The sequence below is a fragment of the Mycobacterium sp. SMC-19 genome (genome assembly GCF_045310815.1).
GTDB lineage: Bacteria > Actinomycetota > Actinomycetes > Mycobacteriales > Mycobacteriaceae > Mycobacterium.
The window spans coordinates 394251-450571 of record NZ_JBJIAM010000002.1; the positions used below are offsets into that span (position 1 = coordinate 394251).

59 protein-coding genes (2 of these 59 cut by a window edge) are annotated in these 56321 nt (G+C 67.8%); 41 read left to right on the top strand and 18 right to left on the bottom strand.

Annotated elements, in window-relative coordinates; translation table 11 throughout:
* On the top strand, positions 1-7 hold the 3' portion of the coding sequence (locus ACJH5R_RS05890) for an RluA family pseudouridine synthase (protein ID WP_406756956.1). Its footprint begins 914 nt before the window's first position; 7 of the gene's 921 nt are visible here — the last part of the coding sequence; its start codon lies beyond the left edge, outside the window; its stop codon occupies positions 5-7.
* A 9-nt stretch (positions 8-16) separates the two neighbouring features.
* Here ACJH5R_RS05890 and ACJH5R_RS05895 read toward each other — a convergent pair whose 3' ends face one another.
* On the bottom strand, positions 17-781 hold the full coding sequence (locus tag ACJH5R_RS05895) for a methyltransferase domain-containing protein (RefSeq protein WP_406756957.1): 765 nt from the start codon (positions 779-781) through the stop codon (positions 17-19).
* Positions 782-789: 8 nt separating this feature from the next.
* The gene (locus ACJH5R_RS05900) at positions 790-1026 is read right to left on the bottom strand and encodes a dodecin family protein (protein WP_024443139.1); all 237 of its coding nucleotides are present in this window, start codon (positions 1024-1026) and stop codon (positions 790-792) included.
* 137 nt (positions 1027-1163) lie between these two features.
* Here ACJH5R_RS05900 and dnaE point away from each other — a divergent pair, with 137 nt between their 5' ends.
* Positions 1164-4715 (top strand): DNA polymerase III subunit alpha, encoded by a 3552-nt coding sequence (gene dnaE / locus ACJH5R_RS05905; protein ID WP_406781485.1) that lies wholly within the window; start codon positions 1164-1166, stop codon positions 4713-4715.
* A gap of 32 nt (positions 4716-4747) precedes the next feature.
* On the opposite strand, the gene ACJH5R_RS05910 is transcribed toward dnaE, so the two are convergent.
* Positions 4748-5200, bottom strand: coding sequence for a PPOX class F420-dependent oxidoreductase (locus tag ACJH5R_RS05910; RefSeq protein ID WP_406781486.1), 453 nt, complete (start codon positions 5198-5200; stop codon positions 4748-4750).
* Positions 5201-5254: 54 nt separating this feature from the next.
* Here ACJH5R_RS05910 and ACJH5R_RS05915 point away from each other — a divergent pair, with 54 nt between their 5' ends.
* On the top strand, positions 5255-5641 hold the full coding sequence (locus ACJH5R_RS05915; protein ID WP_406756961.1) for a MerR family transcriptional regulator: 387 nt from the start codon (positions 5255-5257) through the stop codon (positions 5639-5641).
* Between the two features lie 271 nt (positions 5642-5912).
* Entirely contained in the window at positions 5913-6629 is a 717-nt protein-coding gene (locus tag ACJH5R_RS05920) for a hypothetical protein (RefSeq protein ID WP_406781487.1), read from the top strand.
* A 9-nt stretch (positions 6630-6638) separates the two neighbouring features.
* On the opposite strand, the gene ACJH5R_RS05925 is transcribed toward ACJH5R_RS05920, so the two are convergent.
* On the bottom strand, positions 6639-7472 hold the full coding sequence (locus ACJH5R_RS05925) for a class I SAM-dependent methyltransferase (RefSeq protein WP_406781488.1): 834 nt from the start codon (positions 7470-7472) through the stop codon (positions 6639-6641).
* A gap of 86 nt (positions 7473-7558) precedes the next feature.
* On the opposite strand from ACJH5R_RS05925, the gene ACJH5R_RS05930 reads away from it, so the two are divergent.
* The 3 genes from ACJH5R_RS05930 to ACJH5R_RS05940 all read left to right on the top strand — a co-directional run bounded on the left by ACJH5R_RS05930 (position 7559) and on the right by ACJH5R_RS05940 (position 10767).
* The gene (locus ACJH5R_RS05930) at positions 7559-8356 is read left to right on the top strand and encodes an enoyl-CoA hydratase/isomerase family protein (RefSeq protein ID WP_406756964.1); all 798 of its coding nucleotides are present in this window, start codon (positions 7559-7561) and stop codon (positions 8354-8356) included.
* A 24-nt stretch (positions 8357-8380) separates the two neighbouring features.
* On the top strand, positions 8381-10216 hold the full coding sequence (gene fadD11 / locus ACJH5R_RS05935; RefSeq protein WP_406781489.1) for a fatty acid--CoA ligase FadD11: 1836 nt from the start codon (positions 8381-8383) through the stop codon (positions 10214-10216).
* 71 nt (positions 10217-10287) lie between these two features.
* Positions 10288-10767: a DUF488 family protein gene (locus ACJH5R_RS05940; RefSeq protein WP_406757248.1), complete on the top strand. Its 480-nt coding sequence runs from the start codon at positions 10288-10290 to the stop codon at positions 10765-10767.
* Between the two features lie 6 nt (positions 10768-10773).
* On the opposite strand, the gene ACJH5R_RS05945 is transcribed toward ACJH5R_RS05940, so the two are convergent.
* Entirely contained in the window at positions 10774-10983 is a 210-nt protein-coding gene (locus ACJH5R_RS05945) for a hypothetical protein (protein WP_406756966.1), read from the bottom strand.
* Between the two features lie 90 nt (positions 10984-11073).
* Between ACJH5R_RS05945 and ACJH5R_RS05950 the strand changes: the two genes are divergently transcribed.
* From ACJH5R_RS05950 to ACJH5R_RS05960, 3 genes are all read left to right on the top strand, one after another.
* A complete protein-coding gene (locus ACJH5R_RS05950) occupies positions 11074-11511 on the top strand; it encodes a nitroreductase family deazaflavin-dependent oxidoreductase (protein WP_406756967.1) in 438 nt (145 codons plus the stop codon).
* Between the two features lie 28 nt (positions 11512-11539).
* Positions 11540-12853: a threonine ammonia-lyase IlvA gene (gene ilvA, locus ACJH5R_RS05955; protein ID WP_406781490.1), complete on the top strand. Its 1314-nt coding sequence runs from the start codon at positions 11540-11542 to the stop codon at positions 12851-12853.
* 81 nt (positions 12854-12934) lie between these two features.
* Positions 12935-14284: a threonine/serine exporter ThrE family protein gene (locus ACJH5R_RS05960; protein WP_406756969.1), complete on the top strand. Its 1350-nt coding sequence runs from the start codon at positions 12935-12937 to the stop codon at positions 14282-14284.
* Between the two features lies 1 nt (position 14285).
* Here the strand turns inward: ACJH5R_RS05960 and glgX are convergent, their stop codons facing one another.
* The 3 genes from glgX to ripD form a co-directional block, all read right to left on the bottom strand.
* Complete coding sequence (glgX, locus tag ACJH5R_RS05965; RefSeq protein WP_406756970.1) at positions 14286-16454, bottom strand: glycogen debranching protein GlgX; 2169 nt, start codon at positions 16452-16454, stop codon at positions 14286-14288.
* 50 nt (positions 16455-16504) lie between these two features.
* The gene (locus ACJH5R_RS05970) at positions 16505-18715 is read right to left on the bottom strand and encodes an acyltransferase family protein (RefSeq protein ID WP_406756971.1); all 2211 of its coding nucleotides are present in this window, start codon (positions 18713-18715) and stop codon (positions 16505-16507) included.
* Between the two features lie 71 nt (positions 18716-18786).
* Entirely contained in the window at positions 18787-19425 is a 639-nt protein-coding gene (gene ripD / locus ACJH5R_RS05975) for an NlpC/P60 family peptidoglycan-binding protein RipD (protein WP_406756972.1), read from the bottom strand.
* 157 nt (positions 19426-19582) lie between these two features.
* Here ripD and ACJH5R_RS05980 point away from each other — a divergent pair, with 157 nt between their 5' ends.
* The 4 genes from ACJH5R_RS05980 to ACJH5R_RS05995 are packed head-to-tail and all read left to right on the top strand — an operon-like array spanning position 19583 to position 23260.
* Positions 19583-20875: an adenosylmethionine--8-amino-7-oxononanoate transaminase gene (locus tag ACJH5R_RS05980; RefSeq protein ID WP_406781491.1), complete on the top strand. Its 1293-nt coding sequence runs from the start codon at positions 19583-19585 to the stop codon at positions 20873-20875.
* 41 nt (positions 20876-20916) lie between these two features.
* Positions 20917-22074, top strand: a complete 1158-nt coding sequence (locus ACJH5R_RS05985; protein WP_406756974.1) for an 8-amino-7-oxononanoate synthase — start codon at positions 20917-20919, stop codon at positions 22072-22074.
* Positions 22071-22751: a dethiobiotin synthase gene (gene bioD / locus ACJH5R_RS05990; RefSeq protein WP_406756975.1), complete on the top strand. Its 681-nt coding sequence runs from the start codon at positions 22071-22073 to the stop codon at positions 22749-22751. The genes ACJH5R_RS05985 and bioD overlap by 4 nt, the downstream gene beginning before the upstream one ends.
* Before the next feature lie 2 nt (positions 22752-22753).
* Complete coding sequence (locus ACJH5R_RS05995; RefSeq protein ID WP_406756976.1) at positions 22754-23260, top strand: 2'-5' RNA ligase family protein; 507 nt, start codon at positions 22754-22756, stop codon at positions 23258-23260.
* Here ACJH5R_RS05995 and ACJH5R_RS06000 read toward each other — a convergent pair.
* On the bottom strand, positions 23253-23828 hold the full coding sequence (locus ACJH5R_RS06000; RefSeq protein ID WP_406756977.1) for a TetR/AcrR family transcriptional regulator C-terminal domain-containing protein: 576 nt from the start codon (positions 23826-23828) through the stop codon (positions 23253-23255). The two genes, ACJH5R_RS05995 and ACJH5R_RS06000, sit on opposite strands and share 8 nt — an antisense overlap.
* A 100-nt stretch (positions 23829-23928) precedes the next feature.
* On the opposite strand from ACJH5R_RS06000, the gene bioB reads away from it, so the two are divergent.
* From bioB to ACJH5R_RS06015, 3 genes are read left to right on the top strand one after another with little or no spacing between them, the layout of a single operon-like run.
* Complete coding sequence (gene bioB / locus ACJH5R_RS06005; RefSeq protein ID WP_406756978.1) at positions 23929-24927, top strand: biotin synthase BioB; 999 nt, start codon at positions 23929-23931, stop codon at positions 24925-24927.
* Positions 24927-25166, top strand: a complete 240-nt coding sequence (locus ACJH5R_RS06010; RefSeq protein ID WP_406781492.1) for a hypothetical protein — start codon at positions 24927-24929, stop codon at positions 25164-25166. Before bioB ends, ACJH5R_RS06010 begins: the two co-directional genes overlap by 1 nt.
* On the top strand, positions 25163-25795 hold the full coding sequence (locus ACJH5R_RS06015; protein WP_406756979.1) for a DUF2567 domain-containing protein: 633 nt from the start codon (positions 25163-25165) through the stop codon (positions 25793-25795). The genes ACJH5R_RS06010 and ACJH5R_RS06015 overlap by 4 nt, the downstream gene beginning before the upstream one ends.
* On the opposite strand, the gene ACJH5R_RS06020 is transcribed toward ACJH5R_RS06015, so the two are convergent.
* Positions 25761-27098 (bottom strand): lipase family protein, encoded by a 1338-nt coding sequence (locus tag ACJH5R_RS06020; RefSeq protein ID WP_406781493.1) that lies wholly within the window; start codon positions 27096-27098, stop codon positions 25761-25763. The two genes, ACJH5R_RS06015 and ACJH5R_RS06020, sit on opposite strands and share 35 nt — an antisense overlap.
* Positions 27099-27140: 42 nt before the next feature.
* Positions 27141-27833, bottom strand: coding sequence for an NUDIX domain-containing protein (locus ACJH5R_RS06025; protein WP_406756981.1), 693 nt, complete (start codon positions 27831-27833; stop codon positions 27141-27143).
* 45 nt (positions 27834-27878) lie between these two features.
* Between ACJH5R_RS06025 and nadA the strand changes: the two genes are divergently transcribed.
* The 3 genes from nadA to nadC are packed head-to-tail and all read left to right on the top strand — an operon-like array spanning position 27879 to position 31371.
* Complete coding sequence (gene nadA, locus ACJH5R_RS06030; protein WP_406756982.1) at positions 27879-28931, top strand: quinolinate synthase NadA; 1053 nt, start codon at positions 27879-27881, stop codon at positions 28929-28931.
* Positions 28928-30517 carry an L-aspartate oxidase gene (locus tag ACJH5R_RS06035; protein WP_406781494.1) on the top strand — a complete coding sequence of 530 codons (1590 nt, stop codon included), beginning with the start codon at positions 28928-28930 and terminating at the stop codon, positions 30515-30517. The genes nadA and ACJH5R_RS06035 overlap by 4 nt, the downstream gene beginning before the upstream one ends.
* Positions 30514-31371, top strand: a complete 858-nt coding sequence (gene nadC, locus ACJH5R_RS06040) for a carboxylating nicotinate-nucleotide diphosphorylase (RefSeq protein WP_406756984.1) — start codon at positions 30514-30516, stop codon at positions 31369-31371. Before ACJH5R_RS06035 ends, nadC begins: the two co-directional genes overlap by 4 nt.
* A gap of 21 nt (positions 31372-31392) precedes the next feature.
* Here the strand turns inward: nadC and ACJH5R_RS06045 are convergent, their stop codons facing one another.
* Positions 31393-31803 (bottom strand): nitroreductase family deazaflavin-dependent oxidoreductase, encoded by a 411-nt coding sequence (locus ACJH5R_RS06045; protein WP_406756985.1) that lies wholly within the window; start codon positions 31801-31803, stop codon positions 31393-31395.
* Positions 31804-31967: 164 nt separating this feature from the next.
* Here ACJH5R_RS06045 and hisD point away from each other — a divergent pair, with 164 nt between their 5' ends.
* The 11 genes from hisD (at position 31968) to ACJH5R_RS06100 (ending at position 41436) form a co-directional block, all read left to right on the top strand.
* The gene (gene hisD, locus ACJH5R_RS06050) at positions 31968-33293 is read left to right on the top strand and encodes a histidinol dehydrogenase (RefSeq protein ID WP_406781621.1); all 1326 of its coding nucleotides are present in this window, start codon (positions 31968-31970) and stop codon (positions 33291-33293) included.
* Positions 33290-34438 (top strand): histidinol-phosphate transaminase, encoded by a 1149-nt coding sequence (locus tag ACJH5R_RS06055; protein ID WP_406756986.1) that lies wholly within the window; start codon positions 33290-33292, stop codon positions 34436-34438. Before hisD ends, ACJH5R_RS06055 begins: the two co-directional genes overlap by 4 nt.
* Positions 34435-35043: an imidazoleglycerol-phosphate dehydratase HisB gene (gene hisB, locus ACJH5R_RS06060; RefSeq protein WP_406756987.1), complete on the top strand. Its 609-nt coding sequence runs from the start codon at positions 34435-34437 to the stop codon at positions 35041-35043. The genes ACJH5R_RS06055 and hisB overlap by 4 nt, the downstream gene beginning before the upstream one ends.
* Positions 35040-35663 (top strand): imidazole glycerol phosphate synthase subunit HisH, encoded by a 624-nt coding sequence (gene hisH, locus ACJH5R_RS06065; protein WP_406756988.1) that lies wholly within the window; start codon positions 35040-35042, stop codon positions 35661-35663. The genes hisB and hisH overlap by 4 nt, the downstream gene beginning before the upstream one ends.
* 20 nt (positions 35664-35683) lie before the next feature.
* The gene (priA, locus tag ACJH5R_RS06070) at positions 35684-36424 is read left to right on the top strand and encodes a bifunctional 1-(5-phosphoribosyl)-5-((5-phosphoribosylamino)methylideneamino)imidazole-4-carboxamide isomerase/phosphoribosylanthranilate isomerase PriA (RefSeq protein WP_406757251.1); all 741 of its coding nucleotides are present in this window, start codon (positions 35684-35686) and stop codon (positions 36422-36424) included.
* A 6-nt stretch (positions 36425-36430) separates the two neighbouring features.
* Positions 36431-37246: an inositol monophosphatase family protein gene (locus tag ACJH5R_RS06075; protein ID WP_406756989.1), complete on the top strand. Its 816-nt coding sequence runs from the start codon at positions 36431-36433 to the stop codon at positions 37244-37246.
* Position 37247: 1 nt separating this feature from the next.
* Entirely contained in the window at positions 37248-38033 is a 786-nt protein-coding gene (gene hisF / locus ACJH5R_RS06080) for an imidazole glycerol phosphate synthase subunit HisF (RefSeq protein WP_406756990.1), read from the top strand.
* A complete protein-coding gene (hisI, locus tag ACJH5R_RS06085; protein ID WP_406756991.1) occupies positions 38030-38386 on the top strand; it encodes a phosphoribosyl-AMP cyclohydrolase in 357 nt (118 codons plus the stop codon). The genes hisF and hisI overlap by 4 nt, the downstream gene beginning before the upstream one ends.
* Before the next feature lie 320 nt (positions 38387-38706).
* The gene (locus tag ACJH5R_RS06090) at positions 38707-39537 is read left to right on the top strand and encodes a hypothetical protein (RefSeq protein WP_406756992.1); all 831 of its coding nucleotides are present in this window, start codon (positions 38707-38709) and stop codon (positions 39535-39537) included.
* 9 nt (positions 39538-39546) lie between these two features.
* A complete protein-coding gene (locus tag ACJH5R_RS06095; protein WP_406756993.1) occupies positions 39547-40458 on the top strand; it encodes a hypothetical protein in 912 nt (303 codons plus the stop codon).
* Between the two features lie 144 nt (positions 40459-40602).
* On the top strand, positions 40603-41436 hold the full coding sequence (locus ACJH5R_RS06100) for a methyltransferase domain-containing protein (protein WP_406756994.1): 834 nt from the start codon (positions 40603-40605) through the stop codon (positions 41434-41436).
* 22 nt (positions 41437-41458) lie between these two features.
* Here the strand turns inward: ACJH5R_RS06100 and ACJH5R_RS06105 are convergent, their stop codons facing one another.
* The gene (locus tag ACJH5R_RS06105) at positions 41459-41923 is read right to left on the bottom strand and encodes a peroxiredoxin (RefSeq protein ID WP_406756995.1); all 465 of its coding nucleotides are present in this window, start codon (positions 41921-41923) and stop codon (positions 41459-41461) included.
* 83 nt (positions 41924-42006) lie between these two features.
* On the opposite strand from ACJH5R_RS06105, the gene ACJH5R_RS06110 reads away from it, so the two are divergent.
* The 9 genes from ACJH5R_RS06110 (at position 42007) to ACJH5R_RS06150 (ending at position 51528) form a co-directional block, all read left to right on the top strand.
* Positions 42007-43542, top strand: coding sequence for an anthranilate synthase component I (locus tag ACJH5R_RS06110; RefSeq protein WP_406757252.1), 1536 nt, complete (start codon positions 42007-42009; stop codon positions 43540-43542).
* A complete protein-coding gene (locus ACJH5R_RS06115; RefSeq protein WP_406756996.1) occupies positions 43535-44206 on the top strand; it encodes a TIGR02234 family membrane protein in 672 nt (223 codons plus the stop codon). The genes ACJH5R_RS06110 and ACJH5R_RS06115 overlap by 8 nt, the downstream gene beginning before the upstream one ends.
* 82 nt (positions 44207-44288) lie before the next feature.
* The gene (gene trpC / locus ACJH5R_RS06120) at positions 44289-45107 is read left to right on the top strand and encodes an indole-3-glycerol phosphate synthase TrpC (RefSeq protein WP_406756997.1); all 819 of its coding nucleotides are present in this window, start codon (positions 44289-44291) and stop codon (positions 45105-45107) included.
* Entirely contained in the window at positions 45108-46376 is a 1269-nt protein-coding gene (gene trpB / locus ACJH5R_RS06125) for a tryptophan synthase subunit beta (RefSeq protein WP_406756998.1), read from the top strand.
* A 29-nt stretch (positions 46377-46405) separates the two neighbouring features.
* Positions 46406-47179 (top strand): tryptophan synthase subunit alpha, encoded by a 774-nt coding sequence (gene trpA, locus ACJH5R_RS06130; RefSeq protein ID WP_406757253.1) that lies wholly within the window; start codon positions 46406-46408, stop codon positions 47177-47179.
* A complete protein-coding gene (gene lgt / locus ACJH5R_RS06135; protein ID WP_406756999.1) occupies positions 47176-48723 on the top strand; it encodes a prolipoprotein diacylglyceryl transferase in 1548 nt (515 codons plus the stop codon). The genes trpA and lgt overlap by 4 nt, the downstream gene beginning before the upstream one ends.
* A gap of 42 nt (positions 48724-48765) precedes the next feature.
* On the top strand, positions 48766-49140 hold the full coding sequence (locus ACJH5R_RS06140) for an NINE protein (protein WP_406757000.1): 375 nt from the start codon (positions 48766-48768) through the stop codon (positions 49138-49140).
* A gap of 91 nt (positions 49141-49231) precedes the next feature.
* Complete coding sequence (gene pyk, locus ACJH5R_RS06145; protein ID WP_406757001.1) at positions 49232-50650, top strand: pyruvate kinase; 1419 nt, start codon at positions 49232-49234, stop codon at positions 50648-50650.
* Positions 50650-51528 (top strand): acyl-CoA thioesterase II, encoded by an 879-nt coding sequence (locus ACJH5R_RS06150; RefSeq protein ID WP_406757002.1) that lies wholly within the window; start codon positions 50650-50652, stop codon positions 51526-51528. Before pyk ends, ACJH5R_RS06150 begins: the two co-directional genes overlap by 1 nt.
* A gap of 26 nt (positions 51529-51554) precedes the next feature.
* Here the strand turns inward: ACJH5R_RS06150 and ACJH5R_RS06155 are convergent, their stop codons facing one another.
* The 4 genes from ACJH5R_RS06155 to ACJH5R_RS06170 form a co-directional block, all read right to left on the bottom strand.
* The gene (locus tag ACJH5R_RS06155; protein WP_406757003.1) at positions 51555-52121 is read right to left on the bottom strand and encodes a DUF4190 domain-containing protein; all 567 of its coding nucleotides are present in this window, start codon (positions 52119-52121) and stop codon (positions 51555-51557) included.
* Between the two features lie 100 nt (positions 52122-52221).
* Positions 52222-52830, bottom strand: coding sequence for an HdeD family acid-resistance protein (locus ACJH5R_RS06160; RefSeq protein ID WP_406757254.1), 609 nt, complete (start codon positions 52828-52830; stop codon positions 52222-52224).
* 32 nt (positions 52831-52862) lie between these two features.
* Positions 52863-54116, bottom strand: coding sequence for an alpha/beta hydrolase fold domain-containing protein (locus ACJH5R_RS06165; protein ID WP_406757004.1), 1254 nt, complete (start codon positions 54114-54116; stop codon positions 52863-52865).
* 76 nt (positions 54117-54192) lie between these two features.
* Positions 54193-55503: an adenylate/guanylate cyclase domain-containing protein gene (locus tag ACJH5R_RS06170; RefSeq protein WP_406757005.1), complete on the bottom strand. Its 1311-nt coding sequence runs from the start codon at positions 55501-55503 to the stop codon at positions 54193-54195.
* A gap of 76 nt (positions 55504-55579) precedes the next feature.
* Here ACJH5R_RS06170 and ACJH5R_RS06175 point away from each other — a divergent pair, with 76 nt between their 5' ends.
* Entirely contained in the window at positions 55580-55906 is a 327-nt protein-coding gene (locus ACJH5R_RS06175; protein ID WP_406757006.1) for a YnfA family protein, read from the top strand.
* 6 nt (positions 55907-55912) lie between these two features.
* Here the strand turns inward: ACJH5R_RS06175 and ACJH5R_RS06180 are convergent, their stop codons facing one another.
* Positions 55913-56321, bottom strand: the 3' portion of a protein-coding gene (locus tag ACJH5R_RS06180; protein WP_406757007.1) for a hypothetical protein. It continues 155 nt past the right edge of the window; only the last 409 of its 564 coding nucleotides appear in the window; its start codon lies off the right edge, out of view; the stop codon is at positions 55913-55915.

Below are 56321 nucleotides of genomic sequence, written 5' to 3' on the forward strand. Positions count from 1 at the left end.
CCGCTGACGGCGCGCCTCAGGGCTTGCGGGCCTCGACCAACACCCGGGTGGCGTGCGCGACGAAGCACCCCTGAGACTCGATCAGCTCATGCATCTCGCGCAGCCGGTCACGGTGATCCTCGACCGCAAAGTCGGGCACCGTCCAGATCACCTTGCGCAGGAAGTAGATGACGGCGCCGACGTCGAAGAATTCGGCCCGTAGCCGCTCGAGCCGCAGATCGAGCACCTCCATACCGGCGGCCGACGCGTCGGCACGTACCGCATCCGGCTGGTACTGGGCTCCTTTGCCCGGCATCGGCCCGAGAAAGAACTCACTCAGCTCGAGCATCGTCGCCGGCCCGATCTGCTGGGCGAAGTAGTGACCGCCGGGCCGCAACACGCGGGCGATCTCGTCCCACCACGTCGCCAACGGGTGCCGGCTGCTGACCAGATCGAATGCTTCGTCGCCGAAGGGCAGCGGCGGCCGGTCCGGCACCGTCACCACCACCACGCCACGCGGATGAAGCAGCTCGGTGGCGCGTGCGGCATTCGGCGGCCAGGACTCCGTGGCTGCCATGGTCGGGGGAAACGTGCCGAACTCCTGGATGCCCGCCAGCACCTCGCCGCCGCCGGTGTTCAGGTCGACGGCGGCCGAGACGCCCGAGAGCCGCCCGGCCAGCTGCCGCTGGTAGCCCCAGGAGGGGCGCTGTTCGGTGGCGCGGCCGTCAAGCCAGGAGAACTCCCAACCGTCGACGGGGGCGGTGGCGGCCTCGGCCACCAGTTCGTCGAAGCTACGTGACATCGAGTGGGTTAGCTCGATTCGTCGGCCGGCTTGGATGACTTCGGCGGCCGGATCTTGAAGGAGATGCGCAGTTTGGTGCGGTAGATGATCCCGCCCTTGTCATCGAGGGTGAGGTCCTGCTCGACGACCTGAGCAACGCGGATGTCGTCGATGGTCTGCTTGGCCCGGTGCACCGCTTCGGCCGCGGCGTTCTCCCAAGACGACGGGCTGGTCCCGATGATGTCGATCACCCGGTACACGCTCATGTATGCCTCTCCTCGCTTGCGCCGAACCTCAACGTAGTGCACAGCGGCAGTCGCTGTCCCGGGAAACGACAGCCGAAGAGACACGGCTGCCGACACGCCCGAGAAGCGTCGGTGCCCAGTCCTAGACTGGCGGTCCTATGGACAGTTCATCGTCGCGGTCCTTCGTGCACCTGCATAACCACACCGAGTACTCGATGCTCGACGGAGCGGCGAAGATCGCCCCGATGCTGGCTGAGGCGCAGCGCCTGGAGATGCCCGCGATCGGGATGACCGACCACGGAAACATGTTCGGCGCCAGCGAGTTCTACAACGCGGCGACCAAGGCCGGCATCAAGCCGATCATCGGGGTCGAGGCCTACATCGCCCCCGCGTCTCGTTTCGATACCCGCCGGGTGCACTGGGGCGATCCCAGCCAGAAGAGCGACGACGTTTCCGGCAGCGGCTCCTACACCCACATGACGATGGTGGCCGAGAACGCCACCGGGTTGCGCAACCTGTTCAAGCTCTCCTCGCTGGCTTCCTTCGAGGGCCAGCTCGGCAAATGGTCGCGGATGGACGCCGAGATCATCGCCGAGCACGCCGAGGGCATTATCGCCACCACCGGCTGCCCGTCCGGGGAGGTGCAGACCCGGTTGCGGCTGGGCCACGAGCGCGAGGCGCTGGAGTCGGCCGCCAAGTGGCGGGAGATCTTCGGCGCGGAGAACTATTTCCTGGAGGTGATGGACCACGGGCTGTCCATCGAACGCCGGGTACGTGAGGGGCTGCTGGAGGTCGGGCGCAAGCTCGGCATCCCGACGTTGGCCACCAATGACTGTCACTACGTCACCCGTGACGCCTCGCAGAACCACGAGGCGCTGCTGTGCATCCAGACCGGTAAGACGCTGTCGGACCCCACCCGGTTCAAGTTCGACGGGGACGGCTACTACCTGAAGTCTGCCGCCGAGATGCGCGCGCTCTGGGACGACCAGCTGCCCGACGCCTGTGACTCCACCCTGCTGATCGCCGAGCGGGTGCAGTCCTATGCCGACGTGTGGGCGCCGCGCGACCGGATGCCGGTGTTTCCGGTGCCCGACGGCCATGACCAGGGGTCCTGGCTGCGCCACGAGGTACAGGCAGGTCTGGAACGACGCTTTCCCGCCGGCGTACCGAGTGAGTACACCGACCGCGCGTCCTACGAGATCGACGTCATCTGTGGCAAGGGATTCCCGTCCTACTTCCTGATCGTCGCGGACCTGATCCACTACGCCCGCTCGATCAACATCTGGGTGGGGCCGGGCCGAGGGTCGGCCGCTGGGTCACTGGTGGCTTACGCGCTGGGCATCACCAATATCGACCCGATTCCGCACGGGCTGTTGTTCGAGCGCTTCCTCAACCCGGAGCGGCCGTCGGCCCCCGATATCGACATCGACTTCGACGACCGCCGCCGCGGCGAGATGGTGCGCTATGCCGCGGAGCGGTGGGGCAGTGACCGGGTGGCCCAGGTGATCACCTTCGGCACCATTAAAACCAAGGCGGCGCTGAAAGATTCAGCCCGTGTGCATTACGGCCAGCCTGGCTATGCGATCGCCGACCGGATCACCAAGGCGCTGCCGCCGCCGATCATGGCCAAGGACATTCCGCTGTCGGGTATCACCGACCCGAACCACGAGCGGTACAAGGAGGCCGCGGAGGTCCGCGGGCTGATCGACACCGATCCCGACGTGCGCACCATCTACGAGACGGCACGCGGCCTGGAAGGCCTGGTCCGTAACGCCGGCGTGCATGCCTGCGCGGTGATCATGAGTTCCGAGCCGCTGATCGACGCGATCCCGTTGTGGAAGCGCCCGCAGGATGGCGCCATCATCACCGGCTGGGACTACCCGTCGTGTGAAGAAATCGGCCTGCTGAAGATGGACTTCCTGGGCCTGCGCAACCTGACGATCATCGGCGACTGTCTGGAGAACATCAAGGCCAACCGGGGCATCGACCTGGATCTGGACACCGTGGCGTTCGATGATCCCGCCACTTACGAACTGCTGGGCCGCGGTGACACGCTGGGGGTGTTCCAGCTCGACGGCGGCCCGATGCGTGACCTGCTGCGCCGCATGCAGCCCACCGAATTCAACGACATCGTCGCGGTGCTGGCGCTCTACCGGCCCGGCCCGATGGGCATGAACGCCCACAACGACTACGCCGACCGTAAGAACGAGCGTCAGGTCATCAAGCCCATCCACCCCGAGCTTGAGGACCCGCTGCGCAGCATCCTGTCGGAGACCTATGGCCTGATCGTCTACCAAGAGCAGATCATGTTCATCGCGCAGAAGGTCGCCTCGTACACGATGGGCAAGGCCGATGCGCTGCGTAAAGCCATGGGCAAGAAGAAGCTCGAAGTGCTCGAAGCCGAGTACAAGGGCTTCTACGAGGGGATGACGGCCAACGGGTTCTCCGAGAAGGCCGTGAAAGCGTTGTGGGACACCATTCTTCCGTTTGCCGGGTACGCGTTCAACAAGTCGCATGCGGCCGCCTACGGCCTGGTGTCGTACTGGACGGCCTACCTGAAAGCGAACTATCCGGCCGAATACATGGCGGGTCTGTTGACATCGGTCGGTGACGACAAGGACAAGGCCGCGGTATACCTGGCTGACTGCCGCCGGCTGGGGATCACGGTGCTGCCGCCGGACGTCAACGAGTCCGAGCTGAACTTCGCGTCGGTGGGCGAAGACATCCGCTACGGGCTGGGAGCGGTTCGCAACGTCGGCGCCAACGTTGTCGGCTCCCTGATAACCACCCGGACACATAAGGGCCGCTTCACCGACTTCTCGGATTACCTCAACAAGATCGACATCGCGGCCTGCAACAAGAAGGTCACCGAATCCTTGATCAAGGCCGGTGCCTTCGACTCGCTGGGGCATCCACGCAAGGGGTTGTTCCTGGTGCACACCGACGCCGTGGACTCGGTGCTCGGCACCAAGAAGGCCGAGGCGGTGGGTCAGTTCGACCTTTTCGGCGGGGGAGATGGTGAAAGCGCTGGAACAGATGCCGTTTTCGGCATCAAGGTGCCCGACGAGGAGTGGGCCGACAAGCACAAGCTGGCCCTGGAGCGAGAAATGCTCGGACTCTATGTGTCCGGGCACCCACTCAACGGCATCGCGCACCTGCTGGCCGCCCAGGTCGACACCCAGATCCCGGCGATCCTGGAGGGCGACGTCGCCGCCGACACCCAGGTGCGGGTCGGCGGCATCCTGGCATCGGTGAACCGTCGGGTCAACAAAAACGGACTTCCTTGGGCCTCAGCGCAATTGGAGGATCTCACCGGCGGCATCGAGGTGATGTTCTTCCCGCAGACCTACTCGGCGTACGGCGCCGACGTCGCCGATGACGCCGTGGTGCTGGTCAGCGCCAAGGTCAACATCCGCGACGACCGGATCTCGTTGATCGCCAACGAGCTGGTGGTGCCCGACTTCTCCGCCAACGCCCCGGATCGGCCGCTGGCCGTGAGCCTTCCGACCCGCCAATGCACCATGGACAAGGTCAGTGCGCTCAAGCAGGTGCTGACCCGCCATCCCGGCACCGCCCAGGTGCAACTGCGGCTGATCAGCGGGGAGCGCATCACCGTGCTGGAGCTGGATCCCTCGCTGCGGGTGACGCCATCGTCGGCGCTGATGGGGGATCTGAAGGCGTTGCTCGGCCCCGGCTGTCTGGGCGGGTAACCCACGAAGGCCGGATCCGGCTGAAGTTCGGTCTAACGCGCGAGCAGGTCGACCCGAACGATCACGCTGTCCGGCCATAGGTTGCGCGTCCGGGCGCGCCGCACCTTGTCCCGTAGCGGCAGATCCCGGTGCACATTGGTCACGCCGGGCACCGGGATCATCGGCACGACGTTCCACTGCCAGCCGTACCGCCGGTGCAAGGCGCGGTTGGCGGCTTCGGCCTCGTCGCCACACAGAATGGTCGCCCGGCCGCGCAGCGCGGTCGCGTGGTGACGGCGCCGGCCGCGGTAGTCGCAGGCGGTCAACTCGACGTCCGGGCGAGGGGTCAGCCTGCGAGTCTTGGGTCCGGTCTTGGTCCGAAACAACACGGCGCCGTCGTCGAGCGCGAACCACACCGGAGTGTCCACCGGCGTGCCGTCGCGGCGATAGGTGCGCAGCAGCGCGTAGCGGGTGTCGCGTAGTTCTTCGAGTGGTTGGGGACGCATACCACCAGGGAACAACTTAGAGTTGACTTCAAGTCAAGTCCTTCGGAGGTGGCGGTGTCCGGTCGGCTCACCATCGGCGAGGTGGCTCAACGCAGCGGCGTCGCCGCAACCACCTTGCGCTACTACGAGCGGGTCGGCCTGCTGGCGTCGCCGGCTCGGGTAGGCGGCCAGCGCCGCTATGACGAAGCAGTGCTGGCTCGGCTGGAAGTGATCGGCCTGTGCAAGGCGGCGGGGTTCGCGCTCGACGAAATTCAGTTGCTGTTCGCCGATGACGCGCCCGGGCGTCCGGCGAGTCAGGCGCTGGCCCAGGCCAAGCTCGCCCAGATCGATGCACAACTGGAGGCGTTATCGCGCGCTCGCGCGGTCATCGAATGGGGAATGCGGTGCACCTGTCCGTCTATCGACGCCTGTACCTGTGGAATCCATCCGCCGAAAGTCTGACTCTCAACATTACGGTTAGATCCGTTCCTGATTACAACATCGCATCACTGGTGTAACGTCTGAAACTTCTCACACAACACGTGTGGCCTCGGGGGGAGGTGGAGACTGTTGACGGCTGTGCGGGGCCGGTTTCGGCGGCGCACTATCGCAAATAATCGAACTTTACCCAAGAGTAGAATTAGCATAGGATATCAATGTTGTAACACAGACGTAACGGAAAACGTCTGTTGATACACAGAAAAGCATGTGCATGAACAACACGGAGGCAGTCATGTGGGTTTCGCGTCGTCTTCTCAACCTGCTCGGGATGGGCGCTGCCGCCGCATTCGCCGCGCTGGTACTACCCGCGTCGACCGCCAACGCGGCGGGGGACCCGTTCCTGGATGGCGGCCCCTACGAGACCTGCAATGGGGCGGTCTGCCTGGTGATGGGTGACATTCTGGACGGGAACTGGAAATACGAGGGCATCCGTCCGGTCATCACGGACTGGAAGGGCGACCAGCCCTACACCGTCCAGGTGACCGACGGCGACAACGTGATCGACGCCGGAACGTACAACATCAAGATCGAGGACTACTGGAACTCGTTCTTCTCCACCAGGGCCTACCAATTCGGTGACTTCACCGCCAACTCCAGCCTGCCCGCCGACTTCGACATGAGCAGCCTGGGCAACTTCGGATATCTGTCCGGATCCTCGATCTACGAGGTCAACATCGGCGACTTCACCAACCTGACGATCAACGGCGTGGGGCCGCACGACCTGAACTACTGGGTCATGTCTCTCGGCGACATCAACTACTCCGTGGTGACCGACCCGATCAACTTCACCTCCGCGGGCGTGATCCAGTTCGGCGACGACGCCCCGATGCAGATATGGAACAGCCTGTTCCACTCCTGGACCCCTGAGGTTCCGGACTATCTCATTCCGAACGATCCGTTCGCCAACCTGGACTTCGACCCGTGTGACTTCCTCGGCGGTTGTGTCTAGCCAGGCAGGTCAGAACTTGTAGCGCAGCACCCGGGCCTTGCCGGCCACCGACTTGAATCGGCCGGCAAGCCGGGTGATTGTGCGGGCCGGGCCGGGAAACGAATCCACCTCGGCGGCGTGCGCCAGGCAGGCCTGTTCGACCAGGCGCAGGCGCGGCTCCCACCGCTGAGGCGTGCGAGGGTCGGTGAAGCCGGGATTGGCCCAGACATGGCGCAGCACGGTGAACATTCCCCGCGGTGCCAGCTTCATGCCCAGCCAGCTGAACGGCCCGACGCGGCCGTAGTCGTTGAACGCCAACTCGCCGGTCCCGAAATGGTCGATGGCGTGCCCGATCAGCGCAATGACCTGCGGCTCGGTGAGAAAGGCGAACAGTCCGTCGGCGATCACCATGGTGGGGCGCCCGACCGGGATGGTGTCGGTCCACGCCGTACCGGTGAGATCGGCGGCGATCACATGCTCGGCGCGCTGTGGCGGCACCACCTTTTCGCGCAGCGCGATCACGTGCGGCAGATCGATGCTGTACCAATCGACGCCGGCCGGCGGCTTCACCCGCGCCAACGGCTCGTTGAGCCCGGCGCCGAGGTCGACCACCACCGCGTCGGGATGCGCAGCCGTGTATGCGCGGACGCGCTCATCGAGCATCTTGGCGCGCAGGGCGGTCTGTCGCACCACACTCGCCGGGATCCGGAATGCGGGGAAGTCGTAATCGATCAGGCCGACGACGCGGTCGGAGAACTCGTCACCGAGGATCGGGATCGGAGCGCGACAGTCCAGTGCGCGGGCATACGCCGTGAGGAAGGCGGTCTGCTCGAGGCGGCTGAACTCGGTGACGGCAATCGACATGGGCTCACCGTAAGCGATGTCGACCGCAGCGGCCTGTAACGGCAATCCCGCGCCCCGGCCGGGGCGGCGCCATTAACGTCGACGCCATGGAAACCACCACGGAGATTCTGTCGACCTCCACCATCGCGGTGACAGCCGACGGTGCGCTCGGCTCCATCACGCTGAGTCGTCCCGACAAGCTCAACCCGCTGGGCACGGTGACGCTCGACGAGTTGGTGGCGGCGGCCCGCTGGTTCGACGCCCGGCCCGCGGTCAAGGTCGTGGTTGTATCCGGCAGCGGCCGGGCGTTCTCTGCCGGCGCCGACCTGGCCGCGTTCGTCGCCGCCGCCGACGGCGCCGGAGCGCTGCGCGAGGCCGCCGACGCCGGCCGCCGGATGGCCGACGCCGTCGAAGCCATGCGGGCCGTGACGGTGGCGCGGCTGCACGGTCACTGTGTGGGCGGCGGTGTGGTGCTGGCCGCAGCGTGCGATCTGCGGGTGGCGGCCGAGGGCACGCGGTTCTCGATTCCGGAGGTGGACTTGGGTATTCCGTTGGCCTGGGGCGGTATCCCGCGGTTGGTCCGTGAGATCGGACCGGCGCTCACCAAGGAACTGGTGATGACCTGCCGCCCATTCGATGCCGCCGAAGCCAAGGCAATCGGGTTCCTCAACCGTGTGGTGCCCGAGGCCGACCTGGATGCGGAGGTCGACGAGTTGGTGGACCAGCTGGTCAGCAAGTCCACTCTCACGCTGGGCGGCACCAAACGGCAGGTCAACGCGGTCACCGAGGGCATGGTGGGGACCGCGCGCAGCTGGAATGACGCCGATGCGCTGGTCACCGCGGTGCACGATCCCGAGTCGCAGGCATCGGCCATGGCATATCTGCAACGGGTCAGTCGCCGCTGAGGCGGCCACGAGCAGGAGGAACAGATGACGCAGACATCGCCGCCGGCCACCCTGTGTGAGGCGTTTCAGCGCACCGCCGCCATCGACCCGGACGCGGTCGCGGTACGCACCGTCGGCGATACGCAGACGCTGACCTGGCGCGACTACGCACAGCAGGTCCGCCAGGTGGCGGCCGGGCTGGCCGGGCTCGGGGTACGCCGCGGCGACACGGTGTCGCTGATGATGGCGAACCGGATCGAGTTCTACCCGCTGGAAGTCGGCGCCCAGCACGTGGGCGCGACGTCGTTCTCGGTGTACAACACTCTGCCCGCCGAGCAGCTCGGTTACCTGTTCGCCAACGCCGGTACCAAAGTCGTGATGTGCGAGCAGGCGTTTGTCGAGACGATCCGGGACAGCCGAGCGGCGATCGAACACATCGTCTGTGTGGACGGGCATCCCGACGGCACCTTGTCGATCGCGCAGATGCTGGCCGCGGCGGACGACGACTTCGACTTCGAAACCGCTTGGCGGGCAGTGCAGCCCGACGATGTGGTGACGCTGATCTATACCTCCGGGACCACCGGCCTGCCCAAGGGCGTGGAGATGACGCACACCAATCTGCTGTTCGAGGCGGCCGCCCTCGACGCGGTGCTCGGGGTGCGTTTCGGGGACCGGATCACCTCGTATCTGCCTTCGGCACACATCGCCGACCGAGCGATGGGCCTCTACAACTCCGAGATCGCCGGAGTTCAGGTGACCGTGGTGCCCGACGCGCGCCAGATTGGCGCGGCGCTGCCGGACGTGCGGCCCACGATTTGGGGCGCGGTGCCGCGAGTATGGGAAAAGCTCAAGGCGGCAACAGAATTTGCTGTCGCGGGGGAGTCGGACGACAATCGTCGCGCCGCTTTGCAGTGGGCGCTGGCAGTCGGCGCGAAACGGTCCGCGGCGCAACTGGCCGGCGAGCGTGTACCCGACGCGCTGGCCGCGGAGTGGGCACAGGCCGACGAGCTGGTGCTCTCGGCGCTTCGGGCCAAGCTGGGCCTGGACGAGCTGCGGTGGGCGGTGTCCGGCGCGGCGCCGATTCCCAAGGAGACCATCGCGTTCTTCGCCGGCCTCGGGATTCCGATCTGCGAGGTCTGGGGCATGTCGGAGCTCAGTTGCGTGGCGTCGACCACCCATCCGCGCGACGCGCGACTCGGTACGGTCGGAAAATTGTTGCCCGGCCTGGAAAGCCGCATCGCCGACGACGGCGAATTTCTGGTCCGGGGGCCCCTGGTGATGCGGGGCTACCGCAAGGAGCCGGCCAAGACCGCCGAGGCGGTCGACGCGGACGGATGGCTGCACACCGGGGACATCCTCGAGGAGGATGCGGACGGCTATCTGCGAGTGGTCGACCGCAAGAAAGAGCTGATCATCAACGCCGCGGGAAAGAACATGTCGCCGGCGAACATCGAGAACGCGATCCTGGCGGCATGCCCAATGATCGGGGCGATGGTCACCATTGGCGATTCCCGGCCCTACAACACCGCACTGATGGTCTTCGACGCCGACTCGGTGGCGCCCTACGCCGCTGCCCATGGCCTGTCGACGGCGACGCCGGGGGCACTGGCCGATGACCCGGGGGTGATCGCACAGATTGCGGCGGGCGTGGCTGCGGGCAACACGAAACTGTCACGGGTCGAACAGATCAAGCGCTTCCGGGTCCTGCCCGCGCTCTGGGAACCCGGTGGCGACGAAGTCACCCTGACCATGAAACTCAAGAGGCGGCCGATCGCGGCGAAATACGCCGAAGAGATCGAACGCCTCTACGCCAGTGAGCCCGGGCCCCATGTGCATCAACCCCAAGCTGCCGAACAGCCTGCGCCCAGCTCCGCGGTCTGAAGGAGAACGCTACGTCGCCAACGGTTTTCACGTTCGGCCACGGTACCGCGGACCGGGCCGAAATCACCGCGCTGCTCTCCGGCGCCGGTGTGCAAGGCCTGGTCGACGTACGCAGCGCTCCGGGGAGCCGGCACAATCCCGAGACCGCACGGGAGGAGATGCAGCGCTGGCTGCCGGAGGCCGGGATCGGCTACCGGTGGGAACCGCGACTCGGCGGCTGGCGGCGGGTCGCCGGCCAGAGTCCGGACATCGGGTTGCGCAACGAATCGTTTCGGTCCTACGCCGGCTACATGCGCTCCGCGGACTTCCAGTCCGGAATCGATGAGCTCGTGGCCCAAGCGGACGCTCAACAGGTCGCGGTGATGTGTGCCGAGACCGTTTGGTGGAGATGCCATCGCAAGTTGATCGCCGACTACCTCACACTGGTGCGCGGATTCGAGGTACAGCACCTGATGCACGACGGCAAGCTGCGCGACCACCGGCCGACTGCCGAAGCCCGAGTTGCCGACGATGTCCTGGTCTATGACGGCACGGCCGTCGGGCCCGAATAGCTGCGCTCAGCGGCGCGAAGGACGTTGCGCGCCCAGCACCAGCCACACGGCGGAGCAGAGACCTGCGGCGGTCAGAACCGCGGCTGCGGCGCTGGACGTCACGGCGCCGACGATCAGCAGGGCGACCAAGCCCGTGGCCAGCGCAACCAACTTGTAGGCCGGCCAGGGCACGCCGGCGATGGGCACTTGCTGCCCGAGGAGCTCGGCGGTGGTCATGACTTTAACGGTACGCGATAACCAATTGTTAGGCCAGCCGAAATCTGCAGGTCGGATTGTTATGTCGTGTCACGGGACTACGCTGGCTGCATGCCTCTGAGCGGAGAATATGCACCCAGCCCGTTGGATTGGTCACGCGAGAACGCCGAGAAGTACATGGAGTCCGGTGGCACCGAGGGCATCGAGATGAAGGGCAAGCCGGTCGTGCTGTTGACCACGGTCGGCGCCAAAACCGGCAAATTGCGCAAGATCCCGCTGATGCGGGTGGAACACGACGGTGAGTACGCGATCGTCGCGTCGCTGGGCGGGGCCCCGCAGAACCCGGTCTGGTACTACAACGTCGCCGCGAACCCGCGCGTCGAGCTGCAGGACGGACCCGTCAGCGGCGATTACGACGCCCGCGAGGTATTCGGCGAAGAGAAGGCGCAATGGTGGGAACGCGCCGTCGACGCCTTCCCGTACTACGCCGAGTATCAGGAGAAGACCGATCGACAGATTCCGGTGTTCGTGCTGACCCCGGTGGGCTGAACACCCTACTGGGTGACACCATATTGCGGTGTCCGCCGAACTGCGCCAGAACCGAAGTGGCTCCCATTCCGGCCCCTCGCAGGGCCCGTTGAAGGGGCCGTTGACCGCGGCCGACATTGACGCGGCGGCCAAGCGGATCGCCGGCGTGGTCGCCCCCACCCCGCTGCAGTACAGCGACCGGCTCTCGGAGCTGACCGGCGCGAGCGTCTACCTCAAGCGCGAAGACCTGCAGTCGGTGCGTTCCTACAAGCTGCGTGGTGCCTACAACCTGCTGGTCCAGCTCAGCGAATCCGAGCTGGCCGCCGGCGTGGTGTGTTCGTCGGCCGGTAATCACGCACAGGGCTTCGCCTACGCCTGCCGGTCGCTGGGTGTTCACGGCCGGGTCTATGTGCCGGCCAAGACCCCGAAGCAGAAGCGTGACCGCATCCGCTATCACGGCGGCGAGTTCATCGAGCTGATCGTCGGCGGCGCGACCTACGACCTGGCTGCGGAGGCGGCCCTGGCCGATGTCGCTCGCACCGGCGCGACGCTGGTGCCGCCCTACGACGACCTGCGGACCATGGCCGGCCAGGGCACCATCGCGGTGGAGATACTTGACCAGCTCGAGACCGAACCGGATCTGGTGGTGGTGCCGGTCGGCGGCGGCGGCTGCATCTCGGGTATCACGACCTACCTGGCCGAGCGGACCACCAAGAGCGCCGTTCTGGGCGTGGAGCCGGCCGGAGCCGCCTCGATGATGGCCGCGCTGGCCGCCGGGGAGCTGGTCAGCCTCGATCACGTCGACCAATTCGTCGACGGTGCGGCCGTGCGGCGCGCCGGGGCGTTGCCGTACGAAGTGCTGTCCGGGGCCGGCGACATGGTGTCGGTGACCACCGTCGATGAAGGTGCGGTCTGCACCGCGATGCTCGACCTGTACCAGAACGAGGGGATCATCGCCGAGCCGGCGGGCGCCCTGTCGGTCGCGGCCCTGCTGGAGGCCGAAGTCGCCCCGGGCTCGACGGTGGTGTGCCTGATCTCCGGGGGCAACAACGACGTCTCCCGGTACGGCGAGATCCTGGAGCGCTCGCTGGTGCATCTGGGCCTCAAGCACTACTTCCTGGTCGACTTTCCCCAGGAGCCCGGCGCTCTGCGGCGCTTCCTCGACGAGGTCCTCGGGCCCAGCGACGACGTCACCCTGTTCGAGTACGTCAAACGCAACAACCGCGAGACCGGTGAAGCCCTGGTCGGCGTGCAACTGGGGTCGGCTGCCGATCTCGACGGACTGCTGGACCGCATGCGTACCTCGGAGATCCACGTCGAGCCCCTGGAGCCCGGCTCTCCGGCATATCGCTACCTGCTCTGAAACGCGGGATCCGCCACAGCAGGTGAGCTCCGGGCGCCGAACGGGTAGCCGACGGTCATGCCGTCAACGGAAACACTGCGCATGGATGAAACCGACGTCCGACGAGTTCTCGATGTCGCTCTGCGATTCGGGCAGCTGCTCTTGGGCTCACAGGCGGGCACCGCCGACGTCGCCTCGAGCATGCTCGCCATCGCCACCGCCTACGGGCTGCCGCAGACCCAGGTCGACATCATGGGCAACTCGATCCGCGTCTCGGTGCCCCGCGGCGTTCCGGGCGCCCCGGTCACCGCGATGTATCTGGTGCCGTCGCGTTCACTGGATTACACCCGGCTGCAGCTGGCCACCGATCTCGCCCAGCGCGTCGTGAACACGACGCCCGATCCCGAGTGGGTGCAACAGCAGCTGGACGTCGTGAGTCGGGCCAATCATCCCTATCCCCGCTGGGTGGCCACCGTCGGCTGGGCGGTCATGGCAGGTGGCTTCGCGGTACTGATCGGCGCCGGGCCGCTGGTGGCCCTGATCTCGGCGGTCACCACCGCCTTGATCGACCGGATTGGCCGCGTACTCAACGGATGGCAGCTGCCACTGCTGTTCCAGCAGGTCGTCGCCGCCGCGGTGGCCACCGGGGTCGCGATCGGCGTGCACGCGGTCGGCTGGCTGCCCGCCGGGACCCCGGTATCACCGGTGGTGGCCGCCAACATCGTGGTGTTGTTGTCCGGGTTGGCTACCGTCGGCTCCGTGCAGGACGCCATCACCGGCTACCAACTGACGGCCGTCTCTCGGGGAATGGACATCCTGCTCATGTCGGTCGGCATCCTGGTCGGCGTCTCGATCGCGGTGCGGATCGGCGGGGCGTTCGGTGTGCAAGTTCGGGTCAGTCCCGAAATGCCGGTCGCGGTGCTCAGCGTTCCGGTGTACCTGTTGGCGGGCGCCACCGGCGCCGCGGCCGCCGCGATCGCGGGCTATGCGCAGCTCAAGGCGGCCCTGGCGGCTGGTCTTGCCGGGGCAACCGCCACGCTGCTGTTCTTCGGACTGCAACTGGTGCAAGCCAATCCGATCGTGAGCTCGTTCGTGGCCGCCGCCGCGACCGGCCTGGTGGGCACCCTCCTCGCGCCGCGGCTGCGGGTCACGCCGCTGGTGATCATCATGGCGGGCATCATCCCGCTGGTCCCCGGACTGACTCTGTTCCGGGGCTTCGTGCAACTGGTCAACGGGCAACCGAATGCCGGAGGTTCACTCGGGCTGGCGGCCGGGCTTGCCCTGGCACTCGGTGCGGGCGCGGTGTTGGGGCCGCTGTTGGCGCCCTCGGTGCGGCGCGAACTGAGTCGCTATCACTCGCGCGGTCGCCCACAGGCGACGCGTCGCATCCGCAGCCCGTACCGCATCCCGCAGCTGGCCGGCATCCGCTACTTCGGGCGCCGGGCGGCCTAGCTCAGCTGCTCTTGCGCAGGATGGTCAGCGAGCGTCCCGTCACCGTCACGGCCTGGCCGGCGTCGACCACCAGGTCGGTGCTGCCGGCCGGATGGGCGGTGTCGATCACCGCGGACCAGACCTGCGCGTAGTCGGTATTGGGCGTGACGAAGTCCACTGGTGCCTCACCGGCGTTGAAGCACAGCAGAAATGAGTCGTCGATGATCCGCTGCCCGCGCTCATCCGGTTCGGGCAGTGCCTCACCGTTGAGGAAAACCATGACACATCTGCCGAATTCGCTGTCCCAGTCCTGCTGCGTCATCTCGTCTCCGGCCGGTGTGAGCCAGGCGATGTCACGCACCTCGTCGCCGCCGCGGATCGGCCGGCCCTCGAAGAAACGGCGCCGGCGGAACACCGGATGCGCGGTGCGCAGCGTGGTCAGTGCCTGGGTGAAGGCGAGCCGGTCAGCGTTGCTCTCAACCAGCGTCCAGTCCATCCAGGACAGCTCGGAGTCCTGACAGTAGGCGTTGTTGTTGCCCTGCTGGGAGCGGCCCATCTCATCGCCGTTCAAGATCATCGGGGTGCCCTGGCTGATCAGCAGGGTGGCCATGATGTTGCGGACCTGGTGGGCCCGCAACGCCAGGATCTCGAGGTCGTCGGTCGGGCCCTCGACACCGCAGTTCCACGACCGGTTGTGGCTCTCGCCGTCGCGGTTGTCCTCGCCGTTGGCTTCGTTGTGTTTCTCGTTGTAGGACACCAGGTCCGCCAGCGTGAAACCATCGTGGCAGGTGACGAAGTTGATGCTCGCGCTGGGACGCCGCCCGGTCGCCTCGTAGAGGTCCGAGGAGCCGGTCAGCCGGGAGGCGAACTCGCCGAGCGTCTCCGGCTCACCACGCCAGTAGTCGCGCACCGTGTCGCGGTACTTGCCATTCCATTCCGTCCACAGCCCGGGGAAGTTGCCCACCTGATAGCCGCCTTCGCCGACGTCCCAGGGCTCGGCAATCAGCTTCACCTGGCTGACCACCGGATCCTGTTGCACCAGATCGAAGAACGCGGACAGCCGGTCGACATCGTGCAGTTCCCGGGCCAGCGTGGAGGCCAGGTCGAAACGGAAGCCGTCCACGTGCATCTCGGTCACCCAGTAGCGCAACGAGTCCATGATCAGCTGCAGGGTGTGCGGATGCCGGGCATTGAGACTGTTGCCGGTGCCGGTGTAGTCGGTGTAGTGCCGCGGATCGTCTTCGTCGAGCCGGTAGTAGGCGGCGTTGTCCATGCCGCGGAAGTTGAGGGTGGGGCCCAGGTGGTTGCCTTCGGCGGTGTGGTTGTAGACCACGTCGAGGATCACCTCGATGCCGGCCTGGTGGAACGCCCGCACCATCGCCTTGAACTCGGCCACCGCCCCGCCGGCCTGGCGATTTGCCGCGTAGTCGTTGTGCGGCGCGAAGAACCCGAAGGTGTTGTACCCCCAGTAGTTCCGCAGCCCCAGCTCCAGCAGTCGCTGGTCGTGCAGGAACTGGTGGACCGGCATCAACTCGATGGCCGTGACGTTCAGCGACTTGAGGTGCTCGATGATCACCGGATGCGCCAGCCCGGCGTAGGTGCCGCGTAGCTCGGCCGGAATGCCCGGATGGGTCGCGGTCATGCCTTTGACGTGCGCCTCGTAGATGATCGTCCGGTGATACGGGGTGCGCGGTGAGCGGTCGGCCGCCCAGTCGAAGTAGGGGTTGATCACCACGCTGGTCATGGTGTGGCCCAACGAGTCGAGTGCCGGGGGATCGGCACCGTTGTCGGGGTCCGCCAGGTCGTAGGAGAACAGCTGCGGACCGAAGTCGAAGGCGCCGTGAAAGGCCTTCCCGTACGGGTCCAGCAACAGCTTGCTGGGGTCGCAGCGCTGGCCTGCGGCGGGGTTGAACGGTCCGTGCACCCGAAAGCCGTAGTGCTGGCCGGGGCCGATACCGGGCAGGTAGGCGTGCCAGACGTAGCCGTCCACCTCATCGAGGCCGATCCGGGTCTCGGTGTGGTTGCCCTCGTCGATCAGGCAGAGTTCGACGCGCTCGGCGACCTCGGAGAACACCGCGAAGTTGGTGCCGGCTCCGTCGTACACCGCGCCCAGCGGATAGCTGTTTCCGGGCCAGACCGCGGGCGCGGACGGCTCCGGTGTGGGCTCGGACCCCGACTCAGCCGACGACACTGCTCGACTTTATCCGCTTTCTCGGCATCCGCCGTCGAGCATGGCCGGGTTCACCACCAGCCGGTGGCCGCACCCATCTGCCGACCGAGCTCGCCGGTCATGGTGCGCATGTAGGTCGCCGACAGGTGATGAGAGTCGTGGTAGACCAGCACGTTCCCTTCGACCGCGCGGCAGATCTCTTTGTCGCAGACGGCGTCGGAGAGGTCCAACGGCTTGAGCAGCGGGAACTTGCCGACGAAGTCCAGGGTGGGATTGCGCTCGACGAGGACTTCGGAACGCTTGATGCCGCAGGATTCCGCGTCACCGCCGGAGGCCAGGCAGTCCGCCGGCTGGAACGGGTCGCCGTCGCGCACCAGCCACGGGGTGTCGCGGACTCCCAGGATGGGAATGTGGTTGTCCGACAGCTGCTTCCAGATCCCGATATAGGTTCCGGGCATCACGTCGCCCGGTTTGATGTTCCACGGCCGGGTGGCGGTGGTGAACACGAAGTCCGGGTGGTCGGCGATCAACTTGTCCATCGTCTTGCCCACCCACTGGTAGCACTGCGGGTAGGGGGCGTTGTTGCCCATGATCAGCGGGACCTTCTCGGTGGACAGCGGACAGCCCATCTTGAGGTAGGTGACCACCTTGAAGTGGTGCCGCTGGCCGAGGATGTCCAACGCGGGCAGCCAGTGTTCGGCGTGCGATCCGCCGGCCAGTGCGACGGTCCGGGTCGCCTCCTGGTCGCCGTAGGTGCAGTTGATCAGGTCCGGATTGGTGAAGGTGCTGATACAACCGTCCCGGGTGGAGCGCGGCAGGTCCTTCTTGGCCTCCAGGATGGTGGGCCGCATCCGAAGTTTGGGCACCCGCTTGTGCTTCAGCAGCGCGCGGGCGCCGGGGTAGTCATCCTTGCTGAGCTTGACCAGCTCGGTGCCGCTGGCACGCTGCACGGTGACATGTTCGCGCCAGGAGAATGACGTCGCCGTCAGTGCCACCCCCAGCAGCACCACCGTCGAGCCCAGCACCGACGTCGGGCGCCGCCACCAGCCGGCCGCGGGCTTGCGCCACCGCGGGCGCACCACCGGCGCAGCGGCCTGGCCGGCCGGCTTGCGGTAGCGCAGCGGATCCTCGACGAACCGCGTGGTCAGATAGGCCAACACGCCCGACACCAACAGGATCACGGCCCCGTCCAGCAGGCTTGCGTGCCGATGCCCGCTGTAGGACAGCCAGAAGATCAGCAGCGGCCAGTGCCACAGGTACAACGAGTAGGCCATCGAGCCGAGCGTCACCAGCGGCGCCGCCGCCAGCCACCGATTGGGCCACGGCAGTTTGGCGCTGGTACTCGAGCGGGCTTGGCGGTTGGCCCCGGCCAGGATGAACGCCACCGTGGCGCCGACCGGGACCAGCGCCCACGGGCCGGGGAACTCCCGCACTCCCTCGATCAGTGCCCCGCAACTCAGGATCGCCGCCAGCGCCACCGTGGCAACGGCGGTTCGCAGCCACATCGGCCAGCGGATGTAGGGGACCAGAGCGCCGACGAGGGCGCCGATCAGCAACTCCCAGGCGCGGGCGAAGCTGTTGTAGTAGGCCAGCGACTGATTGGCCTGGTGCGCGACGATCGCATACCAGAACGAGGCCACCGTCAGCGCCGTGAGCAGCACGACGAACGCGGCCCGCAGGTGCTTGCCGAGCACCTTGCGGAACAGGAATGCGAAGCCGAACACCAGCAGCAGGAAGCTCAAGTAGAACTGGCCCTGTACCGACATCGACCAGATGTGCTGCAGCGGGCTGACTGCCTCACCGGCCTGCAGGTAATCGGCGGCACTGCGCGCCAATTCCCAGTTCTGGTAGTAGCCGAGGCTGGCCAGGCTCTGGTCGGCGAACGTCTCCCACCGGGTCTGCGGCTGAATCCAGATGGTCAGCAACGCGCAGGCGGCCAGCACGACCACCAGCGCGGGGAGCAGACGGCGGACCAGACGGACCAGGTCGGGGATCGGCGAGAGCGACGAGGTCGGGTTCAGCGCGACTCGCAGCAGTTTGCCGCCGAAGAAGAAACCCGAGAGCGCCAGGAAGACGTCCACGCCGCCGGACACCCGCCCGAACCACACGTGGAACACCGCCACCAATGCGATGGCGACCCCGCGTAGGCCATCAAGGTCGTGGCGGTAGAAGCCCTCCTTGCGGGTACCCAACACGGTGGCCGACCCGGAGGTCGGAACCGACCCGGATGCGGGTTCCGCAACAGGTGTTACCGCCGGTCGAGGCGGGGACAGGGCAATCATGATCGCCCGACAATCTACCTAACCTGCCTGGAGAAACCGCATTCTGCGCGTTGTGACGTCGACCGAGTCGGTCAGGAGCTGAGCACCCGGGTCAGGTAGGGGACCATGTTGGAGGTGCGCGCCGGTGAGACCGAGACCGCGGGGCTGGTGCCCTCGATCATCTGGTTGTTGCCCAGGTACAGCGCGACGCTCTGGGTTCCGCCGGGGCCGTAGCACAGCAGGTCGCCGGGACGGGCCTGGGCGGGCGGGACCTTCTGGCCGACGCTGCACTGCTCACCGGAGGTGCGCGGCATCCTGATGCCGGCACCGGCGAACGCGTACTGGATCAGACCGGATGCGTCGAAACCGACGGTGGTGGTGTCGGGGATGCCCTCGGTGGGAGCCAGCGCCGTGCCCGGCAGGCCCGGGGTGACGCTTCCCGGCAGCAGGGGATTGCCGGGGGTGCTCGGGAGGCTGGCGCGGCCGGTGATGTCGGTCAACGAGCTGCGGGTGGTGGCGGCCCGGGCACGCGCGCTGTTGGTGGGCCCGTTGACGTCACCGCCGCCGTAGACGAAGGGCACGCCGCGCTGTGACAGCGCACGCTGAATCACGCGCTCGACGAGCTGGTTCTGACCGGTCTGCGACAGCGGGTCGGCGTAGGCGGGCGCGGCACTCAGCGCCGGGGCCAGGGCCGCCGTCAATGCGATCGCAGTAGCGCAGACGCGTTTCATTGGGACAACCCCCTTCTCAGCCGATATTCACGGCAGTATCACTCGTCACTTCTGTCACAGAGACTACCGGCGCTTACGCCCCGTCAGCCGTCGCGGAAGAGAAATTGCGCAACCTGTGACCCAACGGTTATGCCGGCGGCCACTACTGTCGTCAGGCATGCCCGCGTTGAGTCCCGACCAGATCAGCGCCATCGACGCCGCACACCTGTGGCACCCCTACAGCACGATCGGCGGGCATTCGCTTGCGCCGACGGTTGCGTTGGGCGCCCGGGGTGCGTACCTGACCCTGGCCCGCGACGATGCGCCGGTCGATGTGCTGGACGCGATGAGCTCGTGGTGGGCTGCGATTCACGGGCACGGCCACCCCGATTTGGACGCCGCGCTCACGGCGCAGGTGGGCACCATGAGCCACGTCATGTTCGGCGGGCTCACCCACGAACCCGCCGCACGACTGGCGCAGCTGCTGGTGGAGATCACCCCGGCAGGCCTGGACACGGTGTTCTTCTCCGACTCGGGTTCGGTGTCGGTGGAGGTCGCGGTCAAGATGGCGCTGCAGTACTGGCGCGCTCGCGGCCGCGGCGCCAAACATCGGCTGATGACGTGGCGCGGTGGCTATCACGGCGACACCTTCACCCCGATGAGCATCTGCGACCCCGACGGGGGCATGCACTCGCTGTGGCGTGACGTCTTGGCGGCCCAGCTGTTCGCCCCGCAGGTGCCCCGCGACTACGACCCGGCCTACAGTGCCGCATTCGAGGCGCAGCTTCGGCAACACCGCGATGAGGTGGCGGCCGTGGTCGTGGAGCCGGTGGTACAGGGCGCCGGGGGTATGCGCTTTCACGATCCCCGTTACCTGGCGGACCTGCGCGAGTCCTGCACCCGCCATGGCGTGCTGCTGATCTTCGACGAGATCGCCACCGGCTTCGGCCGCACCGGTGAGCTCTTCGCCGCCGACCACGTGGGCGTGAGCCCCGACATCATGTGCGTCGGCAAGGCCCTGACCGGCGGCTACCTCAGCCTGGCCGCCACCCTGTGCAGCTCCGAGATCGCCCACACGATCAGCGGCGGCGAGGCCGGTGCACTGATGCACGGGCCGACGTTCATGGCGAACCCGCTGGCCTGCGCGGTCTCGGTTGCCAGCATCGAGCTGTTGCTGAGCCAGGACTGGCGCGCGATGGTCGCTGCGATCGGCGCCGGGTTGACCACGGCACTGGAACCCGCGCGTGAGCTGCCCGGAGTCGCCGATGTCCGGGTCTGCGGCGCCATCGGCGTGATCGAATGCCGCGGGCCGGTCGACATGGCCGTTGCCACGCAAGCCGCGCTGGACCACGGGGTGTGGCTGCGCCCGTTCCGCAACCTGGTCTATGCGATGCCGCCGTATGTCTGCACGCCCGAGGAGATCGACCGGATCGGCGGTGCGATGGTGGGCGTCGTGCATGCCTTAGCCTGAACAGTGTTCAAGTCGACTCGAGACCGCACAGGGAGCGCCGCGTGACCCGCACCGATGTGTCGCCACTGGCCTGGTTGGCCGAGGTGGAGCAGCGGCGCCGTCAGGCCGGCCTGCGCCGTTCCCTGCGGGTGCGGCCCGTCGTGGCCACCGAACTGGACCTGGCGTCCAACGACTACCTCGGCCTGGCCACCCACCCGGCTGTCGTCGCCGGCGGTGTCGAGGCGCTGCAGACCTGGGGCGGCGGCGCCGGGGGATCGCGCCTGGTGACCGGCAACACCGAACTGCATCAGCAGTTCGAACAGAAACTGGCCGACTTCGTCGGTGCGCCAGCGGGTTTGGTGTTCTCCTCCGGCTACACCGCCAACCTCGGCGCGGTGGTGAGCCTGTCCGGGCCCGGTGCACTGCTGGTGTCCGACACCTACTGTCACGCATCGCTGGTGGACGCCTGCCGGCTGTCGCGGGCGCGGGTCGTCGTCACCGAGCACCGCGACGTGGACGCGGTGGCCGCCGCACTGGCCGGCCGAACCGAGGAACGCGCGGTGGTTCTCACCGAGTCGGTGTTCAGTACCGATGGGGCGCTGGCGCCGCTGCGGCAGCTGCACGAGGTGTGCCGCCGCTACGGCGCATTGCTGATCGTCGATGAGGCACACGCGCTGGGCGTGCGCGGCGACGGGGGCCGCGGGCTGGTGCACGAGGTCGGGCTGGCCGGGGCGCCCGATGTGGTGATCACCACGACGTTGTCCAAGGCCCTGGGCAGTCAGGGCGGCGCGGTGCTGGGGCCGGTCGAGGTTCGCGACCATCTCATCGACGCCGCCCGCACATTCATCTTCGACACCGGTCTGGCGCCGGCGGCACTCGGCGCCGCATCGGCCGCCCTGGATGTGCTGGTCGCCGAGCCGTCCCGCGCCGCCGACGTCTTGCGGCACGCCGGCGTGCTGGCGCAGATCTGCGGGCTGGCCCACCAGCCAGAATCCGCGGTGGTCTCGGTCATTCTCGGGGACGCCGAGGTGGCGGTGGCCGCGGCGAGCGACTGCCTGGATGCCGGGGTGCGGGTGGGCTGTTTCCGGCCGCCCACCGTGCCGGCGGGCACGTCGCGGCTGCGGTTGACCGCGCGGGCGTCGCTGACCGCCGACGATCTGGAGCTGGCGCGACGGGTGCTGCGTGACGTGCTTCGCGAGCACCCCGCCCGCTCGTCATGACCGTCCTGGTCATCACCGGCACCGGCACCGGGGTCGGCAAAACAATCGCCACGGCGGCACTGGCCGGCGCCGCCCGGCAGGCCGGCCTGGACGTGGCGGTGTGCAAACCGGTCCAGACCGGCATCGCCGACGGCGACGACGACTTGGCCGAGGTCGGGCGGCTGTCGGGTGTGACCGAACTGTTCGCCGCCGCCCGCTATCCGGCGCCGCTGGCCCCGTTGGCCGCGGCCGCGCAGGCGGGAATGGCGTTGCCGACCCGGGCGGAGCTGTTGGCGATGATCCGGGCCGCTGACCGGCCGGGACGCCTGACCCTGGTCGAAGGTGCCGGTGGCCTGCTGGTTGAGCTCGCTGCCGACGGCGTCACCCTGCGCGATCTGGCTGTCGACCTCGGCGCCGCTGTGCTGGTGGTGGTCGACGCCGGCCTAGGCACCCTCAACCACACCGCGCTGACCCTGGAATCGCTTGCCGGACAAGGGCTGTCGTGCGCCGGATTGGTGATCGGCAGTTGGCCGGCTCAGCCCGACCCGGCTGCCACCAGCAATCGCGGGGCGCTGGCTCGGCAGGCGCCGGTACGCGCCGTGCTACCGGCAGGGTCGGCCAGGCTGGGCGCTGCGGAGTTTGCCGCTATGAGCGCCGCCGCGTTCGACACCGACTGGGTGCGCACCCTGGCGGGGTAGCGATGGTGCACTCGATCGAGCTGGTCTTCGACGCCGACACCGAGTCCGCGGTCCGGCGGATCTGGACCGACCTGGCCGCCGCCGGGGTGCCCAGCCAGGCCCCAGCCGCCCGTCCCCACGTCACCTTGGTGGTCGCCCAGCGCATCGATCCGCAGGTCGACGCCGCGCTGTCCACGGTTGCCAACCGGCTGCCGATCGACTGCACCCTCGGAGCGACGCTGATCTTCGGCCGCTCGCACGGAGTGCTGGCACGGCTGGTGGTGCCGACTTCAGCACTGCTGGAACTGCACGAACAGGTGTATCGGTTGTGTGCACCCCACCTGATACCCGGGCCGATGCCCAACGTGGCGCCCGGCCAGTGGACGGCGCACACCACGCTGGCCCGCCGGGTGGGTCCGGCCCAGCTGGGCCGGACCCAGCGAATCGCCGGCCGGTCCGATATCAGCGGGCGATTTATCGGCTTGCGACGCTGGGATGGCAATGCACGCACCGAGTACCTGATCAGCTGATGGCTAACCCGGCCCGCATGGTCAGCCCGTCGATCAGCAGTCCCAGGCCGAACGCGAACGCGCTGCTCGGGTCGGCGTCGGTCGTGATCTCAGCGGCCCCGGCGGCGTCCCACTGCAGGCGGGACTGTTCGTCGGCGGTGAACCCCAAGACGTAGTAGACGACCGTGCGGGCGACCTGCTCGGCCTGATCGGGATGCACGCCTGCCGCCGTCGCGGACTCTGCCAGCAGCGCCAGAATTCCGGTGGCCGCCTGGGACTGGCCTGCCGCCATGCTGGCCGACACCAGTTCGGCGCCGTCGGTGTGGGACAGCAGCGCATCGCGCAGGCGTTCGCCCACGCATCGGATCCGCCACTGCCAACTGCCCGGACCGGGGTCGGCGCAGGCGGGAGACAACACGCGGTCGGCGACCGCACCCAATAGTTGCTGCTTGTTGGCGAAATGCCAGTACAGCGCGCTGGGGCTGACGTTGAGCTCGCGCGCGAGCCGGCGCATCGACAGGTCGGCGATGCCGTAGTCGTCCAGGATGGTGGTGGCCGCGGCGACCACGTCAGGTTTGTGCAGCTGCACCCCGCTAGCCTAACCTGAACACCGTTCAAGTCTTGAGGGGAGCACGCGTGACCCGCGGCGGCGACGATGCAGAGCGAAGCGATGAGGAGGAGCGGCGCGCATGACCGACGACATCCTGGCATTGGCCCGGGAGCAGGTACTGGAGCGCGGCGAAGCGTTGCGTCAGGATCAGGTTCTCGAGGTGCTGCAGCTGCCCGACGAGCGCCTCGATGAGCTGCTGGCGTTGGCCCACGAAGTGCGGATGCGGTGGTGCGGCCCGGAGATCGAGGTCGAGGGCATCATCAGCCTGAAAACCGGTGGCTGCCCTGAGGATTGCCACTTCTGCTCGCAGTCGGGGCTGTTCTCCTCGCCCGTGCGCAGCGCATGGCTGGACATTCCCAGCCTGGTCGAGGCGGCCAAGCAGACCGCCAAGACCGGCGCCACCGAGTTCTGCATCGTCGCGGCGGTACGCGGGCCCGACGAGCGACTGCTCGCCCAGGTCGCCGCGGGTATCGAAGCCATCCGCAACGAGGTCGACATCCAGATCGCCTGTTCACTGGGCATGCTGACCCAGAGGCACGTGGACAAGCTGGCCGCGATGGGCGTGCACCGCTACAACCACAATTTGGAGACCGCCCGATCGCACTTTCCCAACGTCGTCACCACCCACACCTGGGAGGAGCGCTGGGAGACCCTGCGCATGGTGGCCAAGGCCGGCATGGAGGTCTGCTCCGGCGGCATCCTCGGCATGGGCGAGACGCTGGAGCAGCGCGCGGAGTTCGCCGCCGATCTGGCCGAGTTGAACCCCGACGAAGTCCCGCTGAACTTCCTCAACCCGCGCCCGGGCACCCCGTTCGGTGATCTGGAGGTGCTGCCGGCCGCCGACGCGCTGCGGGCCGTCGCCGCGTTCCGCCTCGCCCTGCCGCGCACCATGCTGCGCTTCGCCGGCGGCCGGGAGATCACCCTGGGCGACCTGGGCGCCAAGCAGGGCATCCTGGGCGGCATCAACGCCATCATCGTCGGCAACTACCTCACCACCCTGGGCCGGCCGGCCGAGACCGACCTGGAACTGCTCGACGACCTGCAGATGCCGATCAAGGCACTCAACGCCACCCTGTGATGGTCCGCGACCTGCCCGTTCCGGTGGGAGCCGGCGTCTACAACGTCTACACCGGCGTGCAGATCGATGATCCGGCCGGCGCAACGCTGCCCACCGCCGCCCAGTTGGGCCTGGAGCCGCCGCGATTCTGCGCCTCCTGCGGGCGCCGGATGAAGGTCCAAGTCCGCCCGGACGGCTGGTGGGCCACCTGTTCGCGGCACGGCCTGGTGGATTCGACCGACCTGGACACGCAGCGGTGACGACCTCCGCCGCCCCGCGGATCACCCGGGGACGTGCGTACGTGATCGTCGCCGCCGGACTGACCGCCGTCGGCCTGCCGATCGGCGCCCTGTGGGCGTGGGTCGCCCCGCCCATCAACGGCGTGGTGGCACTCGCCCGCAGCGGGGAGCGGGTGCAGGCCTATCTGGGCAATGAGGCCGAGCACTTCTTCATCGCGCCGTTCCTGCTGCTCGGCCTGTTGGGCGTGGTGGCGGTAGTAGCGGCCACCCTGGCCTGGCAGTGGCGGGCGCATCGGGGTCCGGGCATGATCGCGGGCCTGTCGGTGGGTCTGAGTGCCGGGGCCGCGCTGGCGGTATTGACCGGCACCGTCCTGGTACACCGCCGATACGGCACCATCGACGTCGATGCCGCACCGGTGAGCCCCGAACACCGCGTGCACTACGTCGCCGAGGGGCCGCCGGTGTTCTTCGGGCACACCCCGCTGCAGATCGCGGCCTCACTGCTGTTGCCGGCGGCCACCGCGGCGCTGGTGTACGGCCTGTGCGCCACGTGGAGCACCCGTGACGATCTCGGCGGCTATCCGCCAGAACCCGGGCAGCGACCGCAGCCGGCGGTCACAGCGGAAGGCGTCGCACCGCCCCGCCGGTGATGACCCGGCTCGCGACCACGCCCAGGCGCACTAATCCGAGGTAGGTCTTGGGGTTCAGCAGCGCCGGCCATCCGCTGCTCACCGGGGCCTGCGGCAGCGGCCGGTTGGCGAACCGGTCCCGCAACCAGTCCAGCACCATGGGTGCCGACAGCGGATGCAGCGTCACGTGCTCGCTGAGCCGATCGCGGTGATAGGTGATCCGCACGCCGCCGGCGGCATAGGTCTCGGCGAGCGTGTCGATGTCGTCCACGGAGATCACCTGGTCGTGGATGGCCTGCAACATCAGCACCGGGACGGCCGGGGTCGCGCCACCCAGTCGGGTGTCGTCGAACACGTGCTGCACGACGGGGTGCTCGATCAGCTGCTCCAGCGGCCGGTCGATGAAGGTGTCCAGGGCGCGGTGGTGCAGGCGCAGCACCGCGGTCGCGGTGGTGACCGATTCCAGCGAGTGCAGCAGCGCACGGCCTTCGACGGTGGCGTGCTCCTCAACGACCTTGTCGAGGTCGGGATACACCCGGGCCAGCGCGGAGATCATGATGGCCGGCAGACCGGACCAGAACGAGCCGTTGAGCCGCTGCAGGGTGTTACCCAGGTCGCCCACCGGTGAGCCCAGTGCGGCGCCGACGATGTTGAGGTCGGGGGCGTAGTCGCCGCAGACTTGGGCCGCCCACGCCGTGGACAGGCCGCCGCCGGAATAGCCCCACAAGCCCACCGGGGCGTCGGGGGACAGGCCCAACTGCTCGGTGCCCAGCGCGGCGCGCAGCCCGTCGAGCACGTAGTAGCCGGGTTCGTACGGTGCCCCCCAATGGCCGAAGCGGCCCTCATGGTCGGGGATCGACACCGCCCAGCCCTGGGACAGGATGGCCGCGATCAGCACGAACTCCAGCTGGGTGAAAGACCCATGCGCGCGGGCACGGCGGCGCAGCGCGAAGGACGGGAAGCACCGGCCGTCCACCGCGTCGATCGCGCACTGGTACGACACGATCGGACACGGCCGGGTCCGATCCCGGTCGGCGGGCACCACCACGGTTGTCACCGCCACCTGCGGGACGTTGTTGCGGTCGACGCTGCGGTAGAGCAGCTGGGTGGCCTGCAGCTGCTGCGGGATCAGACCTAAAAAGGCCAGCTCAACGTCGCGGGAGCGCAGCACGGTGCCCGGCACGGCGTGCTGGAAGCCCGCCGGTGGCTCATAGAACGGATCCTCGGCCACCGGCAGCGGGCGTTCGCCGGATTGCAGGGGCTGGTGCGGGGCCTGCCCGATCCACTCGACAGAAGTTTCGCGGGCCAGACTGTCGACGTCCATCTCGGCATTGTTGCTTAAGAAGGCGTTAAGATTCCAGTCGACTCACCCGGGCGGGCGCAACGCAGCGAATTCGTCGGTGACGCGAAGTTCGGACTCGGTGAACCGATATCGGGCCGCCGGACGGCCCCCGCTACGCCCGGAACGGGCGGTGGTACCGGTCGGGGTGATCACCCCACGGCGCACCAGCACGCGCTGCAGATTGGTCGCATCGACCTGGTAACCCAACACGACACTGTAGATGTCCCGCAGTGTCGACAGGATGAATTCCGTTGGCGCCAAACCGAATCCAATATTCGTATAGGACATCTTGGCGACCAGGCGGCTGTGCGCGTGCGCCACCATGGGGCCATGGTCGAAAGCCATCGGCGGCAAGTCGTCGACGGGATGCCAATGCGTGTCGCCCGGAAGTTCCGGGTCGGCGGGGGAGGGCACCAAGCCCAGAAACGTCGAGGCGATGGTGCGCACGCCGGGCACCCGGCCCGGGTCGGAGAACACAGCCAGCTGCTCAAGGTGGGCGATCTCACGCAAATCGACCTTCTCGGCCAGCTGGCGGCGGGCTGATGCCGTGACATCCTCGTCATTGCGCAGCAAGCCCCCGGGCAGCGACCAGCGCCCCGACTGCGGTTCGCGCGCGCGTTCCCACAGCAGCACGTTCAGTCGGGGTCGGCGCTGGTCAAGCTCGCCAACCTGGAAGACCACAGTGAGCACTTCGTGCTCGGTGCTAGTATGGACCACGTTTTCGATTATAAGTCGAAAACCTGTTTTGAGAAGGAGTCACTCATGACCACCCTCACCGACAGCGGTGTACAGGCAGGCAGCCTGGCCGACCGCATCGTGAACTCGCCGGCCGGCTACAGCGGTATCGAACCCGACGAGGAGTGGGTGGCCGAGGTTCTTCGGCTCAAGAAGGAACGCAACGCGACGATCCTCGCCCACAACTACCAACTGCCGGCTATCCAGGACATCGCCGACCACGTCGGGGACTCGCTGGCGCTGGCGCGGATCGCCGCCACCGCGAACGAGGACACCATCGTGTTCTGCGGCGTGCACTTCATGGCCGAGACCGCCAAGATCCTCTCCCCGGACAAGACGGTGCTGCTACCCGACACCCGGGCGGGCTGTTCGCTGGCCGACTCGATCACGGCCGAGGAACTGCGGGCCTGGCGCGACGAATACCCGGACGCGGTCGTGGTGTCCTATGTGAACACCACGGCGGCGGTCAAGGCGCTGACCGACTACTGCTGCACCTCATCGAATGCCGTCGACGTGGTCAATGCCATCGACCCGGACCGTGAGGTGCTGTTTCTGCCCGATCAGTTCCTGGGCCAGCACGTCAAACGGGTCACCGGCCGCGACAACATCCACATCTGGGCCGGCGAATGCCACGTGCACGCCGCCATCAACGGCGACGAGCTCGCCGAGAAGGCCCGGGCCAACCCCGACGCCGAACTGTTCGTGCATCCCGAATGCGGCTGCGCGACGTCGTCGCTGTATCTGGTCGGCGAGGGCCATTTCCCCGAGGAGCAGGTCAAGATCCTGTCGACCGGCGGGATGCTCGAGGAGGCCGCCCGCACCGGAGCCCGCAAGGTGCTGGTCGCCACCGAGATCGGCATGATCCACCAGCTGCGCAAGGCGGCGCCGCAGGTCGACTTCGAGGCGGTCAACCGCAAGGCGGCCTGCAAGTACATGAAGATGATCACCCCGGCGGCCCTGCTGCGCAGCCTGACCGAGGGCGCCGACGAGATCCACGTCGACCCCGAAACGGCGCGCCTGGCAGCCCGCAGCGTGCAGCGGATGATCTCGATCGGACACTCCGTCCCGGTCAGCAAGTGACCCCTGGTCCCAGCTGGCAGCAGCGAGCCGATGTCGTCGTCATCGGCACGGGCGTCGGCGGGCTGGCGGCAGCGCGGGCCGCGCACCGCGCCGGGCGCGCGGTCGTGGTACTGAGCAAATCCGCCGCGGGCTCGGCGGCAACGGCGACGCACTACGCCCAGGGCGGGATCGCAGTCGTGCTGCCGGGCAATGACGACTCGGTCGCGGACCATGTCGCCGACACCCTGGCCGCCGGCGGCGGATTGTGCGACCGCGACGCGGTGACCTCGATCGTGGCTGACGGCTATCGCGCGGTCTCCGACCTTGCCGCCGCGGGGGCGTCGTTCGACCAGGACGCACAAGGGGACTGGGCGCTCACCCGCGAAGGCGGGCACTCCCGGCGCCGCATCATTCATGCCGGCGGCGACGCCACCGGGGCAGAGGTGCAGCGTGCCCTGGACCACGCCGCGGCCGCTTTGGACGTTCGCGTCGGTCAGGTGGTGCTGCAGATCCTGCGTGACGCCGATCGCGTCACCGGGGTGCTGGTGGCCAATGCCGACGGGATCGGGGTGATCCACGCCCCGTCGGTGGTGCTGGCGACCGGCGGTCTGGGTCATCTGTACCGGGCGACCACCAATCCCGGTGGAGCGACGGGCGACGGGGTGGCCCTGGCGCTGTGGGCCGGAGTCGCGGTCAGCGATCTGGAATTCATCCAGTTCCATCCGACGATGCTGTTCTCGGGCGCCGGCAACGGCAGTGCCACCGGTGGGCGCCGGCCGCTGATCACCGAGGCGGTGCGCGGCGAAGGCGCCAAGCTGATCGACGCCCGCGGCGCCTCGATCACCGCAGGGGTGCACCCGATGGGGGATTTGGCTCCGCGCGACGTGGTGGCGGGCGCTATCGACGCGCGCCTGCGCGAAACCGGCGACGCCTGCGCCTATCTCGATGCTCGCGGGATCGATGGCTTCGAAGAGCGCTTCCCGACCGTGACCGCGGCCTGCCGCAACGCCGGCATCGACCCTGTGCGCCAACCGATTCCGGTGGTCCCGGGCGCGCACTACAGCTGTGGTGGAGTGATCACCGACGTCACCGGCCGCACCGAGTTGCCCGGTCTGTTCGCCGCGGGCGAGGTGGCGCGAACCGGGATGCACGGTGCCAATAGATTGGCTTCCAACAGCCTGCTGGAGGGCCTGGTGGTCGGTGACCGCGCGGGCACTGCGGCTGCGGCACACTGCGCCGCGGTGGGTCAGTCCGACGCCGCGGTACCCGAGCCTGTCCGCCGCGCGGTACTGGACCGCCAGACCCTGCAGGAGGCCATGTCGCGCGACGCCTCGGTGGTCCGCGACGCGCACGGGCTTAGCGGACTGCAGGAGCTGCTGGCCGGCGCCAGTGCACGCCCGGTCGCCGACCGGGCCGGCGTCGAGGACGCTGCGCTGACCCTGGCTGCCCGGGTGGTCGCAGCGGCGGCGTCGGCCCGTGCCGAGAGCCGAGGCTGCCATCACCGGGCGGACCACCCGGCCGCCGACCCCGGTCAGGCCCGCAGTTCCACCATCCGGCTGCGCGACGGGGTTGTCGCGCTCGACACACCCGCGGGAGTCGCATCGTGAAGCTGTCCGAGACCGAACTCGACGAGGCCCGCCAGGTCATCGCCCGCGCGCTCGACGAGGATCTGCGCTACGGGCCCGATGTCACCACCGCTGCGACGGTTCCCGCCGGCGTGATGGCCGAAGCGGCCATGGTCACTCGGGCGCCCGGGGTGATCGCCGGGGTCGATCTGGCTCTTCTGGTGCTCGACGAGGTCCTCGGGGCCGACGGCTACCGGGTGTTGGACCGCGTCACCGACGGTGCACGACTTGCGGCCGGCGCACCGGTGCTGACCCTGAAGGCCGACACCCGTGGCCTTCTGACCGCCGAACGCACCATGCTCAACCTGGTCTGCCACCTATCCGGGATCGCCACCGCCACCGCGGCCTGGGTCGACGCCGTCGACGGCACGTCGGCGCGCATCCGCGACACCCGCAAGACGCTGCCCGGCCTGCGGGTGCTGCAGAAGTACGCGGTACGGGTCGGCGGCGGGGTGAATCACCGGATGGGTCTGGGCGATGCCGCGCTGATCAAGGACAACCATGTGGCCGCGGCGGGTTCGGTGGCTGCGGCGCTGCGGGCGGTCCGAGCCGCTGCGCCCGACGTGCCCTGCGAGGTCGAGGTGGATTCACTCGAGCAGTTCGACGAGGTGCTCGCCGAGGGGCCCGAGCTGGTGTTGCTGGACAACTTCGAGGTCTGGCAGACCCAGATGGCGGCGCAGCGGCGCGACTCCCGGGCACCCGGCGTGCTGCTGGAGTCATCGGGTGGGCTCACCCTGGACTGCGCGGGCGCCTACGCCGCCACCGGTGTCGACTACCTGGCCGTGGGGGGCCTCACCCATTCGGTGCAGGTGCTCGACATCGGCTTAGACATGTAAGACATGTAGCCGCTGAAGGCCTCAGCTGATATCAGTGACGAGCACCGCCACCTTGCGGTTCTGCACCCGCAGCAGGAATGGCAGCGAGGTATCGCCCGAGCCGGCCGGCAGGATCCTCGGATTGACCAGATGCAGTTCACTGCGGGACAGCCGGACGTCGGCCTCTCCGGCGGCCAGCACGTTCTTGACCCAGTCGGTCTTGCCGTGGCCGAGCGCGATCGCCAGCAGGCCGTCTTTGCGGTAGGTGGTCACCACCGTCTCATAGGGCTTGCCGGACTTGCGCCCCCGATGGGTGATCACCGACGTGCCCGGAATGAACTTGGACAGCGGCTTGACCACCGGGTTCACATACTTGATCTGCAGCCGATCCACCCATGCCGGGAACACCGCCGGCAGCGTGGACGGGTCAGCGGCACCCTTGTCGGAAGCCATGGCAACTCCGTTCCTCGTGGGACGTGACGCGCATGTCGGCGATCGGTGTTCGCCGACGTCACACTGCGCACCACCCTAGCCGCGAGCCCCTACGCGGCGGGTCATCCCGGCGCTGCGATATTGACTTGAGCCCCTCTGGGAGAATGGGCGGTGTGAACACCGGCCTGATGGCACGCATCGACCTGCGCGGCACCGAACAGTCGGACCTATCCAAGGCCGAGCTGCGTGCCGCTCTGCCACGCGGTGGTGTGGACGTGGAGGCGGTGCTGCCGAGGGTGCGCCCGATCGTCGAGGCGGTCGCCGAGCGTGGGGCCGCCGCGGCGCTGGAGTTCGGCGAATCGTTCGACCGGATCCGACCGGCCACGATCCGGGTGCCGGATACGGCGCTGGAGCGTGCGCTGGCCGAGTTGGACCCCGCCGTCCGTGCCGCTCTGGAGGTGGCAATCAGCCGCGCCCGGGCGGTCCACTCCGATCAGCGGCGCACCGACACCACCACCACGCTGGCCCCGGGCGCCACCGTCACCGAACGCTGGCTTCCGGTAGAGCGGGTGGGCCTGTACGTGCCGGGCGGTAACGCGGTCTACCCGTCCAGCGTGGTGATGAACGTCGTCCCGGCCCAGATCGCCGGTGTCGAGTCCCTGGTAATCGCCAGTCCGCCCCAGGCCGCCTTCGACGGTCTGCCACACCCGACGATCCTGGCCGCGGCGCGGCTGCTCGGCGTCGACGAGGTCTGGGCGGTCGGCGGTGCCCAGGCGGTGGCATTGCTGGCCTACGGCGGCACCGACACCGATGGGGGTGAACTGGCGCCGGTCGACATGGTCACCGGCCCCGGCAACATCTACGTCACCGCCGCCAAGCGGTTGTGCCGCTCGCAGGTGGGGATCGACGCCGAAGCCGGCCCCACCGAGATCGCCATCCTCGCGGACAACACCGCGCACCCGGCGAATCTGGCCGCGGACCTGATCAGCCAGGCCGAGCACGATGAGATGGCCGCCAGCGTGCTGGTCACCACCAGCCCGGAATTGGCCGATGCCACCGACCGCGAGGTGACTGCCCAGCTGCAGACCACCGTGCACCGCGAGCGGGTGACTACGGCACTGTCTGGACCGCAGTCGGCGATCGTGCTGGTCGCCGACCTGGACGCCGGTATCCGCGTGGTGAACGCCTACGCCGCCGAGCACCTGGAGATCCAGACCGCCGATGCCGCCGAGGTGGCAACCCGAATCCGTTCAGCCGGTGCGATTTTCGTCGGACCGTACGCGCCGGTCAGCCTCGGCGACTACTGCGCGGGCTCCAACCACGTGCTGCCCACCGCGGGCAGTGCGCGGCACTCCAGCGGGCTGTCGGTGCAGACGTTCCTGCGCGGAATCCACGTCGTCGACTACACCGAGGCCGCACTCAAGGATGTCAGCGGCCACGTGATCGCACTGGCCACGGCCGAGGACCTTCCCTCACACGGCGAAGCGGTTCGACGGAGGTTCGAGCAGTGAGCGGCACACCAGCCCGCCCGGGCGCGCAGATCACCCTGGCGGATCTCCCGCTGCGCGACGATCTGCGCGGCAAGTCGCCCTATGGTGCGCCGCAACTGGAAGTTCCGGTACGGCTCAACACCAATGAGAATCCGCACCCGCCGAGCCAGGCACTCATCGACGACGTGGCACGTTCGGTGCGCGAAGCCGCCGCGGAGCTGCACCGCTATCCCGATCGCGATGCGGTGGCGCTGCGCACCGACCTGGCCGCCTATCTGACCGCCCAGACCGGCGTTGAGGTGGGGCCGGACAATGTGTGGGCGGCCAACGGCTCCAATGAGATCCTGCAGCAGTTGCTGCAGGCATTCGGTGGTCCGGGCCGTAGCGCCATCGGATTCGTTCCGTCCTACTCCATGCACCCGATCATCTCCGACGGCACCCAAACGCGGTGGCTGGCCGCCAACCGGACCTCCGACTTCGGGCTGGACGTCGATGTGGCCGGCGCTGCCATCGCCGAGCACCACCCCGACGTGGTTTTCGTCGCGTCCCCGAACAACCCGTCCGGGCAGAGCATTTCGCTCAAGGATCTGCGCAGCCTGCTCGACGCCGCACCGGGGGTCGTGATCGTCGACGAGGCCTATGGCGAATTCTCGTCGCAGCCCAGCGCGATCGCGCTGATCGACGATTACCCGGCGAAGCTGATCGTCAGCCGCACGATGAGCAAGGCGTTCGCGTTCGCCGGAGGCCGGCTCGGCTACCTGATCGCGGCCCCGGCGGTGATCGACGCGATGTTGCTGGTTCGCCTGCCGTATCACCTGTCGGTGGTCACCCAGGCGGCCGCCCGCGCCGCGCTCCGCCATGCCGACGACACCCTGGGCAGCGTCGCCCAGCTGATCGCCGAACGGGACCGCGTCTCAGCCGAGCTGTCCGCCATGGGGTTTCGGGTCATTCCCAGCGACGCCAACTTCGTGCTGTTCGGCCGGTTCGCCGATGCGCCCGCAACCTGGCAGCGCTACCTGGACGCCGGCATCCTGATCCGTGACGTCGGCATCCCCGGCTACCTGCGGGCCACCACCGGACTTCCGGAGGAGAACGATGCATTGCTCGCCGCCAGCAAGCAGCTAGCGGCCACCGAACTCGCCCAACCGTCATTAGGAGAATCATGACCCGCCGAGCCCGGGTGCAACGCGCCACCCGCGAATCCGACATCACGGTCGAGCTCGACCTGGACGGCACCGGCATCGTCGACATCGAGACCGGTGTGCCGTTCTTCGATCACATGCTGACCGCACTGGGCAGTCACGCCAGCTTCGATCTGACGGTGCGCGCCCGCGGCGACGTCGAGATCGAAGCCCACCACACCGTCGAGGACACCGCGATCGTGCTGGGACAGGCGCTGGGCGAGGCGCTCGGCGACAAGAAGGGCATCCGCCGATTCGGCGACGCCTTCATCCCGATGGACGAGACGCTGGCCCACGCTGCCGTCGATGTGTCGGGCCGGCCCTACTGCGTGCACACCGGGGAACCGGATCACATGACGCACACCACGATTGCCGGAACGCAGGCGCCATATCACACGGTGATCAATCGGCACGTGTTCGAGACGCTGGCGTCGAACGCGCGTATCGCACTGCACGTGCGGGTGCTCTACGGTCGTGACCCGCACCACATCACCGAGGCCCAGTACAAGGCGGTCGCGCGTGCGCTGCGCCAGGCAGTGGAACCCGACCCCCGGGTGACCGGCGTGCCGTCCACCAAGGGAGCCCTGTGAGCGGCTCTGCCCGGGTGGTGATCTTGGACTACGGTTCCGGGAACCTGCGCTCGGCCCAGCGGGCCCTGCAACGGGTCGGTGCCCAAGTCGAGGTGACCGCCGACGCCGACGCCGCCGCCGATGCCGACGGTCTGCTGGTGCCGGGTGTCGGGGCGTACGCGGCGTGCATGACCGGGCTGCGCAAGGTCAACGGCGACAAGATCATCGCCGAACGCCTACAGGCCGGCCGCCCGGTACTCGGAGTGTGCGTCGGGATGCAGATCATGTTCGCGCACGGAGTCGAGTTCGGGGTGGACACCGCCGGCTGCGGCCAGTGGCCCGGTGCCGTCACCCGCCTGGAAGCCCCGGTGATCCCGCACATGGGCTGGAACGTCGTCGATGCCGCACCCGGCAGCACGCTGTTCGCCGGGCTGGACGCCGACACCCGCTTCTATTTCGTGCACTCCTATGCCGCTCAGCGCTGGGAAGGCCGTCCGGAGGCTTTGGTGACCTGGGCGACCCATCAGGTACCGTTCGTGGCGGCTGTCGAGGATGGGCCGTTGGCCGCCACCCAGTTTCACCCCGAAAAGAGTGGGGATGCCGGGGCGACACTATTGAGCAACTGGGTGGAGGCACTGTGAGTACTGCTGTGAACAAGGCACTGGTTCTGTTGCCGGCCGTCGACGTCGTCGACGGCCGCGCGGTGCGCCTGGTGCAGGGCAAGGCCGGCAGTGAGACTGAGTACGGCTCAGCGCTGGACGCCGCGCTGGGTTGGCAGCGCGACGGCGCGGAATGGATCCACCTGGTCGATCTGGACGCCGCGTTCGGCCGCGGATCGAACCGCGAGCTGCTCGCCGATGTCGTTGGGCGCCTTGATGTCAAGGTCGAACTGTCCGGTGGCATCCGTGACGATGAGTCCCTGGCGGCCGCACTGGCCACGGGCTGCGCCCGGGTGAACCTGGGCACGGCCGCCTTGGAGAACCCGCAGTGGTGCGCGCGCGCGATCGCCGAGCACGGCGAAAAAGTCGCGGTCGGGCTGGACGTGCAGATCGACCCCAATCACCCCGATGGCATCCACCGGCTGCGCGGCCGCGGTTGGGAGACCGACGGCGGTGACCTCTGGCCGGTACTGGAACGCCTTGACGCCGAAGGCTGTTCACGCTACGTCGTCACCGACGTGACCAAGGACGGAACGCTGGGCGGCCCCAACCTGGAGCTGCTCGGCGCAGTCGCCGACCGCACCGACGCTCCGGTGATCGCCTCCGGGGGAGTGTCGAGCCTGGATGACCTGCGGGCGATCGCCACGCTGGTCGGCCGCGGCGTCGAAGGCGCCATCGTGGGCAAGGCCCTCTACGCGGGCCGCTTCACGCTGCCCGAGGCGCTGTCCACGGTGCGGGAGTAGGCCGACATGGCGTTGGACACCGCGGATCTGGACGCGCTGGTCGCAGCGGCGTCGGAGATCCTCGATGTCGCCGCCGAGCCTTTCCTGGCCGGCCACCGGGCCGATTCCGCAGTCCGCAAGGGCGCCAACGACTTCGCCACCGAGGTTGACCTGGCCCTGGAACGACAGATCACCGAGGCGTTGGTGGCGGCGACCGGAATCGGCGTGCACGGCGAGGAATTCGGCGGGCCACCGATCGATTCGCCGCTGGTGTGGGTGCTGGACCCGATCGACGGAACGTTCAACTACGCCGCCGGATCACCGATGTCCGCGATCCTGTTGGGCCTGCTGCGCGACGGTGAGCCGGTTGCGGGATTGACCTGGCTGCCGTTCGCCGACCAGCGCTATACCGCGGTGGCCGACGGCCCGCTGATCCGCAACGGGGTGGCGCAGCCGCCACTGAAACCCGTCGACTTGGCCGATTCGTTGGTCGGCATCGGCACCTTCAACGTCGAGTGGCGGGGCCGGTTTCCCGGCCGCTACCGGCTCGCGGTGCTCGAAGGCCTGACCCGGGTGACCTCACGGACGCGGATGCACGGCGCCACCGGAATCGATCTGGCTTACGTCGCCGATGGAACCCTCGGCGGTGCGATCAGTTTCGGCGACCACATCTGGGACCACGCCGCCGGTGTGGCCATGGTGCGCGCGGCCGGAGGCATTGTCACCGACCTGGCCGGCGCACCCTGGACGGCCCAGTCGAACTCGGCGCTGGTCGCCGCACCGGGAGTACACGATCAGATTCTGGACATCCTCAAGCGAGTTGGCCCACCGGGGGACTACTGACATGCATAAGCGCAGTGATGTGGCGGTACGGGTCATTCCGTGTCTGGACGTCGACGGCGGCCGAGTCGTCAAGGGCGTCAACTTCGCGAACCTGCGCGATGCCGGTGACCCGGTCGAGCTGGCCGCAGCCTACGACGCCGAGGGCGCCGACGAACTGACCTTCCTGGACGTGACCGCCTCGTCGTCGGGCCGGGCCACCATGCTCGAGGTCGTCGCGCGCACCGCCGATCAGGTGTTCATCCCGCTCACCGTCGGCGGCGGAGTGCGCACGGTCGCCGACGTCGACGTGTTGCTGCGGGCCGGCGCGGACAAGGTGTCGGTGAACACCGCCGCGATCGCCCGCCCGGAACTGCTGGCCGAGTTGTCCCGCCAGTTCGGCTCCCAGTGCATCGTGCTGTCGGTCGACGCCCGTACCGTCCCGGCCGGTTCGCCACCCACCGCATCCGGATGGGAGGTCACCACCCACGGCGGCCGGCAGGGCACCGGTATCGACGCGGTCGAATGGGCGGTCCGCGGTGTGGAGCTGGGGGTCGGGGAGATCCTGCTGAACTCGATGGATGCCGACGGCACCAAGGCCGGATTCGACCTGTCGATGCTGCGTGCCGTTCGGGCCGCGGTGAGCGTGCCGGTGATCGCCAGCGGGGGAGCCGGCGCGGCAGAGCATTTCGCCCCGGCTGTGGCCGCCGGCGCCGACGCGGTCCTGGCGGCCAGCGTGTTTCACTTCCGGGAACTGACCATCGGCCAGGTCAAGGCCGCGATGGCCGCCGAGGGGATCGTGGTTCGATGACGACAAACCAGCTGGATCCAGCGATCGCAGCCCGGCTCAAGCGCAATGCCGAGGGACTGATCGCGGCGGTTGCACAGGCGCGGGGCACCGGAGAGGTGCTGATGGTCGCTTGGATGGACGACGATGCATTGGCCCGCACGTTGGCAACTCGTGAGGCCACCTATTTTTCCCGCTCCCGGAATCAGCAATGGATCAAGGGGGCCACTACCGGCCACACTCAGTACGTGCATTCGGTGCGGTTGGACTGCGACGGTGACACCGTCCTGCTGGAGGTCGATCAGTCCGGGGCAGCTTGCCATACCGGGGCCCGTACCTGCTTCGACAACGACGTGCTGTTGGAAGCCGCGGATTGAGTGACCGACGGTGACGGGCGGTATGTGCGCCCTCACCGACTGATCTATAAAGTTCTTCTACCTATCCATTGTTTGCACGGTCACCGAGAAATGGTGATTAACAACCGCCAATGGCGATTAACAAATGGAATCGCACCTCGATAAATGGCGGGCTGCCCCACCGGGCTATCCTCGGTTCCGCTCCCAAATAATGGTTAACAAAAGCATCCCGACCTGGGGATTGGCGGTGCATCACGAGCCACCTGCAACATCGCGAGGAAATACTGATTAACAAAATTAGGCTTGCGCAGGCGTCAATATAAGTCGATATAGTGACACGCGTGACGGGAGAGCAGGCGAGGATCATCAGTCAGCGCGTCGACGTCCAAGCCGCTGCCATCTACGCCCGCATTTCTGCAGATATGGAGCGGATGAATTACCGCCATACCGAGGCCCACGACAAGGAGCTCTCGGAGCTGCACACACTGATCCGCCGTAGCGAGACGCGGATCGCCGCACTCGGAGATCAGGTCGACAAGTCTCGGTACGAGCTGGCCACCACCTCGGCGCAGTACACCGAACTGGCCCGGGCAATCCCCGGCGATATCGCCAACCTCAGTGATCAGTTGACCTCGATCCTGTCGTCGGCCACGGCCGAAGCCGATCGAATCCGCACCAGCGCCCACGACCACGCCGCCGAGATCATCGCCGACGCGCAGAAGGAACACGACGCGGTCGTCGCGGTGCGCACCAACCTCGAAGAACAGACCAGCCAATTGCACGCCGGCTTGGCACTGCTTCGCCAGCAGGCCCGCCAGGACGCCGCCGACATCGTGCGCGACGCCGAGAGTGCGGCAGAGGAACTGCTGGCCCAGGTCCGGCTTGACATTGAAGCGCAACAAGCAGCCGCAGAGGCCAAACTGCAGGAACTCCTGGCGGTTCGCGCGATGATCACCGAGCAGCTGCGCGATTTCTACGCCAAGGTCAATGAGCTGGAGCAGGCCGCAGAGCCCATCGACCAGGCTCGCACGGTAACCGTCACCTCGCACCGGGTTCGCAACTCCGATGAGGGCGAGGACTGGGACGCGCTGTTCCAGAAGCCTCCGTCCACGAAGCGGCTGGCGCGGCCGACCCTTGACCCCCAATCCTCCGACGACACACACCTCAACTAGGAGCCCCCGGTGAGCACAGCGATTTCTCTTCTCGAGCCGCAACTGCCCAACTTCACGACGCAACTGCGCGGCCTCGACCGAAGCCAGGTGCTGGAGTACATCCAGAACCTGCACCAGGAGCTCGACTCTCTTCAACAGCGCATCCCAGCGCTCGAAGCTCAGCTCGCCGATGCCCGGCGCGATCTCGCCAACACCGACGATGACCGGACCCGGCTGCGCGGTGAGATCGATGCGCTGCGCGGTGACATCGCTCGGTTGTCCGGTCCTATCGATTCGGTGGAGGGGATGTCGGACCGAATCGCACGGATGATGCGGGTGGCCTCCGATGAGGCCCGGCGCACCAAGGCGATGGCTCAGGAAGAAGCCGAAGCGCTCACCCACGACCTGCGCGACGAGCTTGAGGCAGCCCGCCAGGATCGCGCCGCGGCCGGTGCCGCGTTGGCTGAGCTTCAGGAATCGACGTCGCAACGTCGCGAGCAGATCCTCACCGACGCCAAGACCGAGGCCGAGGAGTTGCTGCGCGCCGCGCAGGCCGAATGCGCTCGCCTGATCAGCGAAACCGAGGAGACCGAGCGCGCCCGCCGCGAGGCGGCGCAGCGAGTCGCCGAGGAGGACGAACGGCGCCGCCGCGAAAGCGAACGCGAGCAGGCTAAGCAGGTCAGTGCGGCGTGGGAGCAGGCACAGATCCAGATCGCAAACATGGAAAAGGACAGCCGCCTCAACGCCGCGGCCCTGATCGCCACTGCTGAGCGTGAAGCCAAGCTCATCATTGAGCGCACCGACGCCGAAGTCATGCAGTTGATTCACGTCCGCGGGGACGTGGTCGGCGCGCTCAGCGAGATCCAGAGCCGGATTGAGTCGGCCATCCGCCGAGACCGGATGAGCGTGGTGAAGCGCTCCGGAGACTCGGAGCAGGCATAACCGGCTCGTTACCGCGGGCGAGTTGAGCCGGGGGACCTGCGCCCGGTTACAGCCCGCGGCTTGGCGATGTTTGCCCGCCATTCGGCGCCACCGCGCCGACGAATGATTCCTGCGCGCGAAACAACGACGTGATAGCGTCCGCGGGTGCCGGACCTGCCATATTTTGACCTCGTCATGGGCGATAGCCAGAACCGCGGCGAACTCGGCCATTTGTGGGGCGACCAGGTGCACTGGGGCTACTGGGAGAACCCGGCAGTGGCCGACGGCACCCAGGCCGACTACATCGCCGCCATGGCACAGATGAACGGCCTGCTGCTCGATGCCGGCAAGGTGGCCGACGGGCAGACGCTGCTGGATGTGGGTTGCGGATTCGGCGGAACCATCCGCCAGGTCAACGCCCGATATTCCGCCATGGGTCTCACGGGGCTCAATATCGACCCCCGCCAGCTCGCGGCCGCCGAGGCTCAGAGCACGCCGGCCGACGACAACTCGATCTCCTGGGTCGAAGCCGACGCCTGTCAGTTGCCGTTCGCGGACAACTCTTTCGACCGCGTCCTGGCCGTCGAATGCATTTTCCACTTCCCCTCCCGTGAGCGTTTCATCGCGGAGGCGGCGCGGGTGCTCCGGCCGGGTGGCTACCTGGCGGTATCCGACTTCGTACCGATCATGATGTTCTTCGGGAAGACCCCGATCTGGATGGCGATCCGCAGCCGGATCGCGAAATCCTACGGAACACTGGGCAATGTCCCCCTGCGGTCCTACAAGGCCATGGGCTCACGCGCGGGACTGCAACTGGAAGCGAAGCGCAATATCCGCAAGCAAACGCTGCCGACGTACCCATTCCTGCTCAAATTCTTCCGCGCACACGAGTCAGCGCAGACCCGGAAGACCATGATCGTGGGGACCCGATGGATGAAGTGGCTGTCGCAGCTCGGACTTCTGCAGTACCAGGTTTACACGTTCCACAAACCCGTCTGACCTCCGCCCGCAACGCCCAGCGCTAGGCCGACGAGCGTGCCCGCAGCACCTCCAGCGCCTTGTCGGCGTGGGTGTCCATGGAGAATTCGCTGGCGATCACATCCAGCACGGTGCGGTCGGTGTCGATCACGAACGTGGTCCGCTTCACCGGGATCAGCCTGCCCAGCATGCCGCGCTTGACGCCGAACTGGGTGGCCACCGTCCCGGCCGTGTCGGACAGCAGCGGGTAGTCGAAGCCCTGCTGGTCGGCGAACTTGGCTTGCTTGTCCACCGCATCAGCGCTGATGCCCACCCGGGTGGCTCCCACGGCGGCGAACTCGCCGGCCAGGTCGCGGAAGTGGCAGGCTTCCTTGGTGCACCCCGGCGTCATGGCGGCCGGGTAGAAGAACAGCACCACCGGCCCGTTGGCCAGCAGGTCGCTGAGTTTGCGCGGCGCGCCGGTCTGGTCGGGGAGTTCGAAGTCGGCCACGGTGTCACCGGTTTTCATGGCGGTCACGCTACTCCGGGTGTCAGTGCGGCGGCGGCGATAGTGGTGGGTGCGCCGGGGTCTGGGAAGATGGGCGCGTGCAAATCACGAGCACTTCTAGGGCCGGCGTCACTTCCCGGGCGGACTTCCGGGCGCTGGCGGCTGAGCACCGCGTGGTCCCGGTGACCCGCAAGGTGCTGGCCGACGCCGAAACACCGCTGTCGGCCTACCGCAAACTGGCTGCCAACCGTCCTGGCACCTTCCTGCTGGAGTCGGCCGAAAACGGCCGGTCGTGGTCACGCTGGTCGTTCATCGGTGCGGGTACGACCTCGGCGCTGACAGTGCGGGACGGCGAAGCGGTGTGGCTGGGTGCCGCACCGCAGGACGCACCCACCGGCGGTGACCCGTTGCAGGCACTGCGCCAGACGCTGACGCTGCTGGAGACGGCCGCCATCCCCGGGCTGCCGCCGCTGTCGAGCGGCCTGGTGGGCTTTTTCACCTACGACCTGGTGCGCAGGCTGGAGCGCCTCCCCGAGCTGGCCGTCGACGACCTTCAGCTACCCGACATGCTGCTGCTGCTGGCCACCGACATGGCCGCCGTCGACCACCACGAGGGCACCATCACGCTGATCGCCAACGCGGTCAACTGGAACGGCACCGATGAGCGCGTCGACGAGGCCTACGACGACGCGATCGCGCGCCTCGATGTGATGACCGCGGCGTTGAGTCAGCCGCTGGAGTCCAGCGTCGCCACCTTCGACCGGCCCGACCCGGTCTACCGCGGTCAGCGCACCCCCGAGGAGTACGGGGCGATCGTCGAGCGGTTGGTCGGCGAGATCGAGGCCGGCGAGGCGTTCCAGGTGGTTCCGTCGCAGCGTTTCGAGATGACCACGCCGGCAGACCCGCTCGATGTCTACCGGATGCTGCGGGTGTCCAACCCGAGCCCGTACATGTACCTGCTGCAGGTGCCCGACGCCGACGGGGGACTGGCCTTTTCGATCGTCGGCTCCAGCCCCGAGGCGCTGGTGACCGTTCAAGACGGCCGCGCTACCACGCACCCGATCGCCGGGACCCGGTGGCGCGGGGCGACGGAGGACGAAGATCAGCTGCTGGCCAAGGATCTGCTGAACGACGAGAAGGAGCTCGCCGAGCATCTGATGCTGGTCGACCTGGGCCGTAACGACCTGGGCCGGGTGTGTGTTCCGGGGACGGTGCGGGTCTCCGACTACAGCCACATCGAGCGCTACAGCCACGTCATGCACCTGGTGTCCACCGTCACCGGAGACCTCGCCGAGGATCGGACGGCGCTGGACGCGGTGACGGCGTGCTTCCCGGCGGGCACCTTGTCCGGGGCGCCCAAAGTGCGCGCGATGGAACTCATCGAGGAGGTCGAAAAGACCCGGCGCGGCCTCTACGGCGGCGTCGTCGGCTATCTGGACTTCGCCGGCAACGCCGACTTCGCGATCGCGATCCGCACGGCATTGATGCGCGACGGCACCGCCTACGTGCAGGCGGGCGGCGGAGTGGTCGCCGACTCCAACGGCCCCTACGAGTACACCGAGGCATCAAACAAGGCCCGGGCAGTACTGGCCGCGATCGCCGCCGCCGAGACCCTGGCGGCGCCCGGGACCGATGGCTGACGGACGCGCACGCACCGACGCCCGCGCGCTGCGCGGGGCACAACTGCTGCTGGTAGCGGCCGCCGGCGGGCTCTGGGGCGCCGCACGGCTGCCGTGGGTTCTGATCCGCTCGTTCGACGGGCTCGGGCAGCCCAAGGAGATCACCCTCACCGGCGCGTCCTGGTCGACGGCGCTGTTGCCCCTGGCGCTGCTGTGTCTGGCCGCTGCCGTCGCCGCGATGGCGGTGCGCGGGTGGCAGCTGCGGGTGTTGGCGGTGGTGTTGGCCGCAGTGAGTCTGGCCTGCGGATATTTGGCCACCAGCATGTGGGTGGCCCGGGACATCACCCTGCGGGCCCTGGACATCGCCGAGATTCCGTTGACCTCGCTGGTGGGCACCGAGCGCCGGCTTACCGGCGCCGTCTTGAGCCTGGTCGCGGCCCTGGGTGTGCTGGCCGCGGCGGTGCTGTTGATGCGGGTCGCCGCGCACACTGCCGGCCGCGTCACCAAGTATTCGGCTCCCGCGGAGCGCCGCGCGGTCGCGCGTGATCTAAAGGCGGGCACTCCTACCGGCCAGGGTGATTCACCGCTGTCGGAACGCATGATGTGGGACGCGCTCGACGAGGGGCGAGACCCCACCGGGGACCCCGATGACCGGGCCCCCGGCCCGGACGTCGAGGGCCGGTGACACCGCGGGCAACGACGGTCGTTACCCTTCGATAAAGGTCTTCGACGAAGGTCCACAGGACGCGGGAGAGGAAGCGGCAGTCATGACTTCGGCATCCGTTCTCGACTCCATCATTGAGGGAGTCTGCGCCGACCTTGCCGCCCGTGAGGCCCTGGTCCCGCTCGCCGAAGTCAAGGCAGCGGCCGAGGCCATGCCCCCGCCACGCGACGTGATGGCGGCGCTGCGTGAGCCCGGCATCGCGGTCATCGCTGAGGTGAAGCGCGCGAGCCCCTCCAAGGGCCAACTGGCGCCCATCGCCGATCCGGCGGATCTGGCCAGCTCCTACGCCGACGGCGGGGCCCGCGCCATCAGCGTGCTGACCGAACAGCGCCGCTTCAACGGTTCGCTGGCCGACCTGGACGCGGTGCGCGCCGCGGTCTCAGTTCCGGTGCTGCGCAAGGACTTCATCGTGCGGCCGTACCAGATTCACGAGGCCCGCGCCCACGGCGCCGACATGCTGCTGCTGATCGTGGCGGCACTCGAACAACAGGCACTGGAATCCATGCTGGACCGCACCGAGTCGCTTGGCATGACCGCACTGGTCGAGGTGCACACCGAAGAAGAAGCCGACCGCGCCCTGACCGCCGGCGCCAAGGTGATCGGCGTCAACGCGCGCGACCTGACCACGTTGGAGGTCGACCGCGACTGCTTCGCGCGGATCGCGCCCGGACTGCCCACCGAGGTGGTCAAGATCGCCGAGTCCGGGGTGCGGGGCACCGCGGACCTGCTGGCCTACGCCGGTGCCGGTGCGGACGCCGTCCTGGTCGGCGAGGGACTCGTCACCAGTGGCGACCCGCGGGCGGCCGTTGCCGATTTGGTCAGTGCGGGTAAGCATCCGTCCTGCCCGAAGTCGGCCCGCTAAATGTCAGACACCTCGCAACCGAGTCTTCCGCGCGCCAGCGCCGGAGTGGCCGAGCCGACCCCGCACGATCCCGACGCCCGCGGGCACTTCGGGGCCTTCGGCGGCCGCTACGTCGCCGAAGCACTGATGGCGGTCATCGAAGAGGTCACCGCCGCCTACGACAAGGTGCGCAACGACCCGGAGTTCCTCGACACCCTCGATAACCTGCAGACGCACTACACCGGCCGGCCCTCGCCGCTGTATGACGCGGAGCGCCTGACCGCACATGCCGGCGGGGCCCGGATCTTCTTGAAGCGAGAGGACCTGAACCACACCGGTTCTCACAAGATCAACAACGTGCTCGGCCAGGCACTGCTGGCGCGGCACATGGGCAAGACCCGGGTGATCGCCGAGACCGGGGCCGGCCAGCACGGGGTCGCCACCGCCACCGCCTGCGCCTTGCTGGGCCTGGAATGCGTGATCTACATGGGTGCCGTCGACACGCGCCGGCAGGCGCTCAACGTGGCGCGGATGCGGCTGCTGGGCGCCGAGGTGGTCTCGGTCGAGTCGGGTTCGCAGACCCTCAAGGACGCCATCAACGAGGCCTTCCGGGACTGGGTCACCAACGCTGACCGCACCTACTACTGCTTCGGCACCGCGGCCGGGCCGCACCCGTTCCCGACCATGGTGCGCGACTTCCAGCGGATCGTCGGCCTGGAGACCCGCGTTCAGATCCAACAGATGGCGGGCCGGCTTCCCGACGCAGTAGTGGCGTGTGTGGGCGGCGGGTCGAACGCCATCGGCATCTTCCACGCGTTCCTCGACGATCCCGCGGTCCGCCTGATCGGTTTCGAAGCCGGCGGCGACGGCGTCGACACCGGGCGGCACGCCGCGACATTCGCCGGCGGAACACCGGGTGCGTTCCAGGGATCGTTCTCCTACCTGCTGCAGGACGACGACGGTCAGACCATCGAGTCGCACTCGATCTCGGCCGGCCTGGATTACCCGGGTGTGGGTCCGGAGCACGCCTGGCTGCGTGAGACCGGACGCGCCGAGTACCGGCCGATCACCGATACCGAAGCGATGGACGCTTTCGGAATCCTTTGCCGCACTGAGGGAATCATTCCGGCGATCGAATCGGCACACGCGGTGGCCGGTGCGCTCAAACTGGCGGCCGAGCTGGGACCCGGCAAGGTCATCGTGGTCAACGTGTCCGGTCGCGGCGACAAGGACGTGGAGACCGCCGCCAAGTGGTTCGGTCTGTTCGACGAGGCAGGAGACGCGTCGTGAGCGACCACGCCGGCGACCGGCTCGCCCCGATGTTCGCCGCGTGCCGAGCCGAGGGCCGCGCCGCACTGATCGGCTATCTGCCCACCGGCTACCCGGATGTGCCGGGTTCCATCGCCGCGCTGACCGCACTGGTCGAATCCGGTTGTGACCTCATCGAAGTCGGCGTGCCCTATTCCGACCCGGGAATGGACGGCCCGACCATTGCACGCGCCACCGAGACCGCCTTGCAGGGCGGGGTACGGGTGCGCGACACGCTGACCGCGGTCGAGGCGATCACCAAGGCCGGTGGGCGTGCCGTGGTGATGACCTACTGGAATCCGGTGCTGCGCTACGGCGTCGACGCGTTCGCCCGCGACCTGGCGTCAGCCGGCGGACTGGGTCTGATCACCCCCGACTTGATCGTCGACGAAGCCGATGACTGGATGGCCGCGTCGCAACAGCATGCGCTGGATCGGATTTTCCTGGTGGCGCCTTCGTCGACGCCGCAGCGGCTGTCCGAGACCGTCAAAGCGACCCGCGGATTCGTCTACGCCGCCTCCACCATGGGCGTCACCGGCGCCCGCAACACGGTGTCGAACGCGGCGCCGGAGCTGGTGGCCAGGGTGCGCGGAGTCTCCGACATCCCCGTCGGCGTGGGGCTGGGCGTGCGATCGGGCGCGCAGGCCGCCGAAATCGGTGCCTACACCGACGGTGTCATCGTCGGTTCGGCGCTGGTCACCGCGCTCGCCGACGGCTTGACCGAGCTGCGGACGTTGACGCGAGAGCTTGCTTCCGGCGTGCGTCAAAGGATTTCAACGCAATGACGTTGGATTGGCTGACCTATTTTCCCAGTCCTGCGCGCGGAGTCTGGCACCTCGGTCCGGTGCCGATTCGGGCCTATGCCTTGTGCATCATCATCGGGATCGTCGCCGCCCTGCTGCTCGGTGATCGCCGGTGGCGGGCCCGTGGCGGAGAGCCGGGCGTCATCTATGACATCGCGTTGTGGGCGGTGCCGTTCGGGCTGATCGGTGGGCGGCTGTATCACCTGATGACCGACTGGCGTACCTACTTCGGTGAGGGCGGCGTCGGATGGGAAGCGACGCCGCGGATCTGGGACGGCGGTCTGGGGATCTGGGGCGCGGTGGCGCTCGGTGGGGTCGGCGCGTGGATCGGCTGCCGCCGCCGCGGGATCTCCCTGCCCGCCTTCGGTGACGCCGTCGCGCCCGGGATCGTGTTGGCCCAGGCGATCGGGCGCATCGGGAACTACTTCAACCAGGAGCTCTACGGCCGGGAGACAACGCTGCCGTGGGGCCTGGAGATCTTCTGGCGCGAGGACGCCGCCGGGGTCCGGGATCCGCACCTGCTCGACGGCGTATCGACCGGCGAGCTCTACAAGATCGTCCAACCCACGTTCTTGTACGAATTGTTGTGGAACCTCGTGGTGTTCCTGGTGTTGATCTACGCCGACCGACGGTTCCGCATGGGGCACGGACGGCTGTTCGCGCTCTACGTCGCGGGCTACTGCATCGGCCGGTTCGGTATCGAGTTGCTGCGCGACGATGCCGCGACCCATATCGCCGGGATCCGGGTCAACTCCTTCACGTCGACGTTCGTCTTCATCGGCGCGGTGGTGTACATCCTGCTCGCGACCAAGGGGCGGGAAGATCCCGAAGCGATCCGTCGAGCATGGCAACCCGAGGGAGTCGACGAGCCGGACGCTGCCGAGGCGGAGCCGCAGGAAGAGCACGACGAGGCCGAGGACGCCGAGCTGGTGGCGGCCGGCGTCTCCAACGGTGTCGGCTCCGTGGTTCGAGTGCCGAAAAGACTTACCGGCGAAGCCGAATCGGCAGATGCGCAGACCGCCGACGAATCCGAGGCGTCCGACGAGGATGAGCCGGAAACGTCCGAGGCGTCCGAGGAGGAAGAGCCGGAAGCCGAGCGGGACACCGACGCTGACGACGAAGCCCCGGCTGAGGACGCGGACGAAACCGGCGAGGCCGTTGAGGACGAGGCCGTTGAGGAAGATGACGCCGAGTTCACCGAAGACCAGCCGGCTCAGGACACTGACAACTCCGAGGAGCCAGAGCTAGTCCAGGAGGACGCAGCCGAGGAGCCCGCCGAGGACGCAGCAGAGCCCGAGCCCGAGCCGGAAGCGGCGGCGGACGACGGCGAAGACGAAGCGGCCGATTCCGAACCGGACAGCGCCGAGAGCGCGGAGTCGGAAGATTCGGAGAACGACGGCGCCGACGACGCCGAACTTCCCGACGATCCCGTTGACGAGGTCGCCGAGGAACCCGAAGCCGTCGAGGCCGAACCGGACGACACCGACGACACCGACGATTCGGACGACGCCGACCAGGACCGATAGCGGACCAGCCGTCGTATCCGGCATTTCTGGCATGCTGCAGACATGACCGATCCGTCGTGGCCTCCAGCAGGTCCGTACGGCCGGTGGCAGCCCTACCCGCCACCGCCGGGCTATCCGGACATGTGGGCGCCCTACGGCCGCCATCCGAGGACGGGACAGCCCTACTCACCGAAGTCGAAAGTCACTGCCGCACTGCTACAGCTGCTGGGGTTCTTCGGATTCCTCGGCTTCGGCCGCATGTACTTGGGCCAAACCGGTCTGGGCTTGGTGCAACTGGCGATCGGTGTACTGGCCACCATCACCACATACGGGCTCGGGATCGTCGTGCCGTTCGTCTGGGGTGTCATCGACGCGATCCTGATACTGAGCGGCCGAGTGCGCGATAAACAGGGCCGACCGCTGCGCGACGTCAGCTGATCAACCGGCGCACCCGTGCGTCACATGGTTTTTCGCTGCCGGCAACCATTCCTGAGGGAGGTAGCTCAGCCGGCCCGACTATGCTGGCGCCGTGAATAGACGCGGAAAGATCGTCTGCACTCTTGGTCCTGCGACCCGCTCCGCGGAGATGGTCCGGGCACTGGTTGACGCGGGCATGGATGTGGCCCGCCTGAACTTCAGTCACGGTGAGCACGCAGACCACCAGGCGTCCTACGAATGGGTGCGCGCCGCCTCGGATGCGACCGGGCGGGCTGTCGGGGTACTCGCCGACCTTCAGGGCCCCAAGATCCGATTGGGGCGTTTCGCCGACGGCCCCACCTACTGGGCCAACGGCGAGACGGTGCGCATCACCGTCGCCGACTGCCCCGGCGACCACGACCGGGTGTCCACCACCTACAAGAAGTTGGCCGCCGACGCCGCCCCGGGAGACCGGGTACTGGTCGACGACGGCAAGGTCGGGCTGGTGGTGGATCACATCGACGGTGACGACGTGGTCTGCACGGTCACCGAGGGTGGCCCGGTCAGCAACCACAAGGGCATGTCACTGCCGGGCATGAACGTCTCCGCACCGGCGCTGTCGGAGAAGGACATCGACGACCTGGAGTTCGCGCTGAAGCTCGGCGTCGACATCGTGGCGCTGTCGTTCGTGCGCTCACCGTCGGACGTGGAGCTGGTGCACGAAGTGATGGACCGGGTCGGCCGACGGGTTCCGGTGGTCGCCAAGATGGAGAAGCCCGAAGCGATCGAGAACCTCGAGGCCGTGGTTCTGGCCTTCGATGCGGTCATGGTGGCCCGCGGTGACCTGGGCGTGGAACTGGCCCTCGAAGAGGTGCCGCTGGTGCAGAAGCGGGTCATCCAGGTGGCCCGCGAGAACGCGCGCCCGGTGATCGTGGCGACTCAGATGCTGGAGTCGATGATCGAGAACTTCCGGCCCACCCGGGCGGAGGCGTCCGACGTGGCCAACGCGGTGCTCGACGGCGCCGACGCGTTGATGCTGTCCGGGGAGACCGCGGTGGGCAAGCACGCCCTTGATGCCGTACGGACCATGGGCCGGATCATCTGCGCGGTGGAGCAGAACTCCACGGCGGCACCGCCGTTGACGCACGTGCCGCGCACCAAGCGCGGCGTCATCTCGTTTGCCGCACGCGAGATCGGTGAACGCCTGGACGCCAAGGCACTGGTGGCGTTCACCCAGTCCGGTGACACCGTGCGGCGGCTGGCCCGGTTGCACACCCCGCTGCCGCTGTTGGCGTTCACCGCACTCCCGGAGATCCGTAGCCAGTTGGCGATGACCTGGGGGACCGAGACGTTCATCGTTCCGCAGGCTGACTCGACCGACGGGATGATCCGCCAGGTGGACAAGGCGCTGCTCGATCTGGGTCGCTACGAGCGCGGTGATCTGATGGTCATCGTCGCGGGGGCTCCGCCGGGAACCACAGGCTCCACCAACATGATTCACGTGCACCGGATCGGGGAGGACGACATCTAGTGTCGTCCGAGCCGAATACGGATCTCGAGGAGCTGCTGGCCGTACTGGATCTCAAGAGTGTTGATGACGATGTCTTCGTCGGATCGCACCCCAGCAAGACGCCCTTGCGCACCTTCGGCGGCCAACTGATGGCACAGTCGTTCGTCGCCGCGAGCCGCACCGTGGCCGCGCACCTACCGCCCGGTGCGCTGTCGGTCCACTTCATCAACGGTGGCGATCCGGCCCGCGACATCGAATTCCGGGTGCACCGACTGCGCGACGAACGCCGATTCGCCAATCGCCGGGTCGACGCGCTGCAGGGTGACACCTTGATCGCCACGTCGATGGTCTCGTACCTGTCCGGGGGGAGCGGGCTGGAACACAGCATTGAGGCGCCCACGGTCGCCGAGCCCGAGACGTTGCCCCGGCTGCGCGAACTGCTCAACGGCTACGAGGAAGTCGTCCCGGGCTTCGTCAAAGCACCGCACCCGATCGAGTGGCGCTACACCAACGACCCGGCCTGGGTGATGCGGGACAAGGGTGGCCAACTGGGCCACAACCGGGTCTGGGTCAAGGCCGGCGGGGTGATCCCCGAGGACCCGGTGCTGCACACCGCGATGATGGTCTACTCGTCGGACACCACGGTGCTCGACTCCATCATCACCACCCACGGGCTGTCCTGGGGCTTCGACCGGATCTTCGCGGCCAGCGCCAACCACACGGTGTGGTTTCACCGGCCGGTGCGGTTCGACGACTGGGTGCTGTATGCGACGTCGTCACCGGTGGCGGCGGACTCCCGCGGGCTGGGCACCGGACACTTCTTCGACCGATCCGGGCAACTGCTGGCCACCGTCACGCAAGAAGGCGTGCTGAAGTACTTCCCGAACTCGAAGCGCTAGGCCGATGGCGGGAAGCTGCTAGGCCACTAGGCCGGCATCAGCGCGGAGTCCGATTCCTCCTGCACCATGGGGGCGTCGGGACCGCTGCCAAAGGTGTTCTCGAAGTGCTCACGGAACCGTTCGGTGCACTGCTGCTGGGCGTCCGTGTCCGATCCGGCTTTGCTCATGCACGCCACGTAGTCGCCGGCGCCGGCGGTCCGCCAGATGCCGACATAGACGAAGATGCAGCCGATACCGGCGATCACCGCCAGCGCACCCAAGACGATCCCGGCGAGAGCGACACCGCCGTTGTCGGCTTCCCCGCGCTTGGCGCGGCCACGCCCGATGATGCCGAGCACGATGGCTGCCAGGCCCAGTCCCACGCCGCCGATCACCGACAACGCGGTCACGATGCCCGCGATCGCAACGATCAGGGCTGCGATGCCCGCACCGTTCCTGAGCGCGGGAGGCGCCGCAGGTGGGGGATAGCCGGGGTACTGCCCGGGCGCCGGATACGGGTACGGATAACCCGGCGGCGGGGGATAGCTGGGACCGGGCGACGGCCAGGATTGCTGAGGCTCAGGCGACAGCGAGGGCATGCCGGACTCGGGCATTGAGCAGACTCCAGATCAGAGCTTCAGGCAGGTGTCAAAACAGGTCAGAACCCAAGGGTACCCGCGACTGGGCGAACAGGCCGCGGACCGTCTGGCGCCGCTACCCGGCCGACAGCGCCGCAGCGACGTCGTGGGATGCGCTCCGAATCTTGAGCGCGGTGACGATCTCGACGATGCCGATGACGATCAGCCAGCTGCCGACGACCAGGGCCAGCACCCACAGCGAGGCGAACGGCGACGCCAGCGTCACCAGACCGGCCAGCAGACTGACGACGCCCATGAAGATCTGCCAACCCCGGCCCGGCAGCGCCGGATCGCTGATGGCCGCCACGGCGGTCGCCACTCCGCGGAAGATGAAGCCGACCGCGACCCAGATGGCCAGCAGCAACACCGCCAGGGCTTCCTCGTCGGAGTTGAAGTGCCGGAAACACAGGACCGCCAGAATCACCGACGCGGTGCCGCTGAGGAACAGCAACACCCGTCCGCCGGCGGACATGACGGGCAGGCTGAAAGCGAAGATCAACTGCGCGATTCCGGTGACGACCAGGTACACGCCGAACAGCACAGCAGCGGCAATGATGGACCGGCCCGGCCAGACCAAGACCAGCACGCCCAAGACGAGGGCCAAGACACCAGAGACCAGTGTCGACTTCCACAGATTCGGCAGCAGGCTTGAAACCGATGTTTCCATGGCCGCAGTCTGGCACAGATACCGCGTTCCGGCCGGGTATTGGATGCCGTTCAGCTACCGGTGATGACCTGCATAGTCTGCCGGGCGTAGATCTCTGCAAGGAACTGTTCTACGGCTACCGCCGTGTGCGCAGCGCGGGGCGAGCCGAAGATGTCGAAAGCGTGCTGCGCCACCGGCAACTCGGCATAGACCACCGGGCTCGTGCTGGCCTCTCGCAGCCGGTCGGCGAACGCGCGGCCCTGTTCCACCGGCACCAACGAATCATTGCGTCCGTGCAGCACGAAAAACGGTGGGGCGTCAGCGGATAGATAGGTCATCGGGGAGGCGTCACGGTAGGTGTCCGGGAAACGCCGCCGGCTCTGCTTGAACACATAGGCCCCCAATGCCGGGGTCAGCAGCGGGTGCAGCCCGGTCTCACCGGTGAAGTCGTAGATCCCGTAGAACGGCACCGCTGCGCGCACGCTGGTGTCGGCGTCGGCGAAACCCGGCTGAAAACGAGGATCGTTCGCGGTCAGCGCGGTCAACGCGCACAGGTGACCACCCGCTGAGCCACCGGTCACCGCGACCCAGTCCGGGTCGCCGCCGTAGTCGGCGATGTGCGCTTTGGTCCACGCCAAAGCCCGCTTGACGTCGATGATGTGGTCTGGCCAGGTGGAACGTGGACTGAGCCGGTAGTTGATCGATACACACACCCAACCGCGTTCCACCAGGTGGGCCATCAGCGGATGCGCTTGGCCGCGTTTGCTTCCCACCATCCAGGCGCCGCCGGGTATCTGCAGCAGAACCGGAGCGCGGCCGTCGCGGGGGAGGTCGCGGTGCCGCCACACATCGAGGGTGTTGCGGCCGCCGTATTCGCCGTAGGGGATGTCGGAGTCGGTGGCGTAGTCCTGGTAGACCCGCATCATCCGCACCACGCCGGGTGCCTTGGCGATTTCCGCGTCGGGGCCCGGCCGCTTCCACAGGTCCCGGCTTTCGGTGCGTCGTCCCGCACCGAGTTCGGCGTCCAGTGCCTCGGTCAGCGGTCTATTGGCGGTACGCCCGGCATAGTTCAGCCCCAACAGGCCCAGCCAGGAGAGCGCCGACAGCAGCCAGCTGGTCCGCCGAGCCCGCGGTGAGAGCCGCCGGCTCACCGCCGCCAACGCCGCGGACTGACCGGCGATCAGCTGCAACGGCAGCTCCGAGGCGAACAGGCCGAACGCGAACGCGTACAGCGACGGATAACCGCGCTTGGTCAGCGGGCGATACCCGTTGACGGTGGTGGCCAGACCGGCCAGCGAACCGAGCACGGCCAAAAGCCTTCGCATTGCGCTCCTCAGCGTTGTGGGACGACCTGATTCGGCACCCTACCGAAGCCGGCCGAACCACCCCGGTCTGTGCGGGTCAGCCCGCTGGGGTCGCCGACAGCGATCGCGGCGCCGGGCCGTGCGACGCCGGGGGACGGGCGTTGACCAGAAACCAGGTGCGCATGACGCCCTTGCCTTTGACGTCGACGTCGCCGCGCTCCTCGAACACGAAGTCATCGTTGAGTCGCTCGTGCACCGTCTGCGGCACCTGGATGCGGTCCTGCGCGCCCGTCGACTCCATCCGGGAGGCGAGGTTCACCGCGTCGCCCCACACGTCGTAGAAGAACCGGCGGTTGCCCACGACTCCGGCCACCACCGGCCCGGTGGCCAGGCCGATCCGCAGCGACACCGGCCGGCCCAGCGGGTCGCGCAGGTCGGCGACGGTCGCCGCGATGTCGAGCGCCAGGCGCGCCAGCGCATGCAGATGATCGGGTCTCGGGTCGGGAACGCCGCTGACCACCATGTAGGAGTCGCCGCTGGTCTTGATCTTCTCCAGACCGTGTTGATCGACGAGCCGATCCAGGTCGCTGTAGAGGTCGTTGAGGAACCCAACCAGCTGGCCGGGGTCGGTCTGACTGGCCCGGCGGGTGAAGTCGGCGATGTCAGCGAACAGCACCGAGGCGTCGGTGTAGCTATCGGCGATCACGTCCACAGCCGGGTTCTTGAGTCGGTCGGCCACCGCGGTGGGCAAGATGTTGGCCAGCAGGGCTTCGGAGCGTTCGTATTCGGCCTCCATCGCCGCTTCGGCCTGGGAGATCTCGCGCAGCGCGAACCAGACCGTGGCGACCACCATGAAGCACGCCGAGACCACCACCAGCACGTAGGAAAAGTTGTGCAGCCACTCGGGTTGGTGCAGGTTGTCGGCCGGGACCAGGAACTGCAGTGCGATGGTCAGCGCCGCACCGATGCCGGCCACGACGGCGGCCAGCTTGATCCGGTCCACGCCCAGAATCAGCACGCTGATCGATGCCGAGGCCAGAAAATAGAACTGGATGCCCGACCCGGTGCCCACCACCCAGCAGACGATGGCGGTCGTCGAGTAGGCGATGGCGACGAAGGCCAGGGGCGCGATGAGTTCGCCGTAGCGGTAGAGCAGCGGGGTCAGGGCCAGCGCGGCGGCGGCGACGAGATTGATCGCGCCGATCCACCAGTAGGCCGGGTCAACCCAGATCTCCAGCAGTCCCCAGCCCGCGCTGATCAGCGCCGCCAGTCCGGCAGACAGCTTGAGGATCCGCAGCCGTTGCGATAGCCGCGCCGCGTAATGCCGGGTACGGGCCGGTATGCAGTGTGTGCGCCGGTAGGGGCTTTGAGCCTCGGCCGGCACCGCGAGGAACCGCTTGACGGACACAAGCGACAGCCTAATCCGGGGAGCAGGGCCGTTGGTGGTTTCACCAGGTCGAGGGCTGCGTCTAGGGTCAGCGCTCATGGTCATGCGTTCCATCGCGCTGTTCGTGTTGGCTGCCATCGCAGAGATCGGCGGGGCCTGGCTGGTGTGGCAGGGAGTGCGGGAGCACCGCGGCCTGCTGTGGGCCGGCGCCGGGGTGATCGCCCTGGGCTTGTACGGCTTCGTGGCCACCCTGCAACCCGACGCCCAATTCGGCCGGATCCTGGCCGCCTACGGCGGGGTGTTCGTCGCCGGTTCGCTGGCGTGGGGCATGGCGTTCGACGGTTTCCGGCCCGACCGTGCCGACGTCCTGGGTGCGCTGATCTGTCTGATCGGGGTGGGCGTGATCATGTATTCGCCGCGCTGACGGGCCTCAGCCGACTGCTTCGATCCCCGAACTTGAGATCACGAAGCCGCGCCCTGATGAATTGACGGTGCAGGTCACCCCGGCGGCTTCCGATTGGCAGGTGAACGGTCCGGCACCCGCGCTCTGGCCAAACGGGAGAATCGGCTGATCGAACGGGGGATTGGACAAGCAATTGACGCTGTCACGGCAAACCGATAACTCCCCGTCGGTATCCATCGATACGTGCTGCGGCGGATTGACCGACATGCAGTAAGCCGCATCGGGCAGTTCTGCTCGCCGGTAATTGATTTCGCAGTTGAACCCGGCCCGCGTCCCGAAAAACGGCACAAACGGCAGGTGGCACGATTCGCAGTCGTCATAACTGGGCTCGCGAGCAAGCTCCTGTAGGGGGTCGCGTTGCAGGAGGTTGCCGCCG

Coding starts and splice junctions, on each gene's coding strand:
- ACJH5R_RS06010 (WP_406781492.1), top strand. CDS start 24,927: ATGGTCCGCGACCTGCCCGTTCCGGTGGGAGCCGGCGTCTACAACGTC.
- ACJH5R_RS06075 (WP_406756989.1), top strand. CDS start 36,431: ATGGCGTTGGACACCGCGGATCTGGACGCGCTGGTCGCAGCGGCGTCG.
- ACJH5R_RS05895 (WP_406756957.1), bottom strand. CDS start 781: ATGTCACGTAGCTTCGACGAACTGGTGGCCGAGGCCGCCACCGCCCCC.
- ACJH5R_RS05930 (WP_406756964.1), top strand. CDS start 7,559: ATGGAAACCACCACGGAGATTCTGTCGACCTCCACCATCGCGGTGACA.
- ACJH5R_RS06105 (WP_406756995.1), bottom strand. CDS start 41,923: ATGAAAACCGGTGACACCGTGGCCGACTTCGAACTCCCCGACCAGACC.
- lgt (WP_406756999.1), top strand. CDS start 47,176: ATGACGTTGGATTGGCTGACCTATTTTCCCAGTCCTGCGCGCGGAGTC.
- ACJH5R_RS05980 (WP_406781491.1), top strand. CDS start 19,583: ATGCCCGCGTTGAGTCCCGACCAGATCAGCGCCATCGACGCCGCACAC.
- ACJH5R_RS06155 (WP_406757003.1), bottom strand. CDS start 52,121: ATGCCCGAGTCCGGCATGCCCTCGCTGTCGCCTGAGCCTCAGCAATCC.
- trpA (WP_406757253.1), top strand. CDS start 46,406: ATGTTCGCCGCGTGCCGAGCCGAGGGCCGCGCCGCACTGATCGGCTAT.
- ACJH5R_RS05970 (WP_406756971.1), bottom strand. CDS start 18,715: ATGATTGCCCTGTCCCCGCCTCGACCGGCGGTAACACCTGTTGCGGAA.
- ACJH5R_RS06140 (WP_406757000.1), top strand. CDS start 48,766: ATGACCGATCCGTCGTGGCCTCCAGCAGGTCCGTACGGCCGGTGGCAG.
- ACJH5R_RS06175 (WP_406757006.1), top strand. CDS start 55,580: ATGGTCATGCGTTCCATCGCGCTGTTCGTGTTGGCTGCCATCGCAGAG.
- hisI (WP_406756991.1), top strand. CDS start 38,030: ATGACGACAAACCAGCTGGATCCAGCGATCGCAGCCCGGCTCAAGCGC.
- trpB (WP_406756998.1), top strand. CDS start 45,108: ATGTCAGACACCTCGCAACCGAGTCTTCCGCGCGCCAGCGCCGGAGTG.
- ACJH5R_RS05945 (WP_406756966.1), bottom strand. CDS start 10,983: ATGACCACCGCCGAGCTCCTCGGGCAGCAAGTGCCCATCGCCGGCGTG.
- hisF (WP_406756990.1), top strand. CDS start 37,248: ATGCATAAGCGCAGTGATGTGGCGGTACGGGTCATTCCGTGTCTGGAC.
- ACJH5R_RS05950 (WP_406756967.1), top strand. CDS start 11,074: ATGCCTCTGAGCGGAGAATATGCACCCAGCCCGTTGGATTGGTCACGC.
- ACJH5R_RS06115 (WP_406756996.1), top strand. CDS start 43,535: ATGGCTGACGGACGCGCACGCACCGACGCCCGCGCGCTGCGCGGGGCA.
- bioD (WP_406756975.1), top strand. CDS start 22,071: ATGACCGTCCTGGTCATCACCGGCACCGGCACCGGGGTCGGCAAAACA.
- nadA (WP_406756982.1), top strand. CDS start 27,879: ATGACCACCCTCACCGACAGCGGTGTACAGGCAGGCAGCCTGGCCGAC.
- ACJH5R_RS05960 (WP_406756969.1), top strand. CDS start 12,935: ATGGATGAAACCGACGTCCGACGAGTTCTCGATGTCGCTCTGCGATTC.
- bioB (WP_406756978.1), top strand. CDS start 23,929: ATGACCGACGACATCCTGGCATTGGCCCGGGAGCAGGTACTGGAGCGC.
- ripD (WP_406756972.1), bottom strand. CDS start 19,425: ATGAAACGCGTCTGCGCTACTGCGATCGCATTGACGGCGGCCCTGGCC.
- ACJH5R_RS06165 (WP_406757004.1), bottom strand. CDS start 54,116: ATGCGAAGGCTTTTGGCCGTGCTCGGTTCGCTGGCCGGTCTGGCCACC.
- ACJH5R_RS05900 (WP_024443139.1), bottom strand. CDS start 1,026: ATGAGCGTGTACCGGGTGATCGACATCATCGGGACCAGCCCGTCGTCT.
- ACJH5R_RS05910 (WP_406781486.1), bottom strand. CDS start 5,200: ATGCGTCCCCAACCACTCGAAGAACTACGCGACACCCGCTACGCGCTG.
- fadD11 (WP_406781489.1), top strand. CDS start 8,381: ATGACGCAGACATCGCCGCCGGCCACCCTGTGTGAGGCGTTTCAGCGC.
- ACJH5R_RS06020 (WP_406781493.1), bottom strand. CDS start 27,098: ATGGACGTCGACAGTCTGGCCCGCGAAACTTCTGTCGAGTGGATCGGG.
- trpC (WP_406756997.1), top strand. CDS start 44,289: ATGACTTCGGCATCCGTTCTCGACTCCATCATTGAGGGAGTCTGCGCC.
- dnaE (WP_406781485.1), top strand. CDS start 1,164: ATGGACAGTTCATCGTCGCGGTCCTTCGTGCACCTGCATAACCACACC.
- hisB (WP_406756987.1), top strand. CDS start 34,435: ATGACCCGCCGAGCCCGGGTGCAACGCGCCACCCGCGAATCCGACATC.
- ACJH5R_RS05925 (WP_406781488.1), bottom strand. CDS start 7,472: ATGTCGATTGCCGTCACCGAGTTCAGCCGCCTCGAGCAGACCGCCTTC.
- ACJH5R_RS05995 (WP_406756976.1), top strand. CDS start 22,754: ATGGTGCACTCGATCGAGCTGGTCTTCGACGCCGACACCGAGTCCGCG.
- ACJH5R_RS06045 (WP_406756985.1), bottom strand. CDS start 31,803: ATGGCTTCCGACAAGGGTGCCGCTGACCCGTCCACGCTGCCGGCGGTG.
- ACJH5R_RS05920 (WP_406781487.1), top strand. CDS start 5,913: ATGTGGGTTTCGCGTCGTCTTCTCAACCTGCTCGGGATGGGCGCTGCC.